This window comes from Saliphagus sp. GCM10025334 (genome assembly GCF_042663485.1).
Taxonomy (GTDB): Archaea; Halobacteriota; Halobacteria; order Halobacteriales; family Natrialbaceae; genus Natronosalvus.
This window is the reverse complement of record NZ_JBHTAF010000005.1, coordinates 1-56,848: the sequence shown is the minus strand read 5'-3', so window position 1 is coordinate 56,848 and position 56,848 is coordinate 1. Positions and strand designations below refer to the sequence as shown.

Genomic DNA, 56,848 nt, shown 5'->3' with positions numbered 1-56,848 from the left:
GGTGGGGTATATACCTGTTGGCTGTGCCAGTGACGCGAGAACCAATCACACAGTCGCGTCCGAGTCGAGTCGCCAGGACAGGACGACGCCACCGTCGAGTCGCTCGACGTCTTCGAGTACGAGTTCCGGAAAGTCCCCGACGAAGCCCTCCCCGTCGGCCAGTGTCGGGGCGTCTCGACCGCCGATGATCCGCGGACCGACGAACACCCGCAACTCGTCGACCAGGTCGGCCTCGACCAGCGAGAAGATGAGTTCGCCGCCGCCCTCGACCATGATCGACTCGAGCCCAGCCGACTCGAGGGCGGCGAACGCCTCGGGGAGGTCGACACGGCCCGTTCCCGCAGGTACGACCGTCGCGCGCTCGGCGAGGCCATCGACAGTCTCGACGGGTGCGTCCTCGGTCACGCAGACGTAGGTCTCGGCAGCGTCGTCGAGCACGGCCGCGTCGGGCGGCGTTCGACCACTCGAGTCGACGACCACGCGGGCGGGCGACGGTGATTCGCCAGCCTCGAGCCGTCGTCGTCGCCGTTCGTCGTCCTTGACGGTCAGGTGCGGGTCGTCGGCCAGCACCGTCCCGACGCCGACGACGACGGCGTCGCTCGCCGCCCGGAGCGCGTCCATCCGGTCGAAGTCCGCCTCGCCGCTGATGCGGACCTGCTCCCGTCGCCTCGAGGAGAGTTTTCCGTCGGCGCTCATCGCGGCGTTGACGACGACGTGCATACGCTCTCTCCGGAGCGGTGGGTAAAGAAAGCACCGTGAGGCTCGTCGACGTCGAGAATCGACCATCGGTCCAGGAGACCAATGGAGAGTCGTGTCGCTCAGCGCCCGACGCCGAGGGGACGCTTGCAGTTCCGACAGAGGAACAGGTCGCGATTTCCGTAGTGGGTCAGTCCATCCTCGTTCGGTTCCAGTTCGGCGACCTCGTGGCCCGCTTCCAGGTGTTCTCGTGAGCGAATCGTGTTCCCGCATTCCGGGCAGGTCAGGGTGTCGGCCATGCTCGTTCAACGGGCGCGAGCGGTAAAGCGTTCACCGCAGCCCAGACCGAAACGGATTGCTCCGTCGAATTTCGTCGTACCTGACAGTAGCTGACATGAGCAACGTGTGGTGCGAACTAGTCGGCTACTCAGTGGCAGTTTGCGTCATCGACACGTTCTCGAATTCGAACCGAGCCCCACCAGTCTCACTTTTCGTCACCGAACACGTCCAACCGTACACGTCCGCTAACTCTTTGACGAACGTCAACCCCAATCCCATCCCCGGTCCCGTGCTTGCCGTCGTATATCCCTCGTCGAAAATCTCATCGCGGTCGGCTGGAGGGATTCCGACCCCATCGTCGGCAACGAAAAACCCGGTGGGGAGGTCACCGACTGTGATTGTGACGTCCGCCCCGCCGTGGTTGACCGCGTTCTCGAACAGATTCCGAAAGAGATGGCGGAGATACGTGCTATCAGCTTCGATCATCTGGTTTACCGTCACCTCCATTCTCGCCTCGGGGGCGTCCACCTCGCTCCACGTCTCCTGTGCCGTTTCCAGTACTGAGACTGGCGTTGGTTCAGACAGCGCGTCGCTCCCCCGCGTGATAACCAACATGGCGTCGATAATGTCTTCGATACGGTCGAACGCTTCGGTGATGTACTCCTTCACTTCTGGTTTCGTTTCTGTCGGGAGTTCTCGGCTGTATATCTGGCCGATGCTCACGGGGTTCCGGAGTTCGTGAGCCAACATACCCGCGAATCTGTCCAGTCGTTCGTTCTGTTCGGCGAGTTGCTGTTCGCGTTTGTTCCGCTCGGTTACGTCGCGTACAACGCCGACTCGTTCGTACTCGCCATCGTCCCGGATAATTGCAAACGAGGCTTCCGCCCGAATGGTCTTCCCATCCGCAGTGTGAACGTCAGCTTCGAACGTGACCGACTCCTCCTCCTGCTCCTCATCCATAACCATCTGTTCTTGATAGTTGTACGCCCTCTCGACTGTTTCTTCGTCCACGACGAGCGAGACATGGCTGCCGAGCAGTTCCTCGCGATCGTAGCCGACCATCTCGCAGTAGGCACTGTTGACCAGCGTGAAGTAGCCGTCTTCATCCACGAGATAGATGCCATCGTTGACGGTCTCGACGATCGTTTCGTAGCGCTCGAGGTTGCGGTTTGCCCGTTCGAGGTCGTGGTTCACCTGCTCGAGTTTTCGGTTTGCCTGTTCGAGTTCACGCTGGCGATCTTCGGCGTCTAACGCACGGGTTTTGGCCCGTGCATCCTTGTACCCTAACCCAAGCCCAGCAATGCTGGCGAGGGCCGGGAGCACGACGAAGCCAGCAATGGGGTCGTTGACTCCCCCCGTTAATGCGCTAAACAGAACGATACCGAGCATGGCGCCGATGGCCCGGACACACCAACTGGCGACGTCTGCATAGAGGTCGGGGCGGAGGTCGGTGCGTGGGAGATGATAGGCACCAGATACGAGAATGATTCCACTTGCACCAAGTAGCACGCAATTGGTGAAGAGGCCGTCGAACGAATGGATCCCACCAACAGCGATGAGCGCACATCCGATAGCACCCGCGAGGTAGACACTTCCGAGACTGAAGATGAAGCGCTGGCCTCCAACGGAGGTGATTCCACGTGAGAAGTACCCCATTGAGCGCTGTATTGTATCAGGGTGTTATGAGGATTTGGGTTCGTCGTCGGTCAATCCACGCGCTGTATTGGGTACAGCCGATCCAACCTATCAGTTTCTGAGAGTTCTAACAAATCCTGACGAATCGAATCGGCGGAAACGCTAGTAGGACACGGCGGTTCGACCCGCCCAGTTACGACCTCCGGGCCTTCGTCGACGACGTTCACTTTCACTCCGTTGCGGGAACGTTTTTTACCCTCCCGTTCGAAGGGAAGTCGATGGATATCGATACCCATGCCGAGGATCTCGCCTCCGATCTCGGTGTTGACAAAGAGGAGGTCAAAGCAGACCTGCAGAACTTACTCGAGTACAGCGTTCCACTCGACGAGGCCACACAGAGCCTCCGTCGCAAGTACGGCGACGGCTCTAGTGGTGGTTCGAGCGGTACGCCTTCAGCCAGAGATATCGGAGAAATCACGCCCGACGACGGCTCGGTGACGGTCACCGGCGTCGTCCTGAGTGCGGGCGAGCGGTCGATCCGGTACCAGGGATCGGACCACGTCATCGTGGAGGGCGAACTCGCCGACGAAACCGGCGTGATCGACTTCACCGCCTGGGAGGACTTCGGCCTCTCGCCGGGCGACACGATCACCGCGGGCAACGCCGGCGTCCGCGAGTGGGACGGCGAACCCGAACTCAACCTCGGGGAGAGCACGTCGCTGTCGTTCCTCGAAGAGCCCCTCGAGATCCCCTACGAGGTCGGCGGTGACGCCGACCTCGCCGACCTCAGGACGGGCGACCGCGCGAAGACGATCGAGGTCGCGGTGCTCGAGTGTGAAGAGCGGACGATCGACGGTCGAGACGGCGAGACCGAGATCCTCAGCGGGGTCTTCGGTGACGAGAGTGGCCGACTGCCGTTCACGAACTGGGACCCGGTTCCAGAAATTGAGGAGGGCGCCTCCGTTCGCATCGAGAACGCTTACGTCCGCGAGTTCCGCGGCGTACCCGAAGTGAACGTCTCGGAGTTCTCGACGGTGACGGCCCTCGAGACGGACGTCGACGTCGGCTCCGACGCACCCAGGCTCCCCATCGGGGAGGCCGTCGCGACCGGCGGCGTATACGACGTGGAACTCGTCGGGAACCTGCTGGCCGTCCGCGACGGCTCCGGACTGATCCAGCGCTGTCCCGAGTGCAACCGCGTGATCCAGAAGGGGCAGTGTCGCACCCACGGCGACGTCGACGGCATCGACGACCTCCGGGTGAAGGCGATTCTGGACGACGGAACCGGCGCCGTGACGGTGATCCTCGACGACGAACTCACCGAGGACGTCTACGGTGGCGACCTCGAGGACGCGAAGGACGAGGCCCGCGAGGCGATGGACCAGGAGGCCGTCGCGGACACCATCCGGGAAAACGTCGTCGGCACGGAGTACCGCGTTCGGGGCCACCTCTCGGTCGACGAGTACGGTGCGAACCTCGACGCTAGCACGTTCGAAGAGAGCGACGACGACCCCGTCGAGCGAGCGAACGCGCTACTGGATGGGCGGGACCGAGCCCAGGAGGTGGACGCATGAGCTCGAATTCCGACGAGGAGGTGCCGGGACGCGAGGTCGCCTACCGGGTGTTCGCGGCGGAGTTCGACGATGCCGATTACTCCCACGCCGAGAGCGACGAGGAGCGAGCGCCAAACTACGTCATCACCCCGACTGGAGCACGACTCAACCGGGTGTTCGTCGTCGGAGCGCTCACGGAGATCACGGCGGTCAACGACGAGATGCTCCGCGCACGCGTCGTCGATCCGACCGGCGCATTCGTCGTCTACGCGGGCCAGTACCAGCCGGACGAACTCGCCTTCCTCGAGCGGATCGATCCGCCGGCGTTCGTGGCCGTCACGGGCAAGGCGCGTACGTTCCAGCCCGACGATTCGGACGTCGTCTACACGTCGATTCGCCCCGAGAGCATCGCCACGGTCGACCCCGAGACGCGGGACCGCTGGGTCGTGTCGGCGGCCGAACAGACCCTCGAGCGCGTCGGCACCTACGCGGCGGCGGCCGACCTCGAGGCCTCGGGCGCCGCGCTCGAGACGGCTCTGCGCGAGGCGGGCGTCGAACGCGGCCTCGCTGCTGGCATCCCGCTCGCCCAGGGCCACTACGGGACCACGCCCGCCTACCTCGAGGGGGTTCGCGACCTCGCGCTCGACGCGGCCGCGGTCGTGGCCGGGGACCGCGACGAGGTGCGCGGGCTGGACCGACAGCCGAGCGATTCGCAACCGGGTACGCCGAGTTTCGCCGCGCTGGCGAGCGCCGAGTCCATCGACCTGGACGTGGACGTAGACGTCGACGACGATCTCGAGGACGCCGCTACTCGGGATGAGACCGAACTCGAGGCCCCGGCGGCAGCCGAGTCCACAGACTCCGCGGTGACGACCGACACCGGGACCGAATCCACCGGTCTCGAGGTCGACGACGCTAGTGGAGGCGACGAACTGGGTGACTTCGACGCCGGAGAATCGGATTCGACGGCCGACGAACTGGGTGATTTCGACGCCGGGGTCGAGGCCGAGGACGAGGTTGCCACCGCCGAGGAATCTGGTTCGACGGCCGACGAGGAGTCCGTCGACGAGGAATCCGTCGACGTCGGCCAGAACGGCGACCTCGAGGAAGACGAACTCGAGGATGCCTCCGGCATGTACGAAATGGACGACGAGGAGCGCGAGCAACTCGAGGCCGAGTTCGGGACCGAGTTTTCGACGGGGGCGGACGTCGACGAGCCGGGTGAGGCGGACATCGACGTGCCAGCGGGCGACGAGTCGGTCGAGGATGTCGAAGACGACGAAGACGACGAAGACGACGAAGTGGAACCCGCAGTCGACGAAGAAGAGAGTGCCGAGGCGGCCGAAGAAAGCAACGAAATCGACGAATCCAACGGAGAAGAGGAATCCGAGGAAGCCGACGAAGCTGAGGGGGACGACGAAGACGAAGAAGGCGACGACGAAGAGACCGACCTCGAGGACGTCGACCTCCAGGACCTCGTCGTCGAGACCATGACGGACCTCGACGACGGCGAGGGCGCGGATCGCTCGGCCGTGATCGACACCGTCACCGACGAGACCGGTGCCGATGAGGACGACGTCGAGGAGGCCATCGACGACGCCCTGATGGGCGGGCAGTGTTACGAACCCGGCGACGGCAAACTGAAGGCTATCTGAGCCGATGGCCCGCCTCGAGCCCGTGCCCGACGAACCGGCCGCCGTCGCGGAACTGGACGACGAGCGCGCGCTCGTGGTCGCGGACTACCACGCCGGCTACGAGGCCGGACTGCGCTATGAGCGCGGCGTCGACGTCCCCAGTCGAGCCGAGGAGCGTCGAACCCGGCTGTGCTCGCTGCTCGAGCGAACCGCCGCGAATCGGCTAATCGTCCTCGGCGACCTGATGCACGCCATCGGCGATCCAGGCGGTGCGGAGCGAGGCGAACTCGAGGTGCTGTTCGAGTCGCTTTCCGACGGCGTCTCGGTGACGCTGGTCCGCGGTAACCACGACGGAGCCATCGAGGGGTGGCTGGGGGCGGGGTACGACGAACCTGGCAGCCTCGAGAACCACGACGGCGACGGCAGCGGCACCGTCGAGGGCGAACTGGGCGGTACACCCCTTCAAATTACGGACGGCAGCGGCGTCCGACTCGACGGCCTCGGCTGCTGTCACGGTCACACCTGGCCCGACCGATCGGTGCTCGAGGCCGACATCGTCTGCCTCGGCCACGAACATCCCACCGTCCGACTCGAGGACGACGTCGGCGGCGCCCGCGTCGAGCGCGTCTGGCTTCGCGGACGGCTCGACCCCGCTCCGTTTCGTGGACGCGACGGCGAAGCCTACGACGGACTGCCGTGGCTCGAGGGCGACGCGGACCCGCCCGAGGTCGTGGTCGTGCCGGCGTTCAACGACCTGGCCGGCGGGACGTGGACCAACCGCGAGAACCAGTCGTTTCTCGCGCCGTTTTTGCCGGAGGCGCTCGCCTCGACGGAGTCGTACCTGCTCGACGGGACTCGACTCGGACCGTACCGGCGTGTGTGAGCGTCATCGATCGATCGTCGGCGATTCCTCCTCGAGCGCCCGCCGAACCCGCTCGAGGACGACCGGGTTGTCGCTGGGTCGGCCGACGCTGACCGCGTCGGCGCCGTAGGCGAGGTACTCGCGAACGGTCGATTCGTCGCGGACGCCATTGTTGGCGATCACGTACAGGTCGCAGGCGTCGGTGACGTCGGCGATGACTGATTCGGAGTCCATCGCGTCGACGTGGACAAACGACGCGCCAGCGGCCTCGAGCGAGCGACACAGCGTCGGCAGGTTGACGTCCGGAACCTCGGCGCGGACCTTGACGCCGACGGTCGCGCTGCACTCGACGGCGGTGGCAACGTACTCGCCGAGTCGGTCCGCGTCTCGCAGGAGCGTTTCGCCACAGCCGACCGCACACAGTTCGGGCTGGCGACAGTGGGCGTTGATCTCGAGCAACGAGTCACGTTCCCGACAGATGCGAGCGACGGACGGAATGGCGTCCACGCTCGCGCTCCTGACGTTGATACCCACCTGGATTGGTTCGTCCTCGAGGGCGGCGAGCTGGTCGTCGACGAACCCGATCGGGTCGTCGGGGAGGAATTCGGTCCGGTCGCGGGCGACGAGTTCGCGTGCGGCCTCGCGGGACGGTCCGTCGAGGGCGATACCGCCGAGGAACGCGCAACCGGCCCACTCGGCGGCCGCGAGGGCCCACTCGGCGTCCGATTGCCCGGAGAGGCTGGCCAGTGCGAGCGGTGGGAAAAACGGGAGCGATGAGGGGAGTGAGAGCGGTGGCATCGGTCAGGCGACGATCGAGAGCGCCTCGTTGATGGCCTGAATCACGCGACCGGCGTCCTCCGGCGAGTCGATCCGGATGTCGGTCTGGATCGTCGGCCGGTCGAACTCGGTCGGGTCGTCGCTGTCGATGACGAACGCATCGGCGAAGGGGTACGCTGTCGCCAGGCCGGCCGTGTTCGGCGTCGCACCGACGGCCTCCATCAGGTCGGCCGCCGGTCCGGAAAAGGCCTCGTCACCTAGGAACGGCGAGACGGCGACGACCGTCGTCTCCATCAGCGCCCTCGCGACGCCTGGCAGCGCGAGCATCGGCCCGATGCTCGTCACCGGATTCGACGGCCCGATCACGACGACGTCTGAGAGCGCCTCGAGCACTCCCGGCGCCGGTTCGGCGTTTGACGAACCGCGGAACTCGACGTTCGTGATCGTCGGTTCCCCGCGGTGGGCGATCCAGTACTCCTGGAAGTGCATCAGGCCGTCCTCGGTGTGGATCAGGCTCGCGACGGCGTCGTCGCTCATCGGCAGGACGTCGATCGTCAGCCCGAATCCGTCGGCGAGGACCTTCGTGGCCTCCGAGAGCGTGTGCCCCTGGTCGAGGAGGCTGGTCCGCGTGAGGTGAACCGCTCGGTCGCGGTCGCCGATCGTCATGAACTCCGCGATGCCCGAGAACCGACGCCAGCGGGCGATGTCGCGCCCCTCGGTCTGTCTCGAGGCCTCGAGGTACTGCGGGCCGTCGGGGAGGTCGGCCGCCGCGGCGATGTCGGAGAGCGCCGAGTGCGTGCGGTGCGTGTCACCCCTGATCCCCCACCAGCGTTCGCGGTCGAGGACGCCGCCGCCCTGAAAGAGAAGCGTGTCGACGTCGGGAGAGACGAAGAGACTGCCGAGTTCGATGTCGTCGCCGGTGTTGGCGACGACGGTAATCTCGTCCGGCGAGAACGCTGCTCCGGCCCCGTCTAACAGCTTCGGCGTGCCGGTACCCCCGGAGAGGAACGTAACCATACGCGTCAGTTTCCGCTGCGGGGCTTAAGCAGTTGCGGCCAGATAGCGTTCATCGACTGCCCGGTCGACTCGAGCGTGACTTCCCGCCTTACTCCGGCTTGGGTCACGTCCAGTCCGCGAAACTCCCCTCGAACAGCGTCTCGGCCTGTTGCTCGACGTACCGACGTTGCATCACCTCGAGGGCGCCCGCGAGCGATTCCCCCGTGGCGACCTCGTCGGCCACCAGTTCGTGTTTCCAGCGGGCGGGGGTCAGTCCCTGGCGGACGCGACGGCGAAGTGGGTGGAGGTAGGCCGCGACCTCTTCGTCGGTCAGACCGCGACTCGAGAGGCCGTCTTCGGCGTGTGCGAAGAGGTCTGCGTAGACGGCTTCCGTGTCGCTCGTCGTCTGTCCGTCGTTCGTGATCCACTCGAGATCGGCTGCCAGCCCGTCGCGCATCGCGGCGTAGAAGTTCTCGCGGGCGATCTCCCAGTCGAGTTCGCGAACGGGGTGCTCGAGGTGAGTGAGACTCTCCAGGAGACCCGCGTACGCCGCGAGGAAGGCGACGGAGTCTCGGACGGTCGGCTGGGCCGGAATCGGGCGGAACTCGATGCGGGCGTTCGCCGCCGACCGACTCGAGCCGTCGAAGACCGGACGCACCCACCGCCAGTAGGTCCCGTGCTTGCGCCTGAAGTGAGCGAACTGGTCGTCGAACCGGTCGCCGTCGCCGACCGGCATCGGGACGAGGGTGTCGTCGGTGGCGATTCGCTCGACGGCTTCCTCGACGCTCTCGAGGTCGTGCGGGAAGCGAACTTTGCCGGCCCCGGCCGAGGGATCGTTCAGGACGGTCTCGAAGATGCTGATCCGGTGTTCCATCCAGGCGTCGCGAAGGACGTCCTCGGCGGCCGCCCCGTCATCGTAGAGGTCGGCGGGAAGGAACGGCGAGTTGACTCCCAGTGCGAGCAGTGGACCGGCGATTCTGACGGCGTAGTTGAAGTACGTCGGCAGGTCGGGGGCGTGGGGGACCTGGTAGTGGGGCTGGATCGAGGTGATGAGGCTCTCGGGCATCACCGTCTCGGCGGCGAGCGAGACGTTCGGGCAGTCGAGGACCATCCCGGCGGCCTCGGCACGGTCGGTGTTGGCCATCGCGTGGTAGCGCGCGGCGTCGCTCATGTTCGTTGCGAGCGTGACGGTGCGCGAGTTGGTGCCCGCTCTCTCATTGTCGGCCGATGAATCACCAACCTCGAGCGTCCGTTCGACCGTGTCCGTCAGGTACTCGTAGGCGGATTCGCCCGCGGGCGGAAGGGTCCAGAGTCCATCGCTGACCAGGCGCATCCCCTCCGCGTTCGCGACGTTCTCGGCCGCGCGCAGGCGGGCGAGAATCTCCGACTCCTGGGCGCGAAGCCCGTCGGCGTTGAGTGGTTGCGGACTCGTCGTCATCTCCGCGTTGTGGAGGCCGAGTTCCTTCTCGAAGCCCATCAACTCGAGGAGCCGTCGAGGAACGCGCTTGAGCGCGGCCGTTTCGGCGTCGATGGCGTAAAATTCGTACTCGAAGCCGACGATCGCCTGCGGGTTGTCGAACGCGCCCGACTCGATTCCCTCGACGATGACGTCGGCTTCCTGGATCGCGCGGTCGCGAAACGGCTCGGCATCGACGGCGAGCACCTCCTCGAGACGCGACGCGAGTTCCTCGGCTCCCATACCATCGGGTCTGCTTTCCAGTGGGTTAAATGCAGTTATCCCTCAAGCGGACACTGTACTCGAGTTTTCGGCCCGCTCCGGAGATTGGTGGCCTGCGTTCTCGGACGACAGGTCCGGTGAGGTTCGATTACGCCACGGAAGGTGCGGGTAGCGTCTGGTGATTCGCGGTTGGTGTCTAGCGACCCGCTGGTGGCGTCTCACGATTCGCGCTTTCAGCTAGCTCGAGAGGGAACGTCTCGAGAGCGCGCACCTACTCGTTGGCGCGAGCGGTCTATTGGCAAGCCACCAAAATACTCTTCAAAATCGGACCATCACCGAATGTGAGAGTTGGTCGGATTTCGTCGTTCTCCTGCCAGAGACACGGATTCCCCATCGAACGGTCTACGAGCCGTTTGAGCCTGAAACTAGCTCCTCGAGGAAGACGTCCATCGGCAGCCAGTAGTAGTGACGGAAATATAACACCTAAATCGTCCTAAACGTTAATAGGCCAGATTTTGTACTTTTACCGGATTACGGATGTCACCGAGTGATCCCCCCTACGAGAAATTAATCGAAAATGCTCCTATCGGCATCTTTCGGGTTCCCGTCGACGATCTGGATCTCGAAGCGTCCCAGGTCGACTCGGAGAATCAGTACGCCAATCAGCAACTTGCCAGAATGCTCTCTTTCGATTCGGTCGAACAGTTACGCTCAGAGATCTCGTCCATCGAATACGCGGATCCCCAGGACAGTGAGCGACTCGAAGAACAGCTCAAGAGAACGGGTCACGTGGACGCATTCGAGACGCAACTGATCGCGAACGACGGGGAAACGGTGGACGTTCTCGTCTCCGGAACCATTGACGACGGCGAGTTCATCGCGTACGTCACCGACATCTCCGAACGCAAACGACTCGAGCGAAAGACGGCCGAACAGGCCGAGGCGATTCTCGAACAGTCGACGCCGATCGTCGAAATCTGGGATTGCATCACCCTCGCGACGGTGGTCGGAACGCTGGATACGGTTCGTGCACAGCGGCTCACCGAGGAGTTGCTCACCGAACTGACGGAGAACGGAGCGGAGATCGCGCTGATCGACATCACCGGCGTTCCGAACGTGGACACGGCGACGGCACAGCACCTCACCGATACGGTGAATGCCGTGTCGCTACTGGGCAGCGAGGTCATCATCACCGGAATCAATCCCGACATCGCCCAGACGCTGGTCCAGCTCGGGATCACGATGGACGACATCCGAACCAGGTCCACGTTGAGCGAGGGGCTGGAACTCGGTTTGCACCTCACCCAGAACATCGACATCGTGACGAATGCGTCCCAATCCCAGTAACATGACCCACACAGATCGCGTCACCGTTATTCAGGTGCGAGGAACGCTGATCGCGACCCTCCCCCCACACCCATCAGATAGTACGATCGACGACCTCCAAGAGCGCATTCTCGAGCGTATCAACCAGACGAACCTCGAACGCATCGAAGGAGTCGTACTCGACGTCTCCGACGTGCAAACGGTCGACTCGTTCTTCGCCCGGGTAATCGTCGAGACGGCGAAGATGGTCGAGTTGATGGGCGTTCGACCGATTCTCGTCGGCATCGGCCCCGCCATCGCCATCACGGTGACCGAACTCGGATTCGACCTCGGTGGTGTGCAGACGGCCCGGAGTATCGATGCAGCGCTAGACGCCCTCGAGATAGATTCGGGGTGAGTTACATGGTGAGCGAAGAAGGGGTCCTCGAGATCGCCTCCGAATCGGACATCGTCACCGCTCGGACCACGATTCGAGAGGTCGTCTCGAACCTGGGTTTCGGGCTAACGGACACCACCCGGATCGTGACTGCGGTCTCCGAACTCGCCCGGAACATCTATCTCTACGCCGAGGTCGGGACGATCCGCTGGCGCGTCCGCTCGGAGGGGAGTCGGCGCGTCGTCGAGATCGTCTTCGACGACGATGGCCCAGGAATTCCGGACATCGATCGCGCCCTCGAGGAGGGGTACTCGACGTCGAGTGGAATGGGCCACGGCCTCTCCGGCGCCCGGAAGATGATGGACGAGTTCGAGATCGACACGAGTGCCGAGACCGGGACGACCGTCACTATCCGCAAGTACGTACCACGAGTGGTCGCCAATGACGGGTGACGACGAGACGTCGATCACGATCTCCAAACAGGCGGACGTCATCCGCGCTGGCCGCCGGGCGAAGCCGATCCTTGCAGCGTTCGAACTCGACGAGTCGACCGTCGAAGAGGTCGTCCTCGTGATCCACGAACTGGCCTCGAACATCGTCAAACACGCCGGCGAAGGGACGATCACACTCGTACCCACGTCGTCGGACGACCATCGCGGTATCGAGATTCACGCCGAGGACTCGGGGCCAGGAATCGGCGACGTCGATCGAGCGATCACCGACGGCTATTCGACGGCGGGGAGCCTGGGGTCCGGCCTCGGGGCGGTCGATCGGCTCATGGACGAATTCGAAGTCGTTCCTCGCCCCGACTCACACGCCGGCACACACATCGTCGCCAAACGCGAATTCCAGACTCGATCGCGTTCACAGAAGCCGTTTCCGCTCACGTTCGGAGCGGCGACGCGTCCCCGTTCGCGCGGCGATCCGAACGGCGACGCGTTCGTCATCAAACGGTGGGGAGACAGCGCCCTCGTCGGCGTGATCGACGGACTGGGGCACGGACGCGATGCTCACACCGCCGCGGCGGCGGCCAAACGGTACGTCACGGGCCACTTCGACCAGTCGCTCACCGCCATCTTTCGGGGCGTCGAACGGGTGTGTGCCAGGACGCGCGGTGTCGTCATGGCGCTCGCTCGTTTCGACTGGTCCAGAGAGACGATTTCGTACGCCAGCGTCGGCAACATCTCTCACAAGGTCGATGCCCCGGTGCCACTCGAGTTCGTGACTCGACGAGGAGTGCTCGGGAACGACGCCCCGGAACCGCTGATCAGGGAAAACGAGTGGGACCCCGAGTACGCCCTGGCGCTGTATTCTGACGGCGTACGGTCACTCTGGAAGTGGGACGACTTCGTCCACCTCGTCGACGAACCGAGTTCGACGCTCGCCCACCGACTCCTGGCGGAGTTGGCAGACGAGAACGACGACGCGACCGTGCTGGTGGTCACGAGGGGGTCGCGATGAGCGGCCAGGACGGTGACGAACAGCCCTCGGACGCAGACCGGGACATGATCCAGGCGCTGCAAGCGGAACTCAGGGAGACGAACGAGGGGCTCCTCGCGCTCACCCTCGAACGCGAGGAACACGAACGGACGCTGACGGCGCTCCACGAATCGAGCCGGGAACTGCTCCACGCCGAGACCGCCGAGGACGTGTGCGACCTCATCCTCGAGACCACGAACGAAGTCCTCGGCATTCCCGGCGCCGGAGTGTACTTCGCCAGTGCGGACGGAGCCGGACTCTCGCCGACCGCGACGACCGAGTACGTCGAGAACCGGTTCGGATCCCTGTCTCCCGTACGTCCCGGAGACGACTCGGTCGCGTGGCGATCGTTCGTCGAGGGAGAGACCATCGTGATGGACGACGGCATGACAGGTCGCGACGAGGGTCTCGAAGGAGCGTTTCCCAGCGGCATCTGGCTCCCGCTCGGGTCTCACGGCGTTATGGTCGCCGTCTCCGACGCAATCGGGGTGTTCGACGCGGACAAACGCCAGCTCGCCGGGCTGCTCGCAGCAACCGCCGAGGCGGCCCTCGACCGGGTCGAACAGGAGAAACGGCGACGCCGGCGCGAAGCGCAACTCGAGGGGCTCGTCGAGGCGACCGGGGAGTTGCTCGGGGCGGAGACGGTACGAGAGGTCTGTGATACCGTGGTCGAGACGGCCGAATCGGCGCTCGGTCTCCCGATCACGATGATCGCACTCTACGACGACGAAACGGGAACGCTCAGGCCACGCGCACAGACGGCGCTGGCCGGGGAGCTCGTCGACGCGGAGCAGATGTTCGATCCGCAGGCCGAACTGGCGTGGCAGGCGTTCGCCGAGAAACGAGTGACGGTTCACGACGAGATAGCGGTCGCCCCCGGGGCTGACACCGACACCGACATCGACACCTACGGCGTCGCGATCCTCCCGCTCGGGAGACACGGCGTACTCGTCATCGGCTCGAGGACGAGCGACGACGTACACGACGAGCGACTGTCCCTCGCCCGGATACTGGCCGCGAGCACGGAACCGTCGCTGGCTCGCCTCCTGGCGACGAATACCGAGTCCTCGCTCGATCGAGCCGAACGGGAACGCCAGCTCATCGAACGCGACGAACGCCTGCACGAACAGAACGAGCGGCTCACGCGACTGAACCAGGTCAACGACGTCATCCGTCACATCGACCAGGCGCTGGTGGCGGCGGATTCGCGCACGGCGATCGAACAGGCCGTCTGCACCCAGTTGACGACCGCCGGACCGTACACCTTCGCCTGGATCGGCGAGTACGACGCGGTACACGACGCGGTGGCTCCCCAGGAGTGGGGTGGCGCCAACGATGGGTACCTCGATGCGATCGCCCAGTCGGAGGAACCCGACTCGAGCGAACGGGAACCGACGGAACTGGCGAACGAGACGCAGGAACCGCAGGTTATCGAGGACCTGCTCGGCGAGCCGCCACTCCCCCGGTGGCGTCGCGAGGCGCTCAAGCGCGGCTATCGCGCCTGCATCGCGATCCCGCTCGTGTACCGCGAGATGCGCTACGGCGTGTTGACGGTGTATTCGGACCAGCTCGAGACGTTCGGGGATCTGGAGCGTACCGTTCTCGTGGAACTCGGCGAGACCATCGCCTACGCGATCAACGCCGTCGAGAGCAAGAAAGCACTCGTGAGCGACGAGTTCGTCGAGGTCGAGTTCGAGATTCGGGACGACTCCATCCCGTTCCTTTCGGTGACTGCCGAGGTCGATTGCGCCGTCGAACTCGAGAGCGTGGTCGCCCGCTCGGACGGTGGGTACCGCGTCTTCTTCACCACCCACGAGACGCCGCCGGAACCCGTCCTCGAGCACATGGAGCGAGCGTTCGCGGTGGACGACACGCGACTCATCTCGGAAAACGATGATGAGTGCCTCTTTGAGTGTACGGTCGACGAGTCGAGTTTCTTCGGAACGCTCCTCGGTCACGGCGCTGTCCCTCAACGATTCTGGGCGGAAAGTGGACACGGAACCATCGTCGTCGCCCTCCCGGAGAGCGCGAACGTTCGACTGTTCATCGACACGATCCAGGCGACGTACGAACACTTGGAATTGCTGGCACGACGCGAACAGCCTCGAGACCGGGACCGCCGAACGACGAGCGGGTTCGCGGCGGACATGGACGAGTTACTGACTGACCGCCAGCGAGAGGTGCTCCAGACCGCCTACGAGAGCGGGTTCTTCGAGTCGCCGCGAAAGAGCACCGGCAGCGAGATCAGCGACGCACTCGGCGTCTCACAGCCGACGTTCAATAATCACCTCCGCGCCGCCCAGCGAAAGTTCTTCGAACTCATCTTCGAATCGGACTGAGACTCGAAGACCGATTTTGCTATTCTAGCCACTGTCACTCAGTCGCATGGCTTGGTGGCTAGCTACGGCCTCCTTTCCACTAGAAACAGTACGTATAATTGAATTTCATGACTGGAATAGCAAACGAACGCGACGCAGACGATGGACGCCCCTCTGGATCCGAACACCAAACCGAAACCGACAACCGCCAACCCTCGAGGCGGACGTTCGTAAAAGGTGCGGCCATTGCGGGTATCTCTACGCTCGGTCTCTCTTCGACCGCCGCGGCCTCGGGCTCGTACACGCAGTACGACGGCGAGTACCGACACGTCGTCAACGTCGTCGAAGCCGGCGCCGACAATACCGGAAACAAATCGATCACTCCGGTGCTCAGGAACCTCCGAAACGACAACACGCTGTTTTACTTCCCCCCTGGACGCTACGCGATGGACAGCCAGCTCCGGTTTACCGGCTTCGACAACGTCGCCTTCATCGGTAACGACGCGACGCTCGTCCCCGCCAACCACTACAACTTCGACGGCCCGAAGTACCGCCTCTTCCGCCTCGGCGTCAACTACCGGCCCGGACGTCGCCTGCGCTTCGAGGGATTCGACGTCGACCAGACGGCTCCCGACACCGGGATTCGTGTCATCGAAGCGCACGTCTCCGACCGTCTCGAGGTGCGCGACATCAACATCAAGGGCCAGCACGACAGCGGGACGTGGGGACCAGGCCTGTTCAACGTCACCAGTTCGAGCGGCTACGGGATCGTCGAGCGCTTCCGTGCGCCTCACGGCGGCGAGTGGATCAACAACACCCCGACGGCCGGCGAGCGCTGGCGCGGTCCGACCGGCATCCTCGCCAACCAGAACGCCGGCACCCTCGAGTTCAAGCGCTGTACACTCGGCGCCTTCCCCGACAACGGCCTCTACGCCGCCGGTGGCACCGGGAAAATTATCGTCAGCGGCGGCACCTACCGGAACAGCAACGGTGCAAACATCCGCGTCGGTGGCAACGGCAGCGAGATCAACTGGCCGACGGTCAGAATCGACGACACCCGTCCGGAGGACGAGGGCCAGCGCGGGATCCGCATCGAGAACGGCCAAAACATGCGTATCAAGGGAGCAGCCGTCGAAATTACCTCGCCGATGCCGACCAGTCATGCAATCTCGACGATGTCTACCTGTGACAGCGCTCGAATCGAGCGCGTCCACCTCGATCTGCAGGGTAACGACGTCAATCACGGCATCGTCGTCTCGCCCAACGCCGGCGAGATCACCATCGTCGATACGAAGATCAACCACGAAACGTCCGGCGGCTACCCGCTGTGGATCCGCAACACGAGCGCGACCGACCGCGTTCTCGCCGAATACCTCACGATCACCGGCAAGGCAGGCGACGCCTCCGGACTCCGTGACGGCATCCGCGTCGGGCGAGATAACTGCCGGTTCAACGTGATCGAGGTCTACCAGCCCGGGCAGAATGGTGCCACCCGAAACGCGATCACGTCGACCGCCAACGACCTGACGGTCTGGGAGAGCACCCTTCGCGCAAGCAAGTTCCCCATCGTCGAACTCGGTTCCGATTCGCTCTACCTGGACGTCGACGCCGAGTCGACCGGCGGCAAACAGGCAGCCTGCCTGTACGATCAGAGTCACAATATCACCATGCGCAACAGTCGTCTGGTCAACGGCGTGCGCGACCTCGGCTCCTCGAGCCTCGAGCTGTCGAACAACACGACCTACTGATCGCGCTGGTGAGGGTGCTGCGGTGCAGTAACCGGCGATCGAAGCAGCCATCTCCCCGTCTGAATTTTCGAATTGGGCGTCGCTGTGGTGATTTCTGATCCTCGAGATCTACCGGGGAAACACTTTACCTCTGTTCTTTCCCACGTAGCCCATGGAGCAGTTCGAGAAGTACGTCTCCTCGGCGACGCTTCGCGAGGAAAACGAGTCGATCAAGCAGTACCAGAACACGGTCGGCCTGGCGTGTCCGGCCTGCGACCAGCCGTTCGACGACATGGTCGTCTGCAAGGACGAGCACACGAGCCTGAACCAGACTATTCCGCTCGACATCTGTACGGGCGTCGAGGACGGGAAGCCAGTCCTGTTTACCCACAAGCCCTAGTAGCAGTCGACGCCTGGAAGGACCTGGCCGGCCACACCGCGGCCGACGCCATCTCGAACCCCTTAAGCGACCGCCGCCGCCTACTCCCACGACATGGACTTCGCCACGTTCGCCGACCACGCCGCCACCATCGAGGCCGAACCTGCCGACCTCGAGACGGTGGCGCACGTCCGATCGCTCCTCGAGGCGGCCGGCCCGGACCTCGAGGTCGTCGCCCGCTTCGTCCAGGGGCGGGTCTTCCCCGCCTGGGACGCCCGAAAGCTCGACATCGGCCCGCGGACGTGCTACGAGTCGATCGCCCGCGCGGCCGGGACGAACGTCGGTCCGGACGACGTCGAGACGGCCGTCGCCGAGGTCGGCGAAATCGGTGCCGTCGCCGCGAGCTACGAGTTCGGGGGCCAGCGGGGGCTCGGGGCGTTCGGCGGCGGTGGCGGCAGTGGCGGCAGTGGCGGTCAGGACGAACTCGCCGTCGCCGAGGTGGACGACACGCTCACGGAACTGGCCGAAACCGACGGGTCAGGCAGCCACGACGCGAAAGTGGACCTCCTGTTCTCGCTGTTCAACCGGTGTGCGGCCGACGAGGCCCGCTACCTCGCTCGCCTCGTCCTCTCGGAGATGCGCATCGGCGTCGGGGAAGGGACCGTCCGCGACGCCATCGCCGAGGCGTTCGGCGTCCCCACCGACCGCGTTGAGCGCGCATTGCAGGTCTCGAACGACTACGGCCGCGTCGCCGTCGTCGCGCGCGACGAAGGTCTCGAGGGGCTGGACGCGCTCACCCTCGAGGTCGGCCGTCCGGTGCAGGCGATGCTTGCCCAGGCGGGGAGCGTGACTGACGCGCTCGAGGCCTGGGACGAGGCGGCCGTCGAGTGGAAGTACGACGGGGCGCGCGTCCAGTTACACTACGCGCCGGACGGCGTCGAGACAACGGGAGCGTCCGACGGAATCTCGGTAGACGAACGCCCGGCGACGCGCGTCTTCTCGAGGAACATGGAGGACGTAACCGACGCGCTCCCGGAGGTCGTCGAGTTCGCCGAGGCGACCCTCGAGGTGCCGACGATACTGGATGGCGAGGTGGTCGCCGTCGACGACGACGGGAACCCGCTCCCATTCCAGGAGGTGCTCCGGCGGTTCCGTCGAAAACACGACGTGGCGAAAGCGCGCGAGGACGTGGCCGTCCGGCCGGTGTTCTTCGACTGTCTTCACGCCGACAGCGAGGACCTGCTCGACGTCCCGCTCACGGCGCGCCACGAGCGCCTCGAGGCGGTGCTCTCGTCCGAGGACGCTGCCGAAACGGAAACGGGCGCGTCCGAAGCGCCCGAGGACGAGTCGCCCGAGGGCCTCTCGCTCCTCTGGCTCACCGACGACCCCGACGAGATCGAATCGATCGACGCCGACGCGCTCGAGGCCGGACACGAGGGGATCATGCTCAAGGATCCCGACTCGACGTACTCGCCAGGCCGTCGAGGCAAGCACTGGTTGAAGCGGAAACCCGACATCGAGACGCTCGACTGCGTCGTCACCGGCGCGGAGTGGGGCGAGGGTCGGCGAGGAACCTTCCTCGGCACGTTCCTGCTGTCCGTTCGGGCGACGGACGCCTCCGGAGATGGCGCGTTCGAGACCATCGGCAAGGTCGCCACGGGGATCACCGACGAGACCCTCGCGGAGCTGACCGAGCGCCTCGAGCCGTACATCCGCGCCGAGGACGGCAAGGACGTGGACCTCGAGCCAGCGGTTGTGTTCGAGGTGGGCTACGAAGAAATCCAGACCTCGCCGACGTACAGTTCGGGATACGCGCTCCGGTTTCCACGGTTTCTCGGGATCAGGGAGGACAAGACGCCGTCCGAGGCAGATTCACTCGAGCGCGTCGAACGGCTCCAGTCGTCGTAGCCCAGGAGCGGGAGGCCGAGGGGATGAAGCAGCGGAGAGTCGGGGGAATCGCAGTACGACGACTAACTCGACGAAATCGTATTTCGAACCCGTTATACAGCCTTTTCGGCCGTTCCCATCGACTCGCCGTCGATCGATACGGTGACGACGTCCGGTTCGTCACCCTTCTCGTCGGTGATTCGGATCACGATCGAGTGGACTGCGGCGTCGTCGACCGTCGGATCGTCCGATTCAGTGACGATAGAGACGTGAATACCGTCTTCGGTTCGTTCGATATCTCGGACCTCGAGCCAGTGCTGGCTCGACCAGGCTCGTGCCACGACGACGACGAGGTACGATCGGTCGAAATCGGTCTCCGCGACGAATTCCGTGATCTCGTTCTCGTTCTTGCCCTCGCCCTCGCCCTCGCCTCCGTCTCGCATCCGCTCTCGAGCCGTCGACCGATCCGTTATGATCGTCTGGTACGAGTGTGGTCGCTCCCCAGACGGCTCGAGTCCGTCGTCCAGCAGGTGACTGCCGACGCGGTGGTGCGTCTCGACCGCCATCCCGTCAGGGAAGGCGGGGCTCTCTCCTGCCCCCAGACAGCCCGCGACGCTGACCGACCCTATCGCGGCCCCGACGAGGAATCGACGGCGGTTCATATCTTCCCCTCTCGTCGGTCGCATATATGTCTTCTCGGTGACGTCTACTTCCCGGGTGGATGCTCGGTCGACCGGGGCACGGTTCGATAGTGCGGTCAACGTACGTGGACCTCGTTTCCGCGTTTTCGTGATCTGGCGTCTCAAGCACCCCCGTATCGGCATCCATTCTCGAGTGAGCCCAAATCGGCATCCATTCTCGAGCGACCCGACATGCATTCGTGCTCGAACGACCCTGAACCGGCATCCATTTCACCGTTCGTCCACCGAAGACGAGGTATGAGCGAACGAGAGGAGGGCCTCGAAGTGGGGTCGCCAGCGGATCGTGCCGCAGTCGCCGCTCGAGCAGCCGAGGCCGGGTCCGAGGTCGCCCACGACTCCTTCCGGAGGGACATCCCGGTCGAGTTGAAGGGCGGGAAGACTGACGTCGTCACGCAGGCGGACCGGGACGCCCAGCGGACGGTCATCGAGGTGATCCGAGAGACCTACCCCGACGATCCGATCGTCGGCGAGGAGGACGACGAGCGAAAGACGGTCCCACCGGAGGGGCCCGCCTGGATCATCGACCCCATCGACGGGACGAACAACTACGTCCGCGGGATCCGAATCTTCGCAACGGCCGTCGCCGCGGTCGTGGACGGCGAGCCAGTCGGTTCAGCGGTCGTCATGCCCGCGCTGGGCGATACGTACCGGGCCGGGCCGGACGGCGTCACCCGCAACGGCGAGCCCATCTCGGTCAGCGACCGCGACGACCCCGAGACCTGCGCGGTCTGTCCGACCATCTGGTGGAGCTTCGACCAGCGCGACCAGTACGCCGCCGCGACCAGAGAGATCGTCCAGCGCTTCGGCGACATGCGCCGGTACGGCTGCGCGCAGGCGGTCCTCTCGATGGTTGCCTCCGGTGCCCTCGACGGCGTCATCACGAACCACAGGGCGAACCCCTGGGATTCTGTCGCCGGTGTCCACCTGATCAGAACGGCTGGCGGAACGGTTACCGACATCGAGGGCGAGCCCTGGCGCTACGATTCTCGAGGTCTGGTCGCCTCCAATGGAGAAGACGAGGTCCACGACGAGGTACTCGCGGCGACGCGAGCAATCGAGACGTAGCAATTTTCGATCGGTCTCGGGGGACAGATGTGCTACGCTGAGAAAGAGATTCGATACGATTAGAGATGGCAGACTCGTTACCGTTCGACCGACACGTCCCCAGAAGTGGGGAGTGAGACGGCGAGTGCGTTCCTGGTCAGGTTACCGGTCGCGCGGCGCAACCGCTCGGAGACGGCGTTCGTCGAGATGTCGAGGGCCGCCGAGAGGTCCTCGAGCTGCGCCTCGCGAGGGACCTCGAAGTACCCCATCCGAAGCGCGGTCACGAGCACCTCCCGCTGCTCGGGCGTCAGGTCGTACTCGCGTTCCTTTGGCGCCGAGCCAGGGTACATCCGCTGGAGTTCGAACGCGTAGCCCTGCTCGTGGAAGAACGTCTGGAACTCCTCGAGCGCCTCCCGGTCGACGAACTGGAGTTTGAGGTACCAGGTGTCGTTCGCGGCTTCCGCTTCCTGCATGACGCCGTGGCGGTCGACGATCTGGTCGACCAGGTGTTGGACGGGCTCGGCCCAGTCGACGTTGAAGTAGTGGACGTTCGAGTCAGAAGCGAGCAGGGTGAGTTCGTCGACAGAGGGATCCTTTCGAAGCGTCGTCTCCACGGTCTCGAGGTCGTCCTCGTCCGCGGCCACCCACAGAAATGGCATTACCCACTCCCTGCTGTGGGTCGCGAGGCGTTCGACCTCCACGGTCGCGTTCGTGAGGGTCTCGAGCGTGTGCTCGAGCGCGAACGCGCCCGTAGGAACGGTAAATTCGGTGATAACGCTCATACGACGAGTCTCGAGTGGAGACCCATAAACGAGACGACATCGGCCGGGTCGAGTCGTAGATGTACAAAGAATTTTGACGACCTGACGTCCATCGATAGTATGGACCTCGACGACACCGACCGGGCGATCCTCCGGATCCTACAGGAAAACGCCCGAACGCCGTTCAGCGAAATCGCCCGCCAAATCGACATGTCGAGCGCGACTGTACACGACCGGGTCAATCGCCTGGAGGAGGCAGGCGTCATCGAGGGCTACCACGCGCAAGTCGAGCCGAAATCGATTGGTCTCGGTATCTCCGCACTCGTCGGTCTGCGGGTCGAACAGGGGCGCGAACAGGACACCCTCGAGCGACTGACCGACATCGAGGGGGTCCAGGAGGTACATCTCACGACCGGTGAGTGGGACGTCATGATGCGCGTCTACGCCGCCGACGCGGACGCCCTGCGCGAGTTGATGTTCAACCAGATCGCACAGATGGACGGCTTTTCGCGTTCGCAAACCATGGTCATTCTCGGGACGACCTACGACAGCCAGGAACTGCCGATATGAATTCTCGAGCACCGCTTTTGGTACTCGAGGTTGCCCTTCCACACAATTCGAGACTCTGCCTGGCTACACCGTCAACCGAGACACCCTTCGAACGTCGGTCTGGGTACGCCATCACCTCACGCTACTGGTCGAGCGTTTCCTCTCCCCGTTTCGAGCGCTGCAGAACCGATCGTAGCGATCGTCGGTGACGGCGGTCCGGGTTGCTCACACAGCGAAAAACCGCAAACGGTAAGCGACGACCACTCCGGTGTGGTGGTATGGAAGCGTACGTCGACCGCTACGGCGCAGGACGAATCTGGCTGGCGGTCGTGGGATCGCTCGTCGCGTTGATCACGCTCGCGGCAATAGTGTTCCCGGAGCGAGTCGCCGCCGAGATCCTCTGGCACTACTACTGGGGTCCAGTCGCCGCCGACGCCCAGAACTACGGCTGTATCGCCTGGAACGGCGGTTCACCGACCGAGTGTGGGCCGAACACGACCGGACCGGAGGCCAGCCCCGGCTACACCTGGCAGTCCTACGCGGGGTACATTCCGACGCTCGTGCTCATGCTCGTCGGGATCATCCTCCTGATCAAGCACCTCGAGATCGATCGCTACCGCGCGGGCTTCTACGGCCTGTTCCCGTTCATGCTGTTCGGCGGGGCGCTGCGCGTCGTCGAGGACGCCAACGTTCGAGCGCTCGTCGAGACCGGCGAGATGCCCATCGGGCTCCCCTGGGTGGCCGCCCTCATCAGTCCGTTCATCTATGGAACCGTCTTCCTGGTCGCGTTGTTCGCCGTCGTCGTCTCGGTCTGGCTCGATCGAAGCGGATACGTCTCGGGCTACGAGTACCCTCTCGCCGGGATCGGGACGGCCGCACTGGCCGTGACCGTGGCCTACCTCGGCTACTTCGCGGCGACCCACGAACTGGCGAGTTTTCACCCACTCATCCCGCTCATAACGCTCGTCGGGGCGACCGTCGTCACCGCCGTCACCTACGGGGCGATCACGCGGTTCGCGCCGGATCTCAACCGGGGAACCGGATTCATGGGGGCGGTCGTCATCTGGGCGCACAGCGTCGACGGTATCGCTAACGTCATCGGCCTCGACTGGGCCAGCGCGTTCGGCCTCGGGTACAGTCCGAAACACCCGGTCAACGAGTGGATCGTCACCACGACCGAAGCGGTGTTCCCCGCGTCGGTCGTCGACGTGATCGGCGCAGCGTGGCCGTTCCTCATCGTCAAAGTCGTCGCCGCCGTCTTCATCATCTGGGTGTTCGACGAGTCGATCTTCGAGGAGAGCCCCCGGTACGCCATCTTGCTGTTGATCACGGTGGTCGCCGTCGGTCTCGGGCCAGGAACGCGAGACATGCTTCGGGCGACGTTCGGGATATAAGCCCTTAGCGCCAGATTTGTTCAATCAAAGTGGAGATTACCAGAACGAATGGTCTATTACGGTCGAGGCGGATTTGCGACCAACCCGCACCCGAGGCCACCGTCGACCCTCGATGGGGTCGTCGAAGCTTCACAGCGCTGACCGCGGCAGAGACCGTTTTCCTCGATCCCTTCGATCGTTCTCCCGGTTTTCGCCGATTACCGACGCCGCTACCCGCCGCCGGGCGTCCGCGTTCGACGTTTCGTCGAACGAGGCGAACGCAACGGAATCTTACTCGAACAGTCATTTGACTCGCAAATTCCAGTCGCCTGGCCATTGAGATGGGGCTTAATGGTTCTAAACGACTAGATAGCGACCGAATGACCAGTGTGTCACTCGAGAACGTCAGCAAGTACTTCGACGGGGGTGAAACCATCGCGAACTACCGGATCGATCTCGAGGTCGAAGACGGCGAGTTTCTCGTCATACTGGGGCCGTCGGGGTGTGGTAAAACGACGGCCCTGCGCTTGATCGCTGGTCTCGAACGGCCCTCCGAGGGGTCCATCTACTTCGACGGCGAGCGGGTGAACGACTACTCGCCCAGCGATCGCAACGTAGCGATGGTGTTCCAGAATTACGCCCTGTACCCGCACATGACTGTCCAAGGGAACATCGCCTACCCGTTGAAGGTTCGGGGCGTGGCGCCCGGTGAGCGTGACCGGCGGATCGAAGAGGTGACGACGCTCCTCCACATCGAGGACCAGATCGACAAGCGACCGGCGGCGCTGAGCGGCGGGCAACGCCAGCGAGTGGCCCTCGCTCGCGCCATCGTCCGGGAGCCGTCGGTTTTTCTCCTCGACGAGCCGCTGTCGAATCTCGACGCCAAGCTCAGACAGGAGATGCGGAGCGAACTAAAGCGACTCCAGAACGAACTTGAGATCACCACGATCTACGTGACGCACAACCAGGAAGAGGCGATGAGCATGGCCGACACCGTCGTGGTCATGAACAGGGGTACGATTCAGCAGATTTCGCCACCGGCGGAACTCTACGACCGCCCCCGGACTGCCTGGGTAGCCCGGTTCATCGGCTCGCCGCCGATGAACTTGCTCCGCGGGAACCGTCGAAACGGTTCGATCGACCTCGGCGAAGCGGGGAACGTCGATCTCGAGGGAATCACGACCGACGAGACGACGTCGGAAGGGGCCTTTTCGCTCGGCGTGCGGCCGGAGGATCTCTCGATCACGACCGACCCGCCGGCGTCAGGGAACGCGATCGTGGGAACCGTCGACACGGTCGAACCGCTCGGCGAGTATACCCTCGTCAACGTCGCCGTGAACGACCAACTGATCAACGCGAAAGTAGCAGACAGTGCCCTCGAGCGGGGCGATCGCGTGTTCCTGACGTTCGATGACGACGACGCCTACCTGTACGACGAAAACGGCGAGCTGCTCGTCCGGACGAGACCGAAAGCGACCTGAGTCCATGAGTTTGCGCGATCAACTCGACATCGGTTCAGACCTAGAACTCGAGGACGGCTTCGACCTCGACCGGGAGAAAGCAGTGGCCCTCCTGATCTTTCTCGTGCCCGGAATGACGCTGTTCGGGATTTTCGCGGTCGGTCCGATCCTGTACTCCGTGGTCGGGAGCTTCTTCTCGTGGGACGTCTTCTCGATGGAGTCGTTCGTCGGCCTGGATAACTGGATTCGATCGTTCAGGGACCCGCTCATCGTCAACGTAGAAAATATTCGAGAGTTTCGGTATCCGATGGGAGCGCTCACACAGAACTTGCTCTGGGTGGTCGTCCACGTGCCCGTGAGCACCCTGTTGGGACTGGGTCTGGCGCTGCTGTTCGCCGACCTCAGAGGGCGGCGGATTCTCCGATCGATGGTCTTTCTGGGGTTCACCGTTCCCACAATCATCATCGGGCTCGTCCTCATGTTCGTCTACGACCCGCAGGCCGGGATCTTCAACGAGTTGCTCCGGGTGATCGGACAGGATCACCTGGTCCGAAACTGGACGCAGTCGCCGCAGGTGGCAATCTACGCCCTCATCGCCGGCGGAATCTGGGTGCAGACCGGGTTCAGCATGTTGCTGTACAGCTCGGCGCTGGCGGCGGTCGATCCGTCGTTGATCGAATCGGCGAAGGTCGACGGGGCGGGACCGTGGCGTCGATTCTGGGACATCATCTGGCCGTTGGTCAAGCCCGTGACCGCGGTGGTCGTCATCATGGGGATCATCTGGGTCCTTCGAGTCTTCGACATCGTCTACGCGGCGGGCGGCTCCGCGGGCGGGCCGAACCACGCGTACTCGGTGCTCGGCATCGAAGTGTACCGGGCCGCGTTCGAGCCGCCAGTCGACTACGGGAAGGCGATGGTCGTGGCGCTCATCCAGCTGATCATGGTTGCCCCACTCGCGCTGTACATCGCCCGAATGGACTGATCGAACATGGCACGAGACGATCCCCTCACCCCGACCGAATCGGAAGCCGAAACCGAACCAGAGACCGTCGCCGAACGGTACCTCGACGTCGACGCGATCCCGGAAACCGCACCGGCGAGGGAACGGGACTGGCGGTCGCGAATGGCGGAGTCCACACCGACGGCGAGGCGAATCCTCACGTACGCGCTGGCGATCGCGATCGCGGTCCTCTGGATCGTCCCGTTCCTGGGACTGTTCATGGCGTCGTTTCGACCCCTTGGCGAGATTATCGGGGGCTGGTGGAATCTCGAGGGGATGACGATCTCCCTCGAGAACTACCGGCGGGCGTGGACCTACAGCACGGCGCCCATGGAGCGAGCGCTGGTCAACACGTTCGTCGTTACCGTTCCGTCGGTACTGGTCGTGATGCTGCTCGGCGCGATGGCGGCGTACCCGTTCGCTCGCTTCGAGTTCCCCCTGAAGACGTCGCTGTTCTTCCTGATCCTGCTCGTGATGGCTGCCCCGCCCGAACTCGTCGCGATGGGGAACTACAACACCCTTCGAGAGACCGGACTGTTCGACACCTACATGGGCTTGATCCTGGTCCACATCGGCTGGGGGCTCGGGTGGGTCGTCCTGTTCCTACGAAACTATCTGCTCGGCATTCCGGAGGAACTGGAGGAGGCCGCGCGCATTGACGGCGCCTCGCGCTACCAGATCTTCCGGACGATCATCCTGCCACTGTCCACGCCGGCGCTCGTCTCCGTCGCGGTCATCCAGTTCACCTGGGTCTGGAACGCGTTTTTCTTCCCATTGGTGTTCATGCGCTCGCCTGAACTCTACCTCGCGCCGCAGGTCTTGCCGTTGATGACCGGTCGGATCCAGGTCGAGTGGGGGCTCGTCGCGGCCGGATCGGTGATGACCATGGCCGTCCCGGTGCTCCTGTTCCTGACGCTCGAACGGTACTACAAGCGCGGAATGGTCGCTGCGGTCACCGATTGACCGCTCCGCTCGGCCGTCGCGGACGAAACGCTGGTCTCGCGAAAGCGAGCCGACGATCCGACTTCGAGTGCGCCCGTCGATCGGAGAGCGCACTAGAACGGCACGATGCCGGCCTCGGTCGCCGCTGCAGTCACTCCGATCGCGAGGAGGTTCGCCACGAAGAAGGCCCGCGTGGACTTCCAGGCAAAATAGAGGAACGTCGCGAGCGGAACGGCCGCGATCACCGCCGGCCAGAAACCGCGCATCGCTAACGTAGCGAGAAAGGCTGTCGTGAACACGTACAGCACGTCGACAACGACGGCGCTCGCGTTCCGTCGGCGGAACTCCTGACCGACAACGACGAGCGAGTCCGCGACGCCACCGGTGCCGCCGTCATCCCGGTTCCCGGACACGCTCACGCCCCGTTAACGCTCTCTTGCAACGCGCCGTCGAGCGCCTCGACGGTGGATCCGAGGTCTCGATCCGGCTCCGCCCAGAGACCCGTGAGCGCCGACCAGAACTCCGATTGGAACGGATCGCCGACCGTGTCGTCCAGGTCGGGCACGAGTTCGATCTCGTCGGATAGCTCCGCGAGTTCGACCATGACGTCCAGTCCGTACGCCTCCAGTGGAACCTCCACGTTCGAGGCGATAAATCCGCCGCGCTCGGCCCAGACCTGCTGTCCCTCGGCCGACACCATCTCTTCGACCGCCGCTCGAGCGGCCTCGACCTCGTCGGAGTACTGTGGCACCGTGAACCAGTTCTCGGCGGCGACCATGGACTCCGTGCCCGGGAGTCTGAAGAAGTCGAGGTCCTCGGGGTCCTGAATCGCGCCGAATGTGGGCGTCCACGACCCCATGAAGTACAGCGGGGTCTGGTTCTCCCAGAAAAACTCGTACTGGATCCCGAAGTCGCGGAGCTCGCTGAAGTAGCCCGCCTGAAGGAGCTCCTGAACCTCCTCGAGGGCGGTGACGACGCGGTCGTCCGTGAAGTCGGCAGCTCCTTCCACGAGGTCCAGCTGGAGTTGTGCACCGTTCTCCTGGCGAAGGATGAACGCCTCCGTCACGTCGCTGAGCGGCCAGCCGACCCCGTTCCCCGACGCCAGCGGCGCCTCGACGCCTTCGATTCCGTCGATTTCGTCGAGGAGCGCGAGGAATCCGTCGTAGTCCTCGGGTTCCTCGAGACCGTGCTCCTCGAAGAACGACGGGCGGTACCAGAAGCCCGGTTTGAGGTCCATCTTGAACGGCGCCGCGTAGACTTCGCCTTCCAGACTCACCAGATCCGGGTTCGGCGCGAAGTTCTCCGGATCCCACGCGTCGGTGAGCGGTGCCAGGTGGCCCCGTTCCGCGTCCGACTGGATTCGGGCCGGCGACGGGATCACGACGACGTCGGCGGTCGCGACGCCGGCCTCGTAGTCCATGAGCGTCCCGGTCAGGATCTCCTCCGTACCCCGCGGCTGGTAGGTGATGTCGACGCCGGTCGCCTCCTCGACGTGACTGACCACGGCGAGGAAGTCCTCCTCCTCGTCTTCCGTCCAGACCCCGGTGACGGTAATGCTCGCCCCTTCGACGCCGTCGTCCTGTTTCGCAGCCGTCACGCTTCCACTTCCGGCGAGGCCGACCGCTCCTGCACCGATGCCTGTCAGTACGGTACGCCGATCGACGCGTCTGTTAGTGTCCGTCATATCGCGAGTAGGCGACGAATTCCATCTTAACGGTGTAGCATCCTCTTCGGCTCAAATAACCAATTAATGAGGTAACATTTCTCGATTCGTTGCGTTTCCCGGTCGTTCCCGAGCGTATCGAGACTACCGCGCTGTAACGGCAGGGGTGGTACTCGTGAGACGCCTCGATCGAACGTAGTCAGTGATTGCGTTTCGGCGTTTCGACTTCTGGCCGCACACGGAGCACCGAACCCGATCGAAAAGCAGCCATTACGACGGCATATACCGCGATAATCGGGTCAGTATCCCGGTCCCGTCCGTCGCCAGCACTCGTCGAAACTCGAGGCGAGGTCGGCGGCAATTCCGTCGTCTCGGAAGTTGACGACGGCGAGGAGGTCGTCGGCGTGAACCGGATCGAGGATCTCGACGCAGACCTCCCGATCGTCGATGACGACGAACCGCTGATGAGGAACGGTCTCCGTTCGACGAATGCGTAACCCGGAATCGAGCAACCGCGTGAGCGGCGGTGACGCCGGATCGAACTCGGTCGCGAGTAGTCGAACGTCGACCCCGTCGTCGAGACAGGCCTCGAGCTGTGTGACGAACGCGTCGCAGATCTCCGACCGGAACGTGACCGAGTCGACGTAGACACGGATCTCGATGGCCGCCGATCCGAAGCGCTCGACCAGGAGGTCGCGGGCGGCGACGTCGTGAAACGCACTGGTCGCGAACTGCTCGGTCTGTACCTCCTCGACGAGCGCCGTCAGGTTCCGGCGGGCGCTCGAGGCCGTCCGTTCGTACTCGCTGCGTTTCGCCTCGAGTTCGTTTCGGCGGCGCCCGAGGACGCGGTCGATCGCCATCGACGGCTCGACGTGGGCGTACGTCCGCGGGCGGCCGTCGTCCGCTCTGACGAGTGATCGGTCTGCGAGGGAGTTGAGCACGTCGTAGATCCGCCCGATCGGGACGTCCGCCTCGGTCGCCACGTCGTCGGCCGTCATCACGCCGTTTTCTACGAGGGCGACGTACACTCGAGCCTCGTAACTCGAGAGCCCCAGCGTCGTCAACTCGTCGACGTACTCGTCCATGTGAACATTCGTGACGTTCAGCCTCGGGTGACTTAGGGGTTTCGTTCGCCAACATCTCATCGAAAAATGCGTTCAGTGCGGTTTAGGTCGGTTGGCAAGAGGGCCTGGTTTTCGGTCGATGCCGTCAGGTGCGTGGGACGAATTACTCGGCAGAGTGGGCACGAACGAACGTCGACGGAATGAGCACAAACGGAACGCTCCACGAACGACGACCGCGCCTACGAGTTGAAAGAGTTAATCGGAACCGGCCGAAAGAGGAACCCATGAGTGGCGACGGGTGGTTCGTCGACGGCGATTTCGAGGCGTCTCGAGCGGGGATTCGGACCGGAACGGCCGCCGAACCGGCGGACTGGCCGACCGAGGCGGTGGAGTCGGGGTTCGCCGCCGACCGGTCGGCTTACTACGACGCGCTCCACGAGGCGACCGTCGAGGCGACGACGGCGGCCGTCAGGGAACGAGAACGAGCAGACGACCAGCAGCTGGTCCACGCGATCAGGGCGCTCGACGACTGTCGGCGGACGTCGAACGAACTCGCCGAACGACTCGCCGAGTGGGCGGGGACGGTCGATCCCGACGCCGGGTCGGGCGTCGAGTACGCGCGGTCGCTGGCCGGGGGCGAGCAGTCCGGGGACAACGTGAGCGACCCAATCCAGTCGCTGGCCGCTCGCGTGACCGACCTGGCCGACGAGGCCGACTCCCTCGAGGCGTACGTCGAGCGTCGGGCACCGACCGTCGCCCCCAACCTCTCGGCGCTCGCCGGGCCCCTGCTCGCCGCCCGGCTGCTCTCGCTGGCCGGCGGCCTCGAGACACTGGCGAAGAAGCCCTCCGGGACCGTCCAGGTGCTCGGCGCAGAGGAGGCCCTGTTCGCGCACCTTCGGGGCCACGCCACATCGCCCAAACACGGGATCATCTTCACCCACGAGGCCGTCCGCGGGACCCGCCTCGAGGACCGCGGCTCGGCCGCTCGCGCCCTCGCCGGCAAGCTCACCATCGCGGCCCGGATCGACCACTACTCCGGGGACTATCGCCCGGAACTCGAGGCCGAACTCGCCGAGCGGCTCGAGACGATTCGGGCTCGAGCGGAGGGCGACGGGGGTGGTGGTAAAGATGGAGGTAGAGACAGAGGTGAGGACGATGAGTGAGGGGGCGTCGCCATCGCTTCCCGAGGGCGTCGAACGCCGCGAAATCGGCGGCCGAGAACGGCTCGCGACGTGCGGCGAACCCGTCTACGGCGAGCCGACCGACGGCCCGTGGCGGGCGTGGGACCCGTCCCGGTCGAAACTCGGCGCGATGCTCGAGCTGGGCATGGACACGGGCCTCGAGGGCGGCGAGACCGTCCTCTACCTCGGGGCGGCCAGCGGCACGACGGTGAGCCACGTCGCCGACTTTTCGGGGCCGACTTACGCCATCGAGTTCGCCCCGCGACCGACGCGGGATTTGCTCGAGGCAGCCGCGTCCCGTCCACGGCTCTTTCCGCTGTTGAAGGACGCCCGCAGACCTGAGACCTACGCCCACGTCGTCGAGTCGAACGTCGACGTCGTCGTCCAGGACGTCGCCACCCGCGGCCAGGCCGACGTCGCCGCGCGAAATCGCCAATTTTTGGCCGAGGACGGACGACTTCTCCTCGCGGTGAAAGCCCGGAGCGAAGACGTAACCGCGGATCCCGATGCAGTGTTCGACCGGGTTCGCGAGGAACTCGAGGAGTCCTACGAGGTGCTCGAGGTGCGACGCCTGGATGCGTACCACGTCGATCACCTTGGGGTCGTGGCCCGACCGCGGTCGGAGTGAGCACCCCGGATTCGGCCCTTTAGCGGGCTCGAAACCGAAACCGCCCCAGCGTGCCGACTCCAAACGGTATTTACTGCCGGATGAAGAACAGTGGGGCAATGGAACGCGGGTCGCCGGAATCGTTCACGCGAATGGGGACGCTGGGGATCGAAGAGGAGTACTTCGTCGTCGACGATCGCGGGCGCCCGACGAGCGGCAGCGACGAACTGGTGTACGAACACGACCCTCCGGACGTACTCGAGGACCGCCTCGATCACGAACTCTTCAAGTGCGTCATCGAGACACAGACTCCGTTGATCGAACAGCCGTCGCAGGCCGAAGACACCCTGCTGGAGGTGCGTCGAGCGCTCCTCGAGCACGCTCACGATCACGGCTTTCAGATCGCCGCCGCCGGCCTCCACCCGCTCGCGCGCTGGCGCGAACTCGAGCACGCAGAGAAGCCGCGCTACCGATCGCAACTGGATCGCATCCAGTACACGCAACACCGGAACACGACCGCCGGCGTCCACGTTCACGTCGGCGTCGACGACGCAGACAAGGCGGTGTGGATCGCCAACGAACTGCGCTGGTACGTCCCGATCATGCTCGCGCTGTCGGCGAACTCGCCGTTCTGGGACGGGTTCGACACCGGCTTGCACTCCGCCCGCGCCAAGATCTTCGAGGGGTTGCCGAACACGGGCATGCCGACGTACTTCGAGGACTTCGAGGCCTTCGACGCCTACGAACGGCGGATGCTCGAGACCGATTCGATCGGGGACCGCGGCGAACTCTGGTTCGACGTGCGTCCCCACACGGGCCACGGGACGGTCGAGATTCGCACGCCGGACGGTCAGGCCGACCCCGACGTGGTGATGGCGTTCGTCGAGTACACCCACGCGCTCGTGACGAGTCTCGCCGAGGCATACGAGGACGGCGACCCTGGCACGGCCCGCCGTCACCGGCGCGAACTACTCGACGAGAACAAGTGGCGAGCGATTCGCCACGGTCACGACGCCGCGTTCATCGACCGTAACCTCGAGGGAACCGTCTCGCTGGGCGAACTGGTCGACCGGGAGTGTGAGCGACTCGGGATCGACGGCATCCAGCGAGTGTACGACCGCGAGAGCGGCGCCGAACGACAGCGGCGGATTCGCGAGGAGAAGGGCGCCGACGCCCTCTGTGAGTCGTTGCTGGTCGAGGCCTGACCGGGTTCGGGCGTCGGACTCGAAGGAGAACGAGTCGAAGTCGATCGATTCTGGAGGGCCGCCGTGCTGCGATCGTGCTCACCGGGATCGGGACGCCGTATCGCTACTCTCGACCTCGAGACGGGAACGATTCGAGACCGTTCGTTCTGAGTGGTCACGCCACGGTCGCCTTCGTGAGCAAGTACTCCATCGAGACGCAGTTTCGGCGCTCGTCGAAGTAGTGTTCGATCGTCTCGAGGGTCTCGTCGCGGAGCACAGGACGGTCCGCCTGGTCGACGGACTCGAGTGCGACGATGAACAGTCCGGACTCGGTCGTCGCGCGCTCCCAGTAGTGTGCCGGTGAGAGAGCGGGAATCACCACCGAGGCGGTTTCGAACGTAGTCTCGTCGACTCCACTGCCAATTCGGTCGCGGACCACGGTGGGATCACCCCACAGTGACGGTAGGTCCGGGGCATTCGGATTCGGAGGGAGATACTCGCGAACCACGGCGCCCATCGCGGGGACGACGCTCGAGGGCGTCCACGAGGTGAACCCAACGGTCCCACCCGAACGCGTGACGCGAAGCAGTTCGCGTGCGGCAGCGTCGGGCGGCTCTGCAAACACGTGGCCGACACAGGAGAGCGTCACGTCGAACGCACCGTCTTCGAACGGGAGATCCGTTGCGGATCCCTCGTACCACTCGACGTCGACGTCAGCGATCGTCGCGTTCTCTCGAGCCACCTCGAGCATCGTCGGAACGAGATCGAGACCGGTCACGGTTGCCCCGCGTCTGGCGGCGGTGAGGGCGACGTTCCCCGTTCCACACGCGACGTCGAGGACGGTATCGCCCTCGGTGACGGCAGTGGAGTCGACGAGGTGAGCCGCCATCGGCAGGAAGTGTGGCGCGATGTCGGGATAGGAGCCCAGCGACCACACCCGCTTGGCTCGTTCTTCTGATGGTGGTTCCGTAGACATACTCCCCGTATGCCCCTTGGTAGCATAGATCTATGCCTCGAGTAGACGGAGTCCCGAAGCGGTGTCAAGACCCCACAAACGTTTAACACCGCCGTGACCGTTGTCCTAGCCGAGAGGACACATGACTTCCGACAATACCGATGAGCGTCGGGTATCCGACGACTCCGACGCCCATCTCGAGGCGGGCGAGAGCGGGGCGGACGACGCGTCGCCACGGGACTCGGCGACGTCACCTGACGACACACAACGGAGCGAAGCGGACGTCACCGATCGAACGAAGACCGCCGACGAGGTCGACCAGCGGATCGTCGACCTCCTCTCGTGGATTCTCGACACCGAGACGCGGGCGAAGATCTACATCCACCTGCTGGGCAACCCCGGGAGCACGTCGGAGGAAGTGTCTCGAGGCACGGGGCTGTACCCGAGTACGGTTCGCGAAGCGCTGGCAGAGTTGCACGACGAGGAGCGCGTTAGCCGGCAGAAACGGGCGAGTGGCGGCGCCGGCAACAATCCCTACGAGTACACGGCGATCCAGCCGAGCGAACTCGTCGGGGGCGTCCTCGATCAGGTTCAGCGCGAACTCAACACGATCTTCACCCTCGACCGACTCCTCGACCGTGAGGAGGCGCCCGACGAGGGGGTAACCGACCCCGTCACGATCGTCGTCGACGATTCGAACGACTCGAACGAGTTGGCCGACTCGAGCTACTTCGAAGGCAAAACGGGACGCGAGAAGCAGTACTCGAGTCTCGACGACGAACGCGCCCAGGACGGCGACGATATCGAGGACCGCGACAGGGACTCGACCGGTGCGAATCCGGGGAACGCTCGAGAACGGACCGACGAGGGGGAGTGACGAGTCGCGATACCGTTCCTTCCGCGGTTCACTGTCCACCTCGCGCATCGTCCACCCCGCGCGATAGTCCAAATCTCACGGCCTCGAGTCCCCGCTCTCGAATTCCCGTCTCACAATCTATTTCTGTCTGATCCCGGTACAGTCCCGTGATGCTCTCTGCCGTGTTAGTCGTCGGCATCGTCGCCTCGTTGTTCGTCGGGTTCAACATCGGCGGGTCATCGACGGGGATCGCCTGGGGGCCCGCTGTCGGTGCTGGACTGCTCAAGAAAACGACCGCCGCGGCGCTGATGACGTTCTTCGTCTTCCTGGGCGGGACGACGGTCGGCCGAAACGTGATGGACACCCTCAGCGAAGGAATCATCACGACCGAGATCAGCCTCGAGGCTGGCGTCGCCGTGCTCTTCTTCATCGGCTTCGGCATCCTCGTGGCGAACGTCTTCGGAGTGCCCGTCCCCACGTCGATGACCACCGTCGGGGCCATCGCCGGCCTCGGATTGGCGACGGACACGCTCAATTTCGCGACGATCGGCGAAATCGTGACCTGGTGGATCGTCACCCCGGTCGTCGGCCTCTGGGTCGGGGCAGTGCTCGGGCGCTACGTCTACCCGGAACTCAATCGGCGGTACGCGATTCGAAAGACGCCGGGGCCGTTGCTCGCCCTCGACCGGAGCGCCTCGTTCCCCAAGCCCGCCCTCGGACCGAACACGACTCGGCAGGAACTGGCCGGGACGGTCGTCGTCTTCGTCGTGGGCTGTTACATGGCGTTCAGCGCCGGTGCCAGCAACGTCCCGAACGCCGTCGCCCCGCTCGTCAGTAGCAACGCTCTCCCGGACGACACCGCGATCATCATCGCCACAGTCGCGATTGGAATCGGCGGCTTCACGATCGCCAGACGGACGATGGAGTCGGTGGGGAGCGAACTCAGCGACATCCCGCTGCTGGCGGCCCTGATCGTCATGATCACGGCCTCGACGATTACGACGACGCTCTCGTATATGGGCATCCCGATCAGCCTCGTCATGGGATCGGTGATGACCATCGTCGGCCTCGGCTGGGGGCGAGCAACGCGTCCGATCGCCGCTCGAGACGTCATTCGCGGGGACACCGACGTCGAAATCGAGATGGGAGCGTTGACCGCGGAACCGGAGACGCCGGTGACGAAAATTGGCGAGCGAGAGCCGCCGGAGGTGCTGAACGCGGGCGACCTGTTCAATCCGAGAGCGATCATGAAGTACGTCTCGATGTGGATCATCGGCCCGTCGCTCGCGACGATTCTCTCCTATCTGTTCTTCGTCCTGGTTCCGATTAGCACCTGATGGCGTTCGACTCCCCTGAACGTAACGACGGCACAATGTCAATATAGTTGGCCGCCCGACTGCGGGCGTCTTTTACCCGGATTCCCACCGTAGACTCCGGCATGATTTCGCGCGTTCTCGTTCCGGTCGACGACTCCGAGATGGCCGAACACGCCCTCGAGCACGCCCTCGAGCACGCCCTCGAGGTGTACCCCGACGCCGAGGTTTCGGTACTTCACGTCGTCGGCGAACCGTCGCCAATGTGGGGCGAAGCGGCCGGACTCGCACTTGCTGACGACCTCGAGGCGGCCGCCGAGGCGTGTGCGGAACCGGTGCTCGAGCGAGCGACGGCCGTCGCGGCAGACCACGGTCGAGAGATTACGACGACGGTGCAACTCGGCCATCCCGCACGGGCGATCGTAAATCAGGCTGAGGACTACGACGTCGTCGTGCTCGGAAGCCACGGCGGCTCGCTCGTGGATCGAGTCATCGTCGGGAACGTCGCCGAGACGGTTTTTCGGCGGTCGCCAGTTCCCGTGACGGTCGTCCGGTGACTCGAGCGAGTTCGAGGCTCGAGAGACGGCCAATAAATGAGTGATTCAACACGGACGTGGGTTAGCAGGGCCCAGTCACTCCAGAGCCGTTCCGCCGACCCGACTTAGGTCAGGACGAACGTTTATCCACGACATTGTGGTCGTGACACCATGCGACTCGTGGAGCTTTTGATCCCGAAGCAAAAGCGTGAAGCCGTCGAGGAGACGCTCAAGGACGAAGATATCGCATTCACACTCATTGAGGAGGGGAGTCGTGATGAGCCCTCGGTCGTCATCACGTTCCCCTTACCGGCTCCCGCAGTCGAATCTGTCCTCGACGAACTTCGAGACGTAGGGATCGACGAGGATTCTTACACGGTGATCCTCGAGGCAGAAACCGTCGTATCAGAGAAGTACGACGCACTCGAAGAGCGGTACGCTCAGAACACCGCACGCATTTCCCGTGAGGAGCTCCAAGCTCAGGCGAAGGACCTCACTCCCCGGTTTAGCACGTATCTCGTTATGACGGTTATGAGTGTAGTCGTCGCGACCGCCGGACTGTTACTCGATTCGCCGGCGGTCGTCGTCGGATCGATGGTGATTGCGCCGTTGATCGGACCCGCGCTCGGTGCGAGCGTCGGCACGGTCATCAACGATCGTGCGCTGTTTCGTCGCGGGATCAAGCTCCAGGCAATCGGGCTCGGCATCGGCGTCGTCACGGCCGCCGTCTTCGCGTTCGTCGCCCGGACGACCGGACTCGTCTCACCGATGATCGAAATCTTCGAAATTTCGGAGATCCAGGGCCGGCTAAGCCCCGATATACTCTCACTCGTCATCGCAGTCGGCGCCGGGGTATCGGGAGCGTGGACGCTCACTGCGGGCACGTCCGCCGCCCTCGTCGGCGTCATGATCGCAGCGGCACTCGTTCCGCCACTGGGCGTCGTCGGCATCGGTATCGCATGGGGCCTCCCGAACGTCGCGCTTGCCGCGGGCGTCCTCGTTCTGGTCAATATTCTGGTGATTAATATCACCAGTCTCGCCGTTCTCTGGTACAAGGGCTATCGGCCGGAGAACTGGTTTCAGCAGGACGAAGCGCGTGTTTCCACCAAAAAACGCGCCGTCGTGCTCGCCGTCACGATCGTCGCGCTTTCGGTGATTCTCGGCGGGGTAACCTACGATACCTACCGAACCGGGATGTACGAAGAGGACGTCACCAACGACGTAGCCGCCGTGCTCGATTCGCCCGAATATGCAGACCTCACGCTCATCGACGTGACAATCGAATACACCGATCCGGTCCCACCGCGTCAGCCGGAACGCGTCGTCGTCACGGTCGGCTATCCGGTCGGCACCGACCCGCCACAGGTCGCCGAAACGCTACAATCTCGAGAGAGCATCCACACCGAATCAGCGATACGCCTTCCGACGGGGTCGCTCGTCGAGTCTCAGCGTACCGAAGTGGTGGTATATTACAGGGAGAAGGGGTAGACCCAACGCACTCGTTCTGCGAACTCGAGGCGCCTACGCTCCTTCGTCGTTCGCCTGCTTGTCGTTCGCCTTGTCGACCGACTCCTCGATTAACTCCTCGACCTGGTCCTCGCGCGGTCGTCGGTCGACACGCTCTTCGACCGACTCGACCTGGGCCTGCACCTCGCTCACCTGCTTGCCGACGGATTCCTCGACGGCCGCCCCGACGCTCTTTTCGACCTGCTGGCCGACCTGCGCCTCGACGGTCTGCTCGACCGTCCGTTCGACCTGCGGAGTGACCGTTTTCTCGACGGTCTCCTCGAGCGACGCTTCGACTTGTTGGCCGACTTGCTGACCGACCGTCTCCTCTACCGTCTCGCCCACCGTCTGTTCGACTGTCTCACCCACAGTCTGTTCGACCGTCTCCTCGACGACCTCGGTCATCCACTCGGGATCGAACCGGGCCATCTTCCAGACGACGTGGACGACGTAGGCCACGAAGACCCCGATCCCGAACGCGATTCCGATTCGCGAGTTCTCGAGCGTTGCGATGAGGGCGATCGCCAGGAAAATCAACACGCCGTAGGCGATGTCCACCGCGGCGTCGATTTGCGTCGGTCGCATCGTCACCGGCCCTCCTCGACTCGAGCGTCGGCCGTCGACGTGACGGGAGTGATCGACCGCGAGACGACTCGGTCGGCAGGTCCACGCTGCGGGGCGCGGCGACGAACACGGCGATTCATGTGCTCGAGACGAACGTCACGAACGGAGGAAACGTTTTGGGTATCTCTCGAGACTGGGTCCATGGAGCGGCCAGTCTCGGTCGTATCCGACGCGGGAAACGCGGCATTAGATCAATATTATAGAATTTATAGTATAGGTACAGTCGACCCACCCCGATCTGACGGTCACCATCTCCGCAGTGCCGAGCGGACGATTTTTGCCCCCTGCCCGCCCACGTCGAGTGAATGCTGCGCAAGGAACTGCTCCGCGTTTCTCGGGCCGGCGGCGGCTACCACCTCCAGTTCGCCGACCGAGAACACCGGCCCCTGGCCGCCCGCGTCATCGGAACGTTCCAGGGTCACGTCGGGGAGCAGCGGGGAACGCTCGAGGACGCGTTGGCCGACCTCGAGGCTGACGCACCCGACTTCAAACTCGTTCGCGGATTCGCCGCCCTCTGCGAGCGCGAGGCTGCCTTCGAGACGGATGCTCCCTTCGATCCCGAACGGCTTCGCCCGGCGGTGTTTGAGGCGGCCGAAGCCGTCGGCGTCGTCACCGAGGAGGAACGAGCGATGGCCCTCGTAGGCGCCGCGGAAAGTCGCGAGGTGTCGGCGGACGACCTCGAGGCGGGCCTGTTCGCCGACCTCGAGGGGCGCCAGGTGCTCTCGAACGTCGACGTCCCGTGGGATCCGGACGGTCTCGTCGCCCAATACAACCTCTCGCTGGCCCAGACGGCGCTGTTCGACGCGACCGAGGTCCGCGTCCGCTCGTCCGATCCAAAGGCGCTGATCTCGGCGGTCAAGCGGCTCCGGCTGATGTACGAGATCGAGGTTCCGGCGTCCGGGAATCGGGTCGTCGTCGTCACCGGCCCCACCGCACTCTTTCGAGCCACCAGACGGTACGGGACCCGGTTCGCACGCCTCCTGCGCACCGTCGCGAAGGCCGAGGCGTGGTCGCTCGAGGCGACGATCGACGACCGGGGAACCGAGCGGACGCTCACGCTGTTGGACGCCGACCCCGTTCGGGTGCCCGACGCCGACCCGGTCACCGAGGTGTCCTTCGACAGCGGCGTCGAGGTCGACTTCGCCGCCCGGTTCTCGAACCTGGACCTCGAGTGGGATCTGGTTCGCGAACCCGAACCCCTCTCGACGGGGACGCGGGCGATGATTCCCGACTTCGCGTTCGACTACCGCCACGACGACTTCCGAATCTACTTCGAGATCATGGGCTTCTGGACGCCCGAGTACGTCGAGAAGAAACTCGGCCAGCTCGAGGGACTCGAGGACGTGGACATGATCGTGGCCGTCGACGAGTCTCTCGGGGCCGGCGAGGCCATCGAAGCGAGAGACCACCGGGCGATTCCGTTTCGCGGAACGGTTCGGCTGAAGGACGTCGCCGACGTGCTCCGCGAGTACGAGACGGACCTGGTCGCGGCGAGTGCCGAACGCCTCCCGAACGAACTGATCCCCGAGGAGGACGTGATCGCGCTGGCCGACCTCGCCGCCCGCCACGGGGTTGGGGAGAACGCCCTCGAGTCGGTGGCGTTTCCCGACCACGAACGCGTCGGGCGGTCGCTCGTTCGTCCCGGCGTGCTCACGGGGCTGGGAGAGGACCTCGAGGCCGGGCTCTCGCTGGCCGAGGCAGAGACGGTCCTCGAGGAAGTCGGACTCGCGGAGACGAGCGCCGCCCTCTCGCGACTCGGGTATCGCGTGGAGTGGGAGGGGCTGGGCGGTGGGGTATTGCGCCGGAGCGAGTGACCAGAGTCACGCTGGCGGACCGATCAGTCGCCGTCACCGTCGCCAGTCAACTCCTCGAGCGCGTCGAGATACCGCTCGCGAGGCACCTGATACAGTTCGCGGAAGTCGATTTCGCCCGTAGCGAAGCGCTCGGCGAGGTCAAGCGTGCAGTCGACGGCCTCTCCCCTCGTCGGAAATCGGTTGGTCTCCCGGAGGTGGACCTCCGGCTCGAGGTAGAGGGTGACGTGCCAGTCGCGTTCGGCAGACCGGTCGCCCGGGTTGACACCCGGACGGCGCGACCGGCGGCCGTGAGTGAGATACAGCGTCGGGAGACACGCCGCCGGATACTCGTCGGCGTCGAACACGTCGGGTCGATAGGCGAGGACGACTCGACCGTCGTCCTGGTCGCTCCAGACGACCCAGCCCTCGGGGAGGTCCGCGAAGTCGCTCATTGTCTCGGTGTACGCATACGAGCCCTAAAGCGGTACTGACACCGGCCGGTGCTCTGACACGGGCTCGAGAGGGCGATATCGAAGCGTGCGCGCGAGCAAAATCGGCTCACTGGCGCCTCTTTACTTATATACGGCGCAGCATTATCTGACCATGTTGCGTGTCAACATACAATCGTTCGTGAATAGAATTGCCGGAAAAAGGTCCTGGTAAATATCTTTTGGGGCTATGCTTAAGTGTCCCGAATACACACTCATTAAACACTATCGATATCCGACCGACGGATCGATTCACTTCACACGGTGCACTGTCGACGCAGGCGATGAACGAGTCGCCGCGTCGGCGGAGTGGTGAAGGTTCACACATGACAATCCCTGCGAACGCCGCCCACGCGACTTCGCCCACCCGGCCAGTACCGAGAGCGGCGCGTCTCGACGGATCGAGGCGCTGTCGTCACCCGGGTGGCGACCGACGATCGAGTCCGAACCCGAGTGCCGACCGCCGGTTTCGGTCGCCCGGTCGAACCGATCGAAACGTGAACCGAATCGGTGCAGACGGACCCGCCCGTGGTTCCCAGCCCAACACAATCCATGACTAGTGACATCGAAACTCTCGAGACGCTGAGCAGCGATTACAAAGCATCCGTCCCCGAAGACCTTCGGGAGACGCGATCCTTCGACTGGTACCTCGAGGCGTGCTACGAGGACCCGAAGATCACGCGAAACGCCCACCAGCGCGTCGCGGACATGTTCGACTTCTACGGCACGTCCTACGACGAGACCGAAGGCGTCGTCGAGTACCGCCTCGCGAGCGAGGATCCGCTGGGTGACGGCGAGAACACGTTCTACGGGACCGTCATCCACCAGTCGATCCACGAATTCGTCAACAAGGTCAAGTCTGGGGCCCGACGACTGGGCCCGGAACGTCGGATCAAACTCCTGCTCGGCCCGGTCGGCTCCGGGAAATCGCACTTCGACAAACAGGTGCGCAAGTACTTCGAGGACTACACGCTCCGCGAGGAGGGTCGAATGTACACCTTCCGCTGGACCAACCTCGGCGACGTGATCCGCGACCAGGACCCGACCGACGACACGGTCCGCTCGCCGATGAACCAGGACCCCCTCGTCCTCCTGCCCCTCGAGCAGCGCCAGACGGTGATCGACGACCTGAACGAGCGACTCGACGCGCCGTACACGATCCGCAACGAGCAGAGCCTCGACCCCGAGAGCGAGTTCTACATGGACAAACTGCTCGCTCACTACGACGACGACCTCCAGCAGGTGCTGGCGAACCACGTCGACATCGTTCGCCTCGTCGCCGACGAAAACAAGCGCCAGTGTCTCGAGACGTTTGAGCCGAAGGACAAGAAGAACCAGGACGAGACCGAACTGACCGGCGACGTCAACTACTCGAAGATCGCCATCTACGGCGAGTCCGATCCGCGCGCGTTCGACTACTCGGGGGCGTTCTGTAACGCCAACCGCGGCATCTTCTCCGGCGAAGAACTTCTGAAGCTCCAACGGGAGTTCCTCTACGACTTTCTGCACGCCACCCAGGAGATGACGATCAAGCCGAAGAACAACCCCCGGATCGACATCGATCAGGTGATCGTCGGCCGGACGAACATGCCCGAGTACAAGGACAAGAAGGGCGACGAGAAGATGGAGGCGTTCAACGACCGGACCAAGCGCATCGACTTCCCGTACGTCCTCTCCTACGAACAGGAGTCCCAGATCTACGACAAGATGCTCGCCAACGCCGACGTCCCCGACATCAACGTCGAGCCCCACACCCTCGAGATGGCGGGGCTGTTCGGCGTCCTCACCCGGATCGAAGAGCCAGACACCGAGACAGTCGACCTGCTCTCGAAGGCGAAGGCCTACAACGGCGAGATCGACGAGGGTGACGACCTGGACGTCAAAAAGCTCCGCGAGGAAGCCGCCCGGAAAGCCGAGATCGGCGAGGGGATGGTCGGCGTCTCCCCGCGGTTCATCGGCGACGAGATCGCCGAGGCGATCATGGATTCGAAACACCGTTCGCGGGGATTCCTCTCGCCGCTGACGGTGTTCAACTTCTTCGAGGAGAACCTCGAGCACCACGGCTCGATCCCGGAAGAGAATTTCGAGCGCTACTACCGCTACCTCGAGATGGTTCGCGAGGAGTACCGCGAGCGCGCCATCGAGGACGTCCGCCATGCGCTGGCCTACGACGTCGACGAGATCCAGCGCCAGGGCGAGAAGTACATGGATCACGTCATGGCCTACATCGACGACGACACCATCGAGGACTCGCTGACGGGTCGGGAGCAAGAGCCCGACGAGACGTTCCTGCGCTCGGTCGAGGAGAAACTCAACGTACCTGAGGATCGCAAGAACGACTTCCGCCAGGAAGTGTCGAACTGGGTCTCCCGGCGTGCCCGCGAAGGCGACACGTTCAACCCGCAGGACAACGAGCGCCTGCGCCGCGCCCTCGAGCGCAAGCTCTGGGAGGACAAGAAGCACAACATCAACTTCTCCGCGCTGGTGAGTGCCAACGAGTTCGACGACGACGAGCGCAGCGCCTGGATCGACGCCCTGATGGAACAGGGCTACTCCGAAGCCGGCGCGAAGGAGGTGCTCGAGTTCGCTGGCGCGGAGGTCGCCAAAGCCGAAATCGAGGACTAACATGCGTGGCACCGATTACGTCGACGCGGCCGACCGCACGCTCGAGGAGACCTACGAGGAGCCGATGAGCCTCGCGGCGTACGTCGACCGGATCTTCGAGACGCCGTCGACGGCGTCCCACGCCTCGAAGTACCTGCTCGAGGCCATCGAGGCCAGCGGAACTCGAGAGGTGATCGAAGAGGGAGAAGAGAAGCGGCGGTATCGCTTCTTCGACGACCCCGGAAACGACGGCGAGCACGCGATTCTCGGCAACACCGAGGTGCTCAACGAGTTCGTCGACGACCTGCAGTCGATCGCCGCGGGCCGGGCGAAAGACGAGAAGATCATCTGGTTCGAGGGGCCGACGGCGACCGGGAAATCCGAACTCAAGCGCTGTCTGGTCAACGGACTTCGCGAGTACTCGAAGACGCCCGCGGGTCGCCGCTACACCCTCGAGTGGAACGTCGACGCGACCGACCCGGACGAGCGGGGACTGAGCTACGGCGGCAATCCCGCGCCGTCCGACGACGACCACTGGTACGAGAGCCCGGTCCAGGTCCACCCGCTGGCCGTCTTCCCCGAGCCGGTCCGGGAAGAGCTGCTCGCGACGCTGAACGACAGACTCGACGACCACGTCCCGATTTCGATCGACACTCGACTCGACCCGTTCTCCAGGGAGGCCTACGACTACCTCGAGGAGCAGTACCGCCGCCGCGGCACCGAGGGGCTGTTCTCAGCGATCACCGACGAGAGTCACCTCCGGGTGAAGAACTACGTCGTCGACGTCGGCTCGGGAATCGGCGTCCTCCACGCGGAGGACGACGGTCGCCCGAAGGAACGGCTGGTGGGGTCGTGGATGCACGGGATGCTCCAGGAACTCGACTCCCGCGGCCGGAAGAACCCGCAGGCGTTCAGCTACGACGGCGTCCTCTCGCAGGGCAACGGCGTCCTGACGGTGGTCGAGGACGCCGCCCAGCACGCCGACTTGCTCCAGAAGCTGCTCAACGTACCCGACGAGCGATCGGTGAAACTCGACAAGGGCATCGCGATGGACGTCGATACCCAGATGCTCATCATCTCGAACCCCGACCTGGAGGCCCAGCTCAACCAGCACGCCGACCGAAACGGGATGGACCCGCTGAAGGCGCTCAAGCGCCGTCTCGACAAACACGAGTTCGGCTACCTGACGAACCTGAGCCTCGAGACCGAGTTGATCCGCCGGGAACTCACCGGCGAGACGACCATCTGGGAGGCCGAGGACTACGACGACGTGGCCGAGAAGATCAGGGCGCCGATCACCATCACGGTCAAGGAGAGCGACGGCGAGTTCCGGGAACGCGAGTTCGCTCCGCACGCGCTCGAGGCGGCGGCCCTCTACGCAGTCGTCACCCGCCTCGACGAGGACGGAACGCCCTCTGGACTCGACCTGATCGACAAGGCGCTGCTCTACGACCGGGGGTACCTGCAGGAGGGGGACACCCGCCGGGACAAGGACGAGTTCGAGTTCGACGAGCACAGCCACGACGGGGAGCACGGCATTCCGGTGACGTACACCCGCGATACGCTGGCCGAACTCCTCCAGCACGAGGCGGACCGCCACCACCCCGACCTCCCGGTGGCGGACGTGGTCATGCCGCGAGACGTGTTGAACGCGATGGCCGAAGGGCTGGCCGACGCCCCGGTGTTCTCGACGGGCGAGCGCTCGGAGTTCGAGAACCGGGTCGTCCCCGTGAAGAACTACGTCTACGACCAGCAGGAGTCGGACGTCATCGAGGCCATCATGCAGGACCAGCGCGTCGACGAGGCGACCGTCGCCGAGTACGTCGAGCACGTCTACGCCTGGGAGACCGACGAAGCGCTGTACAACGACCGCGGCGAGGAGATCGACCCCGACCCGCTGAAGATGAAACTCTTCGAGGTCGAACACCTCGGCCGATTCTCCGAGGAGGCCTACGAGTCGAACCTGCCGCGGGAGATCGTCAGGGAGTTCCGCCGCGAGAAGGTCATCACCGCGCTCAACCGTCACGCGTGGGAACAGCGCAACGAGGACTTCTCGGTATCGGACGTCGACCTGACGTCGATCCCCGTCATCAGGTCCGTCCTCGAGAGCCACGACTGGGACGACGTCAGGCGGACCTTCGAGGACCTCGACCCCCACCAGTGGGACGACCCCCCGAGTGGCACCGAGACCGAGGCCGTCAAGGAGGCGACGCTCGAGCGCCTGGTCGCGGACTTCGAGTACTCCCCGGCGTCGGCCGAGTTGACCAGCAGACACGTCATGGGGCAGGTGAGTTACCGATGGGACTGAGAGACGACCTCGACCGATTCCGCGAAGTGGGCGAAGAGCGCCGCGAAGACCTCTCGGAATTCATCCAGTACGGCGACCTGAGCGGCGGCGGACGAAACGACATCCAGATCCCGATCAAGATCGTCTCCCTGCCGGGATTCGAGTACGATCAGCGCGACCAGGGCGGCGTCGGGCAGGGCGACGGCGGCACACCGGACGTGGGCCAGCCGGTCGGTCAGCCACAGCCCCAGCCTGGCGATGGCGACGACGGCGAGGAGGGCGAGCCAGGCGAGGAAGGCGGTGAGCACGAGTACTACGAGATGGACCCCGAGGAGTTCGCCCAGGAACTCGACGAGGAACTCGGCCTGGACTTAGAGCCGAAGGGCAAGCGCGTCATCGAGGAGAAAGAGGGGCCGTACACGGACCTCACGCGATCCGGTCCGGATAGCACGCTCGACTTCGAGCGCATGTTCAAGGAGGGACTCAAGCGGAAGCTGACGATGGACTTCGACGAGGAGTTCGTCCGTGAAGTCTGCAAGGTCGAGGGGATCACCCCGCGGGAGGTCTTCGAGTGGGCCCGCGGCGAGAACCTCCCCGTCTCGATGGCCTGGATCGAGGACGCCCACGCCGAGGCAGCCGACGACCGCGGGAAGTGGGCCTCCATCGAGGAGGTCGAAGCCAACGTCGAGCGCGAGACGATCCACGAGCAGATTCGACGGGACGGCATCAAACACGTCCCGTTCCGACGCGAGGACGAACGCTATCGCTTCCCCGAGATCATCGAGGAGAAAGAGAAGAACGTCGTCGTCGTCAACATCCGGGACGTCTCGGGATCGATGCGTGAGAAGAAACGGGAACTGGTCGAACGAACCTTTACGCCGCTCGACTGGTACCTCACCGGGAAGTACGACAACGCCGAGTTCGTCTACATCGCCCACGACGCCGACGCCTGGGAGGTCGAACGCGAGGAGTTCTTCGGCATCCGCTCCGGTGGGGGAACCCGCATCTCGAGCGCGTACGAACTCGCCCAGGAACTCCTCGAGGAGTACCCCTGGAGCGACTGGAACCGCTACGTCTTCGCCGCCGGCGACTCCGAGAACTCGAGCAACGACACCGAGGAGGGTGTCATCCCGCTGATGGAGTCGATTCCGGCGAACCTCCACGCTTACGTGGAGACCCAGCCCAGCGGCAACGCCATCAACGCGACTCACGCCGAGGAACTCGAGCGCCACTTCGGCGACACCGACGACGTCGCGGTCGCGTACGTCAACAGTGAGGAGGACGTCACCGACGCGATCTACCGCATCCTCAGCACCGAAGCGGGTGATTCAAATGAGTAACGAAACACACGCGCTGCGTTTCGAACGCACGAAATCCACGAGGTGGATTTCATGAGTAATTCGGATCGATTCCACAAGCAAGCGATCGCCGCCGACCTCGAGGAACCCGTCCGCGAGGCGCGCAACCTCGCGCAGAAGCTCGGCCTCGAGCCCTACCCGGTGAAGTACTGGATCGTCGACTACGACGAGATGAACGAACTCATCGCCTACGGGGGCTTCCAGTCGCGCTATCCCCACTGGCGCTGGGGCATGCAGTACGACCGCCAGCAAAAGCAGGGGCAGTACGGCGGCGGGAAGGCATTCGAGATCGTCAACAACGACAACCCGGCCCACGCCTTCCTCCAGGAGTCGAACACGACGGCCGACCAGAAGGCCGTCATTACCCACGTCGAGGCCCACTCGGACTTCTTCGCGAACAACGAGTGGTTCGGCCTCTTCACGGGGGAGGCAGGCGACGGCGACGTCAACGCCGCCGCCACGCTCGAGCGCCACGCCCGGGCCATCGCTGACTACATGACCGACCCCGAGATCGACCGCGCCGAGGTCGAGAAGTGGATCGACAACGCGCTCGTCCTGGAGGACACGATCGACCAGCACGCGGTCTTCGAGCGTCGTCTCGAGATGGACGGCCCCGAGGAGGGCCTCGACGACGACCTCGCCGAAAAGCTCGACCAGTTGGGGCTCTCCGACGAGGTGAGAGGCGAGGTCTTCGACGACGAGTGGCTGGCGGGACTCGAAGATTCGGATGCGGGCGCCGAATTTCCGAGCGAACCGCAGTCCGACGTGCTCGCGTTCGTCCGCGAGTACGGCAAGCAGTACGACCAGGAGTCGGGGAAGGCCCGCGAGATGGAACCCTGGCAGCGCGACGTCCTCGACATGATGCGCACCGAGGCGTACTACTTCGCCGCTCAGAAGATGACGAAGATCATGAACGAGGGGTGGGCGGCCTACTGGGAGTCGACGATGATGACCGACGAGGGCTTCGCCGGCGACAACGAGTTCCTCAACTACGCCGACCACATGGCGAAGGTGCTCGCCTCGCCGGGGCTCAACCCCTACAGCCTGGGCATGGCCCTGTGGGAGTACGTCGAGAACACGACGAACCGACGGGAGGTACTCGAGCACCTGCTCCGCGTGGAGGGCATCTCCTGGCGCAACCTCGCAGACGTCGTCGACTTCGAGGACGTGCTCGAGGTACTCGAGCCACCGTCCGCAATCGCTTCGATCACCAGCGACTCACTCGACGCGCTCGAGGACGTCCCCGCGTCCTGGGTCGACCAGGAGGCGGTCGAGGCTGCTCGCGACGGCGAGATCGACGTCGATCGCTACCCGTGGAAGGTACTGTCCCACGAGGGACTCGCCCGGCGCCACTACTCGCTCGTGAAACCCCAGAACCGCGGCTTCCTGGCTCGCGTCAGCCAGAACGACCTCGAGTCGATCGGCCGCTACTTGTTCGACGACGCCCGCTACGGGTCGGTCGAGGAGGCGCTCGCGGACGTCGACTGCAGCGCCGGCTGGGACCGAATGCTGGACGTCCGCGAGAGCCACAACGACGTCACCTTTCTCGATGCCTTCCTGACCCAGGAGTTCATCACCGCGAACGACTACTTCACCTACGAGCACTCCCGGGCGACCGGCCAGTTCCACGTCTCGAGCGTCGATGCCGAGGACGTCAAGAAAAAACTCCTGTTGCAGTTCACCAACTTCGGCAAACCCAGTATCGCCGTCTACGACGGCAACTACGACAACGCGAACGAACTCCTGCTGGGCCACCGGTACAACGGCGTGATGCTCGACATCCCGCAGGCGACAGCCACGCTCGAGCGCGTGTTCGAGCTGTGGGGCCGTCCCGTGAACCTGCTGACGATCGTCAAGGAAGTGGACGACCACGACGTGGAGGTGGCCAGGCGGCGCAACCGGGAGCCGGAAGCTCAGGAGGTGGGCAAGCGCATCCGATACGATGGTGAAGAGGTGACCGTCAGGGACATGCCCTGGGAAGCCGTCGAGCACCTCACCGCCGACGACGTCGATTACGACACGAAACCCGAGGAGTGGCTGGCCTGAGCGACGTTCGGGTCGCGATTGGGCCACCGTCGGAACGCGATCGAAACCCGATCAAACCGCGCTCGAGGCACGGATTTTCGTCGCACTATTCCGGTTGATGCGCTACGCCGCGGTATCGCGCTTTGGGCCATTCACGTCGTGCCGCTTCGCTCGACTGCGTGTAGCTCCACGACACTCTTCACTTGAAGGCCCCACGTTGAAGCACAAATCGGTGGTACGTTCGTTCGAACCATGCCAGTCGGAGACCTCGGTCCGGACGAAGTGATCACGGAGAGCAGAGACAGCACGCTGGCAGACGTAACGGAGAAACTCGACTCCGAAGGCGTCGGTGCCGTCGTCGTCACGGAGGACAACTCCCCCGTCGGAATCGTCACCGACCGCGACGCCGCGCTCGCGATCCATCAAAACGACGACGTCGCGGACCTCTCGGTCGAGGAAGTCATGGCGGAGGACCCAGCCACAATCCGGGAAGACGAAGAGGCGATCGAAATTTCGCGAGCGATCGACGAGCACAACGTCCGCCGCTTCCCGGTCGTCGACGAAAACGGATCGTTAACGGGGATCGTCACGCTCGACGACCTGGTCGCGACCATCGGGGAACAACTCGAGAACGTCGCCGAGACGATCGAAGCCCAGTCGCCCAACTACAGTCCGTGAGTGGTCCTAACTCGATAGTCGACGGAGTCCGGCGCTGCCACAGTAGCAAGGTTTTTAACACTCGTTACGAAGTCAATAGTAGCAGTTCATCGCGTCTCTCGACGGCGGTGACCGGGCGTTCGGTACTCGATTGACCGATTCTTCCTGGCAATTTCGGCCAGTTGGCCCGTCGATACCGAGTACGCCGCTGCCGTAGACCACACCAGTGGATCTCGGTCACATTGCGACGAGACAGCGATCCTCTCCCCTATGAGCGACGATACGACCCACTCAGACTTACACGAACGCATTGTCACGCAAGTGCCCTCACATCTGGACGTCACCGAAGTCCAGTACGAAGGCCCAGACCTCGTCATCTACACCGAGACCCCTCGCAAGTTCGCTGAAAACAGCGACCTCATCGGGGACCTCGCACGGTCGCTTCGAAAACGGGTGACGATACGGCCAGCACCGGGCGCCCAGTCGAGCCCGTCGGAAGCGGAGACGAAGATCCGTGACATTGCTCCTGATGAGGCCCAGATTCAGGAACTCGAGTTCTATCCGACGATCGGGGAGGTGATCGTCGAAGCCGAGAAGCCAGGGCTTGTCATCGGACAGCGAGGGAGTACCCTCCGCGAGATTACCCGGGAAATCGGCTGGAACCTGGAAGTGGTTCGAACGCCGCCGATGGAGTCCTCGACCGTCGCCAACGTCAGGAACTTCTTGACCCAGGAACGCGGGGAACGACGCGAGTTCCTCGCAAAAGTCGGCGAGAAGATTCACGGAGAGCCCGAGAAGGACCTCGAGTGGGTGCGGATCACGACGCTGGGCTGTTGTCGCGAAGTCGGTCGCGCGAGTTTCGTGCTCCACACCCCGAATACACGGATTCTCATCGATTGCGGCGACAAACCCGGCGCCGAGGGAGAAGTGCCCTACTTGCACGCCCCCGAGGCGATGCCGCTGACGGGGATCGACGCCGTCGTACTGACCCACGCTCACCTCGACCACAGCGCGTTGCTTCCGCTGTTGTTCAAGTACGGATACGACGGGCCGATTTACACGACGGAACCGACGCGGGACCTGATGGGGCTGTTGCAACTCGACTACCTGACCGTGGCCTCGAAGGAAGGGCGAACCCCGCCGTACTCGAGCGAGCAGGTTCGACAGGCGATCAAGCACACGATTCCGGTCGAGTACGGCGACGTCACCGACATCGCGCCGGACGTCAAACTGACGCTGCACAATGCGGGGCACATTCTGGGAAGCGCGTCCGCTCACTTTCACATCGGAAGCGGGTTCTACAACATCCTCTTCTCGGGTGACGTTCACTACGAGCCGACGCGACTGTTCAACGGTGCTGTGAACAACTTCCCCCGTGCGGAGGCGATGGTCATGGAGTCGACGTACGGTCGCCGTGGCGACTATCAGACGGACACCGAGGAGAGCGAAGCGAAGGTCCACGAAATCATCAGGGAGACGTACGAGGAGGACGGGATCGTCGTCATCCCCGCGTTCGCGGTCGGTCGGTCCCAGGAACTCATGTTGGTCCTTGAGGAGGCGATGCGGGAGGGAACGATTCCGACGATGCCGGTCTATCTGGACGGGATGATTCGGGAGGCGACCGCGATTCACACGGCGTACCCCGAGTACCTCAGAGATGGGCTACAACAGCGCATTTTACACGAAGACGAGAACCCGTTCGTCGCAGACCAGTTCCGGCAAGTAGACGGCGGACAGGAGATGCGTGAATCGATCGCGAGCAGTGAGCCCTGCGTAATCCTCTCGACGTCGGGGATGGTGACCGGTGGCCCGATCATGTCCTGGCTCGAACTACTCGGACCGAATCCGGCGAACACCCTCCTGTTCGTCGGGTATCAGGCCGAGGGGACGCTCGGGCGCAGAATTCAGGGCGGAAACGTGGAAATCACCCTCCCTGGACAGGCAGATCGCGCGAATCGCCTGACACTCGAACTCAGTATCGAATCGGTAAGCGGCTTCTCCGGCCACGCCGACCGAGCCGGACTCGAGCAGTACGTCGGCGAGATGAATCCACGACCGGAGACGATTCTGTGCGTCCACGGCGACGAACAGGCGACGGACCAACTCTCTTCTGCACTGTACCAGAACTACAACGTCAGGACCTATCAGCCGAAGAATCTGGAGACGTTCCGGTTCCCCTGAAATTTCTTTATCACCATGGCGGGGTTCGACAGAGCGAATCAGATAGCCGAACTCGCGTGTTCTTCACTTCGTTTGATTCTCGAGAGCGTGTGGACGTAACCGCCGCGTCGGAACGTCTCCGTATCACGGAGTCAGCTTTCCCCATGGACTAGCCCGTACCCGACGAAATAGCCCATTCCAACCAGTATCGCTCACCACACTGCGATGATCGCTACAGGCACGATCGCTCCGTTGGAGTGTAGATCGTTACTCGTCACTACGTGTGGGGTGACGAGACCAAGAGCGAGAACAGCGGCACCCACGACGACGAATCCGAGATAGACGCGCAGGGGATATATCCCACCCGATACGCCGAAGAAAACGGCGAGAAAGACGCAGTACGGCCACACGATCAGGTTCACGATCACAAGCTGGCCGAATCCGGACGTCGACGTCATTCCAAATATTCCCGGGTAAAGAGGCGCGACAAACAGGGCGAGAATAACGACGACTGCGAGAGCGTACGTGATGCGAAGACTGGACCACCGAGCCATAGTATTTTACAAACAATCAGTATCTCAGTTATGTATAGTTATTTCGACACTGAGTCAAGGTTGCGCTCGACTCGCCGCTGTAACTGACGGAGGGTTCACGTCGTCATTCATTCGATGAAGATCCCGGCAACGGATTCGCTTCGTGGAGCCCCCTCTCCCTTTCCATTAGCATCGCTGTAGTAGCCGCCCGCAACTGTGTGCGTGTGCTACCCATACGACCAGATTCCGTGGAGCCGGCGTTACTCGGTCCACCGAATCTCGTACTCGAGTTCGTACCGCTGCTCGCCGGTTTCAGAATCGGTGAGTCGCTCGCGTTCGACCTCGAGCGTCGGCGTATCGGGAATCGTCACGTGCTCGTCCTCCATCGCACTCTCCCGGTGAACGGAGCCGGTTTCGATCTGTTCGACAGCAGCAAGGGCCTCGGCAATCTCTCCTCGAGTTCGCGATTCCTCCGTTTTGAAGAGTTCTTCTTCGGGCATCGATCGATACCACTTCGACTAGCGCGTGATAGCCCCTACCCACTTCCCACGTGCTGGCAACGGCGTGTACTCGCGAGCCCCGTTCTCGTATCGGTGGAATGCACACCCTGCGATTATCGAAATGTCTTTACTCGGATCGTCAAAAATCAGGGTGTGGACGACAAACGAGCCCAATTTTGGGTGCTCTATCTCACACGGTTCGCGGAAGGATTCGGCTTCATCACGCTCATCACGCTGCTGCCGTACTACATCAACGCGCTCGATCCATCGAGTACGACCATTCTCGGGATAACGATTAGCGCCGGTCTCATCATCGGACTGTATACGACCGGGTTTACCCTCGCACAGACCGTCGCCGTCGTCCCGCTCGCCTGGGCGGGTGACCGCTTCGATAAACGACTCGTCCTACTCGTCGTCCTCGGCGTCGGCGTTGGCGTCTACGCGCTGTTTCCGGTCGTCGACTCGAGCGCTTCCTTCATCGCGATCCGTGCGCTGCAGGGTATCGCCGTCACGGGCACTGGTCTGATGACGCTGTCGCTCGTCGGCCAGATTGCCGATGTGGGAACGCGAGCGAACTACATCGGAAAAGCAAACGCGGCGAGCTTTGGGGCGTCGATACTCGGCAGCATCAGCGCGGGCACGCTCTACGACGCGTTCGGGTTCGGTCCGATCTTCCTCGTCATCGTCTGCATTATGGTCGTCGCCTGGGTCGGAACGTTCTGGTACCTGGACCCGGACGAGACGCGGATCGAAGGGTTTCCGTTTTCGGGTCTGGCACTCAATCGGCGCATTCTGACGCTCTCGACGTTTCGCTTCCAGTACGCGTTCGCTGTAACCCTCGTTCGGACGTGGATACCGATTTTCGCCGGTCTCTCCGCTGCTGAAGGCGGACTCGCCTACGGTGGCTTCGCCGTCGCGCTGACGGTCGTCGCCGAGAAGTTCACCAATATGTGCTGTCAGCCATTTACTGGACGGCTCTCGGACGGATACGGGCGGGCACTGTTCGTCTTTGCAGGTGGGGCGGCCTACGGCCTCATCGCGTTGGTCGTCCCGCTCTCACCGTGGCTGGGAACAGGGCTCGGGTTTCCCGCTGAACTCGTCGTGTCCATTCCCACAGTACTCGCCGGGAGCACGCTCCCTGCCTGGCTGCCGTACGACTCGATCGGGGATCAGCTCGTCCTCATTGGCGAGGTGTCGCCAGCGTTTTTCCCGCTCGTCTTCCTGTCCGGACTCCTCGGCATCGCCGATAGCTTTCGTGAACCGGCGAGTATGGCGTTGTTCGCCGACGAAGGCACCGAGGAAGGCGGTGTCGCCTCGAGTTTCGGTATCCGCGAACTCGTCTGGCGTCCGGGAAGCGTGATCGCCCCCTTGCTCGGTGGCTGGCTGATGGTCGAGGTGAGTATGGCGTCGGTCTTCTACGTCGGCGGTGCGTTTGCGCTGACCGGCGTCACGACGTTTCTCGTTATTCTCGTCCGGTTCCACGGACGACGTGCGCTCGTGGAGTGGTGAGACGAGAACTGGTTCGAATCCCCGTTGTCTCGAGCATACGTCTTGCAAGGGCGCCGTGAGATGAGGTCCCAATAGACGTACAGCAGTTTGTAGAACGCGCGATCAAACGTCATCGAGTTGCGCGTGCACCCGACGGTACGCCGCCGAAATTGACCCGTCCGTTCGCTCTTCGACCCAGACGATTCCATCGACGATTGCTCGCAGTGCAGAGAGCGTGTTCTCGTCGTGTCTGGTGTACTCGAGACCGAGCACGACGAGCCCCGAGTTAGACCGGTCCTCAATGAGGTGTTCGAGAACACTGACGGTACGTTCAAGGCCCTCGTCTACGAGTAGCGGCGTGAGTGATCGAATACCAAAGTGGGTCTGCTGGCTACCACTCGCCATCGAGGCTTCTAGCTCCCAGAGCGCGAGTACGAGGCGGGTCAATTCGACCGAGTGGGGTAACGAGACGACTGGATACCGTTGGAACGGAGCGGAAGGCTGATGTTGTGGGGTCGCATCGATGACCCCGAATCGACCGGATTCTGGTGAGGCGAGGGCCATCTGCTGCTGGATCGTTCGCTCAGCAGAAACCGCTGTCGTGACGACAATTCGACGATCGTCAGGAGACGTGTAGCGATCCAAAATCCGTAGCGATACGGCGTATTCATCTAGTGGAGCGGGTTTTGCGACGAGGATTACTGAATCCTCGGTGAGACTGTTCGGGAGTCCCTCGAAGTCGATTGCTCGGAGTCGTTCGTCGGAGTCGGGTGTTGGCATAGGTATCTTTTCACGTCTGGATTGGTCACTCCCTGCTCGATCCTGGAATCGGTGAGGGAAGATCACGTTCTGAAGTCGTGATTGTGGTATCCGTCCGGTATTTCGTGTACCGCCCAGCGGAGATTCCCCGGAGCGGTCTCGAGTAAATGTGCGGCCCGGTCGATCAGATTCGAGAGAGGTTCGCTACGAACGGTGAAGATAACCTGGCCGCACTGAAGCTGAGTTCTAGTTTTCTAGTGATGCGTAAGTAATTTTCGTTCATAGTCGATACCCTTTCATAACGGGAGCATTGAACCGCTGGAACTATACCGCTGGGCTCTCACTTCGTTACTATGGGTTTTGGAAGCTACGATGAGTCCGAGCAACAGCATCAAAATACGGATACAGAGGACGACGAAGATGCTGCTGTGACCGTACACGAGCACGAACACGAGGGAACGGTCACTGTCGAAACCGGTGGTTCGACTGACGACCTCCTGGGCCAGCTCGAGGACATCAAAGCGAAGAAAGCACAGGACGACGAGTAAGGTCGCTGTCGAAGGTGTCCCCACAGACACTGGCGTCAACTCACAATACAATCATCGCCTGCAAATACGTTGAGAGAGAACCACTCAACCGAGTGGGTTGTGCTTCAATTCAAACGAGCTGGATAATATTCCCGTTCGACGTGACGTGAATATCGCGCCCGAGTGCATATCCTTGATTCGAGGCGAGGTCGACGTACCCGGAGAAGCCCTTGAGATCCTGGTGAGCGGGGATGATGTGCTGGGGCTGAAGCGCGTCGAGCATCGCGTAGTGGCCCTCCTGGCAGAGGTGACCCGACACGTGAATGTCGGAATACACGCGGGCACCCTGCATGCCGAGCAGTTTTTCGGCCTGGTAGCGTTGCCCCTCGTTGGTCGGTTCGGGGATGACGCGCGCGGAGAAGACGACCTTGTCGCCGTCGTCCAGTTCGTAGGAGGTCTCGCCGCGGGCCATCCGGGTGAGCATCGCACGGGGTTCGCCCTGGTGGCCGGTGACGACGGGCAAGAAATCCTCCTTGCCATCGTTCATGATCCGTTCGAACGACTGATCGATCGACCTTCGATAGCCAAACATGCCCAGGTTGTCCGGGAAGTCGACGAAGCCGAGTCGTTCCGCGGTGCCGGAGTACTTCTCCATCGAGCGCCCGAGCAGGACGGGTTGGCGGCCGATGTCGTTGGCGAACTCGACGAGCGATTTCACGCGGGCGATGTGGCTCGAGAAGGTGGTGGC

Annotated in this window: 50 protein-coding genes and 1 pseudogene; 33 read left to right on the top strand and 18 right to left on the bottom strand. The window is 63.6% G+C overall.

Going from position 1 to position 56,848, the window contains the following annotated elements; all coding sequences use genetic code 11:
• Positions 1-45: 45 nt before the first annotated feature.
• From ACFQO4_RS17345 to ACFQO4_RS17335, 3 genes are all read right to left on the bottom strand, one after another.
• Complete coding sequence (locus ACFQO4_RS17345) at positions 46-720, bottom strand: 2,5-diamino-6-(ribosylamino)-4(3H)-pyrimidinone 5'-phosphate reductase (RefSeq protein WP_500262115.1); 675 nt, start codon at positions 718-720, stop codon at positions 46-48.
• Positions 721-818: 98 nt separating this feature from the next.
• Positions 819-995 (bottom strand): hypothetical protein, encoded by a 177-nt coding sequence (locus tag ACFQO4_RS17340; protein ID WP_500262114.1) that lies wholly within the window; start codon positions 993-995, stop codon positions 819-821.
• A gap of 124 nt (positions 996-1,119) precedes the next feature.
• Positions 1,120-2,631, bottom strand: a complete 1,512-nt coding sequence (locus ACFQO4_RS17335) for a PAS domain S-box protein (RefSeq protein ID WP_500262113.1) — start codon at positions 2,629-2,631, stop codon at positions 1,120-1,122.
• 257 nt (positions 2,632-2,888) lie between these two features.
• Between ACFQO4_RS17335 and ACFQO4_RS17330 the strand changes: the two genes are divergently transcribed.
• From ACFQO4_RS17330 to ACFQO4_RS17320, 3 genes are read left to right on the top strand one after another with little or no spacing between them, the layout of a single operon-like run.
• Complete coding sequence (locus ACFQO4_RS17330) at positions 2,889-4,184, top strand: Single-stranded DNA binding protein (protein WP_500262112.1); 1,296 nt, start codon at positions 2,889-2,891, stop codon at positions 4,182-4,184.
• Complete coding sequence (locus ACFQO4_RS17325) at positions 4,181-5,818, top strand: RPA family protein (RefSeq protein ID WP_500262111.1); 1,638 nt, start codon at positions 4,181-4,183, stop codon at positions 5,816-5,818. The genes ACFQO4_RS17330 and ACFQO4_RS17325 overlap by 4 nt, the downstream gene beginning before the upstream one ends.
• Before the next feature lie 4 nt (positions 5,819-5,822).
• Positions 5,823-6,680, top strand: a complete 858-nt coding sequence (locus tag ACFQO4_RS17320) for a metallophosphoesterase (protein WP_500262110.1) — start codon at positions 5,823-5,825, stop codon at positions 6,678-6,680.
• Between the two features lie 3 nt (positions 6,681-6,683).
• Here ACFQO4_RS17320 and ACFQO4_RS17315 read toward each other — a convergent pair whose 3' ends face one another.
• The 3 genes from ACFQO4_RS17315 to ACFQO4_RS17305 form a co-directional block, all read right to left on the bottom strand.
• On the bottom strand, positions 6,684-7,457 hold the full coding sequence (locus tag ACFQO4_RS17315; RefSeq protein ID WP_500262109.1) for a tRNA-dihydrouridine synthase: 774 nt from the start codon (positions 7,455-7,457) through the stop codon (positions 6,684-6,686).
• Between the two features lie 3 nt (positions 7,458-7,460).
• The gene (gene cofD, locus ACFQO4_RS17310; RefSeq protein ID WP_500262108.1) at positions 7,461-8,453 is read right to left on the bottom strand and encodes a 2-phospho-L-lactate transferase; all 993 of its coding nucleotides are present in this window, start codon (positions 8,451-8,453) and stop codon (positions 7,461-7,463) included.
• A 103-nt stretch (positions 8,454-8,556) separates the two neighbouring features.
• Positions 8,557-10,131, bottom strand: coding sequence for a glutamate-cysteine ligase family protein (locus tag ACFQO4_RS17305; RefSeq protein ID WP_500262107.1), 1,575 nt, complete (start codon positions 10,129-10,131; stop codon positions 8,557-8,559).
• A 516-nt stretch (positions 10,132-10,647) separates the two neighbouring features.
• On the opposite strand from ACFQO4_RS17305, the gene ACFQO4_RS17300 reads away from it, so the two are divergent.
• The 8 genes from ACFQO4_RS17300 (at position 10,648) to ligA (ending at position 19,623) form a co-directional block, all read left to right on the top strand.
• Positions 10,648-11,457, top strand: coding sequence for an STAS domain-containing protein (locus ACFQO4_RS17300; RefSeq protein WP_500262106.1), 810 nt, complete (start codon positions 10,648-10,650; stop codon positions 11,455-11,457).
• Between the two features lies 1 nt (position 11,458).
• Positions 11,459-11,833, top strand: coding sequence for an STAS domain-containing protein (locus ACFQO4_RS17295; protein ID WP_253435519.1), 375 nt, complete (start codon positions 11,459-11,461; stop codon positions 11,831-11,833).
• Positions 11,834-11,841: 8 nt separating this feature from the next.
• Positions 11,842-12,264 carry an anti-sigma regulatory factor gene (locus ACFQO4_RS17290; protein ID WP_500262105.1) on the top strand — a complete coding sequence of 141 codons (423 nt, stop codon included), beginning with the start codon at positions 11,842-11,844 and terminating at the stop codon, positions 12,262-12,264.
• The gene (locus ACFQO4_RS17285; protein ID WP_500262104.1) at positions 12,254-13,273 is read left to right on the top strand and encodes an ATP-binding protein; all 1,020 of its coding nucleotides are present in this window, start codon (positions 12,254-12,256) and stop codon (positions 13,271-13,273) included. The genes ACFQO4_RS17290 and ACFQO4_RS17285 overlap by 11 nt, the downstream gene beginning before the upstream one ends.
• Complete coding sequence (locus ACFQO4_RS17280; protein WP_500262103.1) at positions 13,270-15,630, top strand: bacterio-opsin activator domain-containing protein; 2,361 nt, start codon at positions 13,270-13,272, stop codon at positions 15,628-15,630. The genes ACFQO4_RS17285 and ACFQO4_RS17280 overlap by 4 nt, the downstream gene beginning before the upstream one ends.
• A gap of 107 nt (positions 15,631-15,737) precedes the next feature.
• A complete protein-coding gene (locus ACFQO4_RS17275; protein ID WP_500262102.1) occupies positions 15,738-17,357 on the top strand; it encodes a right-handed parallel beta-helix repeat-containing protein in 1,620 nt (539 codons plus the stop codon).
• 151 nt (positions 17,358-17,508) lie between these two features.
• Positions 17,509-17,736 (top strand): DUF7385 family protein, encoded by a 228-nt coding sequence (locus ACFQO4_RS17270; RefSeq protein WP_253435531.1) that lies wholly within the window; start codon positions 17,509-17,511, stop codon positions 17,734-17,736.
• Between the two features lie 93 nt (positions 17,737-17,829).
• Positions 17,830-19,623 carry an ATP-dependent DNA ligase LigA gene (ligA, locus tag ACFQO4_RS17265; protein WP_500262101.1) on the top strand — a complete coding sequence of 598 codons (1,794 nt, stop codon included), beginning with the start codon at positions 17,830-17,832 and terminating at the stop codon, positions 19,621-19,623.
• Between the two features lie 92 nt (positions 19,624-19,715).
• On the opposite strand, the gene ACFQO4_RS17260 is transcribed toward ligA, so the two are convergent.
• Positions 19,716-20,264 (bottom strand): hypothetical protein, encoded by a 549-nt coding sequence (locus tag ACFQO4_RS17260; RefSeq protein ID WP_500262100.1) that lies wholly within the window; start codon positions 20,262-20,264, stop codon positions 19,716-19,718.
• 276 nt (positions 20,265-20,540) lie between these two features.
• On the opposite strand from ACFQO4_RS17260, the gene ACFQO4_RS17255 reads away from it, so the two are divergent.
• Entirely contained in the window at positions 20,541-21,368 is an 828-nt protein-coding gene (locus tag ACFQO4_RS17255) for an inositol monophosphatase family protein (RefSeq protein ID WP_500262099.1), read from the top strand.
• A gap of 77 nt (positions 21,369-21,445) precedes the next feature.
• Here the strand turns inward: ACFQO4_RS17255 and ACFQO4_RS17250 are convergent, their stop codons facing one another.
• On the bottom strand, positions 21,446-22,129 hold the full coding sequence (locus tag ACFQO4_RS17250) for a helix-turn-helix domain-containing protein (RefSeq protein ID WP_500262098.1): 684 nt from the start codon (positions 22,127-22,129) through the stop codon (positions 21,446-21,448).
• Between the two features lie 99 nt (positions 22,130-22,228).
• Here ACFQO4_RS17250 and ACFQO4_RS17245 point away from each other — a divergent pair, with 99 nt between their 5' ends.
• From ACFQO4_RS17245 to ACFQO4_RS17225, 5 genes are all read left to right on the top strand, one after another.
• The gene (locus ACFQO4_RS17245; RefSeq protein WP_500262097.1) at positions 22,229-22,678 is read left to right on the top strand and encodes an Lrp/AsnC family transcriptional regulator; all 450 of its coding nucleotides are present in this window, start codon (positions 22,229-22,231) and stop codon (positions 22,676-22,678) included.
• A gap of 257 nt (positions 22,679-22,935) precedes the next feature.
• On the top strand, positions 22,936-24,051 hold the full coding sequence (locus ACFQO4_RS17240; RefSeq protein WP_500262096.1) for a DUF63 family protein: 1,116 nt from the start codon (positions 22,936-22,938) through the stop codon (positions 24,049-24,051).
• Between the two features lie 359 nt (positions 24,052-24,410).
• Positions 24,411-25,511, top strand: coding sequence for an ABC transporter ATP-binding protein (locus ACFQO4_RS17235; RefSeq protein ID WP_500262095.1), 1,101 nt, complete (start codon positions 24,411-24,413; stop codon positions 25,509-25,511).
• Positions 25,512-25,515: 4 nt separating this feature from the next.
• The gene (locus tag ACFQO4_RS17230; protein WP_500262094.1) at positions 25,516-26,472 is read left to right on the top strand and encodes a carbohydrate ABC transporter permease; all 957 of its coding nucleotides are present in this window, start codon (positions 25,516-25,518) and stop codon (positions 26,470-26,472) included.
• Between the two features lie 6 nt (positions 26,473-26,478).
• A complete protein-coding gene (locus ACFQO4_RS17225; RefSeq protein ID WP_500262093.1) occupies positions 26,479-27,453 on the top strand; it encodes a carbohydrate ABC transporter permease in 975 nt (324 codons plus the stop codon).
• Positions 27,454-27,545: 92 nt separating this feature from the next.
• Here ACFQO4_RS17225 and ACFQO4_RS17220 read toward each other — a convergent pair whose 3' ends face one another.
• From ACFQO4_RS17220 to ACFQO4_RS17210, 3 genes are all read right to left on the bottom strand, one after another.
• Positions 27,546-27,845: a hypothetical protein gene (locus tag ACFQO4_RS17220; protein ID WP_500262092.1), complete on the bottom strand. Its 300-nt coding sequence runs from the start codon at positions 27,843-27,845 to the stop codon at positions 27,546-27,548.
• 2 nt (positions 27,846-27,847) lie between these two features.
• Entirely contained in the window at positions 27,848-29,116 is a 1,269-nt protein-coding gene (locus ACFQO4_RS17215; protein WP_500262091.1) for an ABC transporter substrate-binding protein, read from the bottom strand.
• Between the two features lie 278 nt (positions 29,117-29,394).
• On the bottom strand, positions 29,395-30,180 hold the full coding sequence (locus ACFQO4_RS17210) for a TrmB family transcriptional regulator (protein WP_500262090.1): 786 nt from the start codon (positions 30,178-30,180) through the stop codon (positions 29,395-29,397).
• 263 nt (positions 30,181-30,443) lie between these two features.
• Here ACFQO4_RS17210 and ACFQO4_RS17205 point away from each other — a divergent pair, with 263 nt between their 5' ends.
• From ACFQO4_RS17205 to ACFQO4_RS17195, 3 genes are all read left to right on the top strand, one after another.
• The gene (locus ACFQO4_RS17205; protein ID WP_500262089.1) at positions 30,444-31,322 is read left to right on the top strand and encodes an NOP5/NOP56 family protein; all 879 of its coding nucleotides are present in this window, start codon (positions 30,444-30,446) and stop codon (positions 31,320-31,322) included.
• Complete coding sequence (locus ACFQO4_RS17200) at positions 31,315-31,968, top strand: fibrillarin-like rRNA/tRNA 2'-O-methyltransferase (RefSeq protein WP_500262088.1); 654 nt, start codon at positions 31,315-31,317, stop codon at positions 31,966-31,968. The genes ACFQO4_RS17205 and ACFQO4_RS17200 overlap by 8 nt, the downstream gene beginning before the upstream one ends.
• A 98-nt stretch (positions 31,969-32,066) precedes the next feature.
• Entirely contained in the window at positions 32,067-33,152 is a 1,086-nt protein-coding gene (locus ACFQO4_RS17195; RefSeq protein ID WP_500262087.1) for a glutamate--cysteine ligase, read from the top strand.
• Between the two features lie 154 nt (positions 33,153-33,306).
• On the opposite strand, the gene ACFQO4_RS17190 is transcribed toward ACFQO4_RS17195, so the two are convergent.
• Complete coding sequence (locus ACFQO4_RS17190; protein ID WP_500262086.1) at positions 33,307-34,107, bottom strand: class I SAM-dependent methyltransferase; 801 nt, start codon at positions 34,105-34,107, stop codon at positions 33,307-33,309.
• A gap of 121 nt (positions 34,108-34,228) precedes the next feature.
• On the opposite strand from ACFQO4_RS17190, the gene ACFQO4_RS17185 reads away from it, so the two are divergent.
• The 4 genes from ACFQO4_RS17185 to ACFQO4_RS17170 all read left to right on the top strand — a co-directional run bounded on the left by ACFQO4_RS17185 (position 34,229) and on the right by ACFQO4_RS17170 (position 38,279).
• A complete protein-coding gene (locus ACFQO4_RS17185) occupies positions 34,229-34,963 on the top strand; it encodes a helix-turn-helix domain-containing protein (protein WP_500262085.1) in 735 nt (244 codons plus the stop codon).
• A gap of 149 nt (positions 34,964-35,112) precedes the next feature.
• Positions 35,113-36,279 carry an inorganic phosphate transporter gene (locus ACFQO4_RS17180; RefSeq protein WP_500262084.1) on the top strand — a complete coding sequence of 389 codons (1,167 nt, stop codon included), beginning with the start codon at positions 35,113-35,115 and terminating at the stop codon, positions 36,277-36,279.
• A 101-nt stretch (positions 36,280-36,380) separates the two neighbouring features.
• Complete coding sequence (locus ACFQO4_RS17175) at positions 36,381-36,812, top strand: universal stress protein (RefSeq protein WP_500262083.1); 432 nt, start codon at positions 36,381-36,383, stop codon at positions 36,810-36,812.
• Between the two features lie 150 nt (positions 36,813-36,962).
• A complete protein-coding gene (locus ACFQO4_RS17170) occupies positions 36,963-38,279 on the top strand; it encodes a TIGR00341 family protein (RefSeq protein WP_500262082.1) in 1,317 nt (438 codons plus the stop codon).
• A 33-nt stretch (positions 38,280-38,312) separates the two neighbouring features.
• Here the strand turns inward: ACFQO4_RS17170 and ACFQO4_RS17165 are convergent, their stop codons facing one another.
• Complete coding sequence (locus ACFQO4_RS17165) at positions 38,313-38,882, bottom strand: hypothetical protein (RefSeq protein WP_500262081.1); 570 nt, start codon at positions 38,880-38,882, stop codon at positions 38,313-38,315.
• A 344-nt stretch (positions 38,883-39,226) separates the two neighbouring features.
• Here ACFQO4_RS17165 and ACFQO4_RS17160 point away from each other — a divergent pair, with 344 nt between their 5' ends.
• Positions 39,227-40,735 carry a DUF790 family protein gene (locus tag ACFQO4_RS17160; protein ID WP_500262080.1) on the top strand — a complete coding sequence of 503 codons (1,509 nt, stop codon included), beginning with the start codon at positions 39,227-39,229 and terminating at the stop codon, positions 40,733-40,735.
• A 23-nt stretch (positions 40,736-40,758) separates the two neighbouring features.
• Here ACFQO4_RS17160 and ACFQO4_RS17155 read toward each other — a convergent pair whose 3' ends face one another.
• Positions 40,759-41,166, bottom strand: a complete 408-nt coding sequence (locus ACFQO4_RS17155; protein ID WP_500262079.1) for a DUF5820 family protein — start codon at positions 41,164-41,166, stop codon at positions 40,759-40,761.
• Positions 41,167-41,754: 588 nt separating this feature from the next.
• Between ACFQO4_RS17155 and ACFQO4_RS17150 the strand changes: the two genes are divergently transcribed.
• The 6 genes from ACFQO4_RS17150 to ACFQO4_RS17125 all read left to right on the top strand — a co-directional run bounded on the left by ACFQO4_RS17150 (position 41,755) and on the right by ACFQO4_RS17125 (position 52,314).
• Positions 41,755-43,827, top strand: coding sequence for a PrkA family serine protein kinase (locus ACFQO4_RS17150; protein WP_500262078.1), 2,073 nt, complete (start codon positions 41,755-41,757; stop codon positions 43,825-43,827).
• A 1-nt stretch (position 43,828) separates the two neighbouring features.
• Positions 43,829-46,114, top strand: coding sequence for a PrkA family serine protein kinase (locus tag ACFQO4_RS17145; protein WP_500262077.1), 2,286 nt, complete (start codon positions 43,829-43,831; stop codon positions 46,112-46,114).
• The gene (locus ACFQO4_RS17140; protein WP_500262076.1) at positions 46,105-47,433 is read left to right on the top strand and encodes a YeaH/YhbH family protein; all 1,329 of its coding nucleotides are present in this window, start codon (positions 46,105-46,107) and stop codon (positions 47,431-47,433) included. The genes ACFQO4_RS17145 and ACFQO4_RS17140 overlap by 10 nt, the downstream gene beginning before the upstream one ends.
• Positions 47,434-47,484: 51 nt before the next feature.
• Positions 47,485-49,497, top strand: coding sequence for a SpoVR family protein (locus ACFQO4_RS17135; protein ID WP_500262075.1), 2,013 nt, complete (start codon positions 47,485-47,487; stop codon positions 49,495-49,497).
• A 231-nt stretch (positions 49,498-49,728) separates the two neighbouring features.
• Positions 49,729-50,154 carry a CBS domain-containing protein gene (locus ACFQO4_RS17130; RefSeq protein ID WP_500262074.1) on the top strand — a complete coding sequence of 142 codons (426 nt, stop codon included), beginning with the start codon at positions 49,729-49,731 and terminating at the stop codon, positions 50,152-50,154.
• A 249-nt stretch (positions 50,155-50,403) separates the two neighbouring features.
• The gene (locus tag ACFQO4_RS17125; RefSeq protein ID WP_500262073.1) at positions 50,404-52,314 is read left to right on the top strand and encodes a beta-CASP ribonuclease aCPSF1; all 1,911 of its coding nucleotides are present in this window, start codon (positions 50,404-50,406) and stop codon (positions 52,312-52,314) included.
• 191 nt (positions 52,315-52,505) lie between these two features.
• Here the strand turns inward: ACFQO4_RS17125 and ACFQO4_RS17120 are convergent, their stop codons facing one another.
• Positions 52,506-52,751: a hypothetical protein gene (locus ACFQO4_RS17120; RefSeq protein WP_500262072.1), complete on the bottom strand. Its 246-nt coding sequence runs from the start codon at positions 52,749-52,751 to the stop codon at positions 52,506-52,508.
• A 335-nt stretch (positions 52,752-53,086) separates the two neighbouring features.
• Positions 53,087-53,326 carry an amphi-Trp domain-containing protein gene (locus tag ACFQO4_RS17115; protein ID WP_500262071.1) on the bottom strand — a complete coding sequence of 80 codons (240 nt, stop codon included), beginning with the start codon at positions 53,324-53,326 and terminating at the stop codon, positions 53,087-53,089.
• A 153-nt stretch (positions 53,327-53,479) separates the two neighbouring features.
• Here ACFQO4_RS17115 and ACFQO4_RS17110 point away from each other — a divergent pair, with 153 nt between their 5' ends.
• Positions 53,480-54,835 carry an MFS transporter gene (locus ACFQO4_RS17110; protein WP_500262070.1) on the top strand — a complete coding sequence of 452 codons (1,356 nt, stop codon included), beginning with the start codon at positions 53,480-53,482 and terminating at the stop codon, positions 54,833-54,835.
• A gap of 102 nt (positions 54,836-54,937) precedes the next feature.
• On the opposite strand, the gene ACFQO4_RS17105 is transcribed toward ACFQO4_RS17110, so the two are convergent.
• Positions 54,938-55,594, bottom strand: coding sequence for a DUF7504 family protein (locus ACFQO4_RS17105; RefSeq protein ID WP_500262069.1), 657 nt, complete (start codon positions 55,592-55,594; stop codon positions 54,938-54,940).
• Between the two features lie 332 nt (positions 55,595-55,926).
• Between ACFQO4_RS17105 and ACFQO4_RS17100 the strand changes: the two genes are divergently transcribed.
• Positions 55,927-56,121, top strand: a complete 195-nt coding sequence (locus ACFQO4_RS17100; RefSeq protein WP_500262068.1) for a DUF5786 family protein — start codon at positions 55,927-55,929, stop codon at positions 56,119-56,121.
• Positions 56,122-56,230: 109 nt separating this feature from the next.
• Here ACFQO4_RS17100 and ACFQO4_RS17095 read toward each other — a convergent pair.
• Positions 56,231-56,848, bottom strand: a pseudogene (locus ACFQO4_RS17095) (ribonuclease J); the annotation flags it as partial.

Coding starts and splice junctions, on each gene's coding strand:
- ACFQO4_RS17345 (WP_500262115.1), bottom strand. CDS start 720: ATGCACGTCGTCGTCAACGCCGCGATGAGCGCCGACGGAAAACTCTCC.
- ACFQO4_RS17340 (WP_500262114.1), bottom strand. CDS start 995: ATGGCCGACACCCTGACCTGCCCGGAATGCGGGAACACGATTCGCTCA.
- ACFQO4_RS17335 (WP_500262113.1), bottom strand. CDS start 2,631: ATGGGGTACTTCTCACGTGGAATCACCTCCGTTGGAGGCCAGCGCTTC.
- ACFQO4_RS17330 (WP_500262112.1), top strand. CDS start 2,889: ATGGATATCGATACCCATGCCGAGGATCTCGCCTCCGATCTCGGTGTT.
- ACFQO4_RS17325 (WP_500262111.1), top strand. CDS start 4,181: ATGAGCTCGAATTCCGACGAGGAGGTGCCGGGACGCGAGGTCGCCTAC.
- ACFQO4_RS17320 (WP_500262110.1), top strand. CDS start 5,823: ATGGCCCGCCTCGAGCCCGTGCCCGACGAACCGGCCGCCGTCGCGGAA.
- ACFQO4_RS17315 (WP_500262109.1), bottom strand. CDS start 7,457: ATGCCACCGCTCTCACTCCCCTCATCGCTCCCGTTTTTCCCACCGCTC.
- cofD (WP_500262108.1), bottom strand. CDS start 8,453: ATGGTTACGTTCCTCTCCGGGGGTACCGGCACGCCGAAGCTGTTAGAC.
- ACFQO4_RS17305 (WP_500262107.1), bottom strand. CDS start 10,131: ATGGGAGCCGAGGAACTCGCGTCGCGTCTCGAGGAGGTGCTCGCCGTC.
- ACFQO4_RS17300 (WP_500262106.1), top strand. CDS start 10,648: ATGTCACCGAGTGATCCCCCCTACGAGAAATTAATCGAAAATGCTCCT.
- ACFQO4_RS17295 (WP_253435519.1), top strand. CDS start 11,459: ATGACCCACACAGATCGCGTCACCGTTATTCAGGTGCGAGGAACGCTG.
- ACFQO4_RS17285 (WP_500262104.1), top strand. CDS start 12,254: ATGACGGGTGACGACGAGACGTCGATCACGATCTCCAAACAGGCGGAC.
- ACFQO4_RS17280 (WP_500262103.1), top strand. CDS start 13,270: ATGAGCGGCCAGGACGGTGACGAACAGCCCTCGGACGCAGACCGGGAC.
- ACFQO4_RS17275 (WP_500262102.1), top strand. CDS start 15,738: ATGACTGGAATAGCAAACGAACGCGACGCAGACGATGGACGCCCCTCT.
- ACFQO4_RS17270 (WP_253435531.1), top strand. CDS start 17,509: ATGGAGCAGTTCGAGAAGTACGTCTCCTCGGCGACGCTTCGCGAGGAA.
- ligA (WP_500262101.1), top strand. CDS start 17,830: ATGGACTTCGCCACGTTCGCCGACCACGCCGCCACCATCGAGGCCGAA.
- ACFQO4_RS17260 (WP_500262100.1), bottom strand. CDS start 20,264: ATGAACCGCCGTCGATTCCTCGTCGGGGCCGCGATAGGGTCGGTCAGC.
- ACFQO4_RS17255 (WP_500262099.1), top strand. CDS start 20,541: ATGAGCGAACGAGAGGAGGGCCTCGAAGTGGGGTCGCCAGCGGATCGT.
- ACFQO4_RS17250 (WP_500262098.1), bottom strand. CDS start 22,129: ATGAGCGTTATCACCGAATTTACCGTTCCTACGGGCGCGTTCGCGCTC.
- ACFQO4_RS17245 (WP_500262097.1), top strand. CDS start 22,229: ATGGACCTCGACGACACCGACCGGGCGATCCTCCGGATCCTACAGGAA.
- ACFQO4_RS17240 (WP_500262096.1), top strand. CDS start 22,936: ATGGAAGCGTACGTCGACCGCTACGGCGCAGGACGAATCTGGCTGGCG.
- ACFQO4_RS17235 (WP_500262095.1), top strand. CDS start 24,411: ATGACCAGTGTGTCACTCGAGAACGTCAGCAAGTACTTCGACGGGGGT.
- ACFQO4_RS17230 (WP_500262094.1), top strand. CDS start 25,516: ATGAGTTTGCGCGATCAACTCGACATCGGTTCAGACCTAGAACTCGAG.
- ACFQO4_RS17225 (WP_500262093.1), top strand. CDS start 26,479: ATGGCACGAGACGATCCCCTCACCCCGACCGAATCGGAAGCCGAAACC.
- ACFQO4_RS17215 (WP_500262091.1), bottom strand. CDS start 29,116: ATGACGGACACTAACAGACGCGTCGATCGGCGTACCGTACTGACAGGC.
- ACFQO4_RS17210 (WP_500262090.1), bottom strand. CDS start 30,180: ATGGACGAGTACGTCGACGAGTTGACGACGCTGGGGCTCTCGAGTTAC.
- ACFQO4_RS17205 (WP_500262089.1), top strand. CDS start 30,444: ATGAGTGGCGACGGGTGGTTCGTCGACGGCGATTTCGAGGCGTCTCGA.
- ACFQO4_RS17200 (WP_500262088.1), top strand. CDS start 31,315: ATGAGTGAGGGGGCGTCGCCATCGCTTCCCGAGGGCGTCGAACGCCGC.
- ACFQO4_RS17195 (WP_500262087.1), top strand. CDS start 32,067: ATGGAACGCGGGTCGCCGGAATCGTTCACGCGAATGGGGACGCTGGGG.
- ACFQO4_RS17190 (WP_500262086.1), bottom strand. CDS start 34,107: ATGTCTACGGAACCACCATCAGAAGAACGAGCCAAGCGGGTGTGGTCG.
- ACFQO4_RS17185 (WP_500262085.1), top strand. CDS start 34,229: ATGACTTCCGACAATACCGATGAGCGTCGGGTATCCGACGACTCCGAC.
- ACFQO4_RS17180 (WP_500262084.1), top strand. CDS start 35,113: ATGCTCTCTGCCGTGTTAGTCGTCGGCATCGTCGCCTCGTTGTTCGTC.
- ACFQO4_RS17175 (WP_500262083.1), top strand. CDS start 36,381: ATGATTTCGCGCGTTCTCGTTCCGGTCGACGACTCCGAGATGGCCGAA.
- ACFQO4_RS17170 (WP_500262082.1), top strand. CDS start 36,963: ATGCGACTCGTGGAGCTTTTGATCCCGAAGCAAAAGCGTGAAGCCGTC.
- ACFQO4_RS17165 (WP_500262081.1), bottom strand. CDS start 38,882: ATGCGACCGACGCAAATCGACGCCGCGGTGGACATCGCCTACGGCGTG.
- ACFQO4_RS17160 (WP_500262080.1), top strand. CDS start 39,227: ATGCTGCGCAAGGAACTGCTCCGCGTTTCTCGGGCCGGCGGCGGCTAC.
- ACFQO4_RS17155 (WP_500262079.1), bottom strand. CDS start 41,166: ATGAGCGACTTCGCGGACCTCCCCGAGGGCTGGGTCGTCTGGAGCGAC.
- ACFQO4_RS17150 (WP_500262078.1), top strand. CDS start 41,755: ATGACTAGTGACATCGAAACTCTCGAGACGCTGAGCAGCGATTACAAA.
- ACFQO4_RS17145 (WP_500262077.1), top strand. CDS start 43,829: ATGCGTGGCACCGATTACGTCGACGCGGCCGACCGCACGCTCGAGGAG.
- ACFQO4_RS17140 (WP_500262076.1), top strand. CDS start 46,105: ATGGGACTGAGAGACGACCTCGACCGATTCCGCGAAGTGGGCGAAGAG.
- ACFQO4_RS17135 (WP_500262075.1), top strand. CDS start 47,485: ATGAGTAATTCGGATCGATTCCACAAGCAAGCGATCGCCGCCGACCTC.
- ACFQO4_RS17130 (WP_500262074.1), top strand. CDS start 49,729: ATGCCAGTCGGAGACCTCGGTCCGGACGAAGTGATCACGGAGAGCAGA.
- ACFQO4_RS17125 (WP_500262073.1), top strand. CDS start 50,404: ATGAGCGACGATACGACCCACTCAGACTTACACGAACGCATTGTCACG.
- ACFQO4_RS17120 (WP_500262072.1), bottom strand. CDS start 52,751: ATGACGTCGACGTCCGGATTCGGCCAGCTTGTGATCGTGAACCTGATC.
- ACFQO4_RS17115 (WP_500262071.1), bottom strand. CDS start 53,326: ATGCCCGAAGAAGAACTCTTCAAAACGGAGGAATCGCGAACTCGAGGA.
- ACFQO4_RS17105 (WP_500262069.1), bottom strand. CDS start 55,594: ATGCCAACACCCGACTCCGACGAACGACTCCGAGCAATCGACTTCGAG.
- ACFQO4_RS17100 (WP_500262068.1), top strand. CDS start 55,927: ATGGGTTTTGGAAGCTACGATGAGTCCGAGCAACAGCATCAAAATACG.